Raw genomic sequence first — 57168 nt, 5'->3', positions numbered from 1 at the left:
GCGGCTAGCGTCGTTGCGTAGGGTGGATTAGCGCAGCGTAATCCACCGCGGCACAGGAACGGTGGCGGATTAGGCCTTCGGCTAATCCGCCCTACAGCGCCTACCCGCCCGCGTCATTCACGTTGAGATCGACGCCCTGCGGATCCCTGATCGTCGACACCGTGATCAGCGAGATCAGCGACAGCACCGCGATATAGACGCCGACGCGCCAGGACTGGCCGTAGGTGCCGATGATCCATTGCGCGATCATCGGCGCGAAAGCGCCGCCCAAGATCGCGCCAAGCGCGTAGCCAATCGAAACGCCGGAATAGCGCACCTTGGCCGGAAACAGCTCGGCATAGAGCGCCGCCTGCGGGCCATAGGACAGGCCGAGCGCGACGGTGAGACCGACGGCGCTGACGAAGAACAGCAACAGATTCTTGCTGTCGATCAGGAACCACATCGGCACCGCCCACAGTACCATCAGGCCGTAGCCGATCTGGAAGCAGCGTACGCGGCCTATTTTGTCGCCGAGAATGCCGCCGAGCAGCGTGAAGATGAACCAGCTCACTGCCGCCAGCGTGCCGATCAAGAGCAACTGCTCCGACGGCATCTTCAGCGTGTTGGTGCCGTAGCTAATGATGAACGCGATCAGGATGTAGCCGGCCGCATTGTTGGCCATGAAGATCAACGCGGTGCGCAGGATCTCCTTGCTGTGATTGCGCATCAATTCGCGCAGCGGCGCGGAGGATTCCTTGTGCCGCCGCTGCATCGCCAGGAACACCGGGGACTCTTCGACCGTGCGCCGGATCACGATGCCGACGACGATCAGGAGGATCGAGAGCAGGAACGGAATCCGCCAACCCCATTCGATCATCGCCTGCTTGCCGAGCGAAGCTGTCAGCGCCCACAACACGCCGGTTGCCAGGATCATGCCGAGCGGCGTGCCGATCTGCGGGAATGAGCCGAAGAAGCTGCGCTTGTCGCGCGGTGCCGATTCCACCGCCATCAGCGCCGCCCCGCCCCACTCGCCGCCGGCCGAAAAGCCCTGCAGGATCCGCAGAAGAATCAGGAGTGCCGGCGCCCAGGCGCCGATCTGCGCGTAGGTCGGCAGCAGACCAACCAGTGCGGTCGCAGCGCCCATCAGCAGCAGCGTGACGACGAGCATATTCTTGCGCCCGAAGCGGTCGCCGAGATGGCCGCAGACGATGGCCCCGAGCGGGCGGAACAGGAATGAGAGGCCGAGCGTCGCGAACGAGACGATCTGTGCCAGCAGCGGATTGTTTGCGTTCATCGGCGCGAAGAACAGCGCGCCGAACACCAGGCCCGCGGCCTGGGCGTAGACGAAGAAGTCGTACCACTCGATCGTGGTGCCGACGAGCGTTGCGGTGAGGACCTTGCGTTCCTCATCCGACAGCGTAGCGCCGCGCGAGCGCGCGGACATTTCGATGGTCATGTGGCCTCCCCAAAACCCGTTTTTGGCCGTGCGGGCTTGACCGGCCGCGATGCGCCTGCCCGCACGGATGCTGGTACCGGGATAGCAGAGCTTCCGGCGGGGGACGAGCAAAATAGTTGCAGAAGCAACGATATTGCGCCATCCAATGCCCTCGGGGCCGGTTCCATGACCCGGCTACCTCACCCGCCGCCGACGGTCTCCTATCCCAAAACGCCGATTGTGCAATGCAGCAAGGCCGCTATGCTGGGCGTCTCCAAGAGGTTCTAAGTGTCTGACATCAATGCCGATGCCTGGGTGTCCTCAGGCCACCGCCCGATGGGCTTTCCGGAATTCGTCGTCGTCATCGCATCCATCATGGCGCTCAACCCGCTGGCGATGGACATGATGCTGCCGGCGCTGCCGAACATCCGTTCCGCGTTCCAGATCGCCGACGCCAACCGTCCGCAGATGGTGCTGTCGATCTTCCTGGTCGGCTTCGGCGTCGGCCAGTTCGTGATGGGCCCGCTGTCGGACCGCTTCGGCCGCCGCCCGGTGCTGCTCGGCGGCATGACCGTCTACACCATCGCCGGCCTGCTTGCGATCATGGCGCCCTCGTTCGAGACGCTGCTCTTGGCGCGCGCACTGCAAGGGCTCGGCACCGCGGCAACCCGCGTGATCGCGACCTCGATCGTGCGCGACTGCTACGCCGGACGGCGGATGGCGAGCGTGATGTCGCTGGCGATGATGGTGTTCATCGCAGTGCCCGTGATCGCGCCGTCATTCGGCCAGGCGGTGATGCTGCTGACAAATTGGCATGGCATCTTCGTCATCCTGATGATCTACGGCGTGATCGCGCTGGCCTGGAGCGCGCTCCGGATGCCGGAGACGCTGGCGCCGGAGAACCGCAAGTCGCTGGCGATCCCGGACGTGCTGTCCGCGTTCCGCCAGACCGTCACCAACCGCCAGACGCTCGGCTACGCGCTCGCCGCCGGCGGCGTGCAGGGCTCGCTGTTTGCGTTCGTGTTCTCCTCGCAGCAGATCTTCACCGAGATCTTCAAGCTCGGACATTACTTCCCGGTTGCCTTCGCCGCCTGCGCGGTCGGCGTCGCGATCGCCGGCTTCCTCAATTCGCGCATCGTCGGCCGCATCGGCATGCGGGTGATCTCGCACGCCGCGCTGACCGGTTTTGCAGTCGTCGCCGGCGCGCTGTTCCTCGCGGTGAAGACCGACACGCTGTCGCTGCCGCTGTTCATGGTCCTCGCCGGTCTGATGATGTTCGCGTTCGGGCTGATGATGGCGAACTTCACCGCGCTTGCGATGGAGCCGCAGGGCAAGATCGCCGGCACTGCGTCGTCGCTCTACGGGACCATCACCACTTTGCTCGGGATCGGTGTCGGCACCACGATCGGCCAGGATTACGACGGCACGCTGCTGCCGTTCGCGACCGGCTTCTTCCTCTGCACGCTGGCCGCGCTCGCCGTGGTGCTGGTGACGGAAAAGGGCCGGATGTTCCGGCCGCATCATCATCCGATTTGATTTCGTAGGGTGGGTTAGCCGAAGGCGTAACCCACCGTCTTTCTCGCGAGTAGCGCGGCGGATTACGCTCCGCTGATCCGCCCTACAGTGCCGACATTGCTGCGCGCCCGCACCGGCGCCACCGCACGCCGCGTCGTCGCGAATCCCTCCATCCCGAGCTGCCATTGCAAGCCGACGATCGCGCCTTTCGTCGGCTGCAACAGCCCGAGCGCACTGAACAGCGTGAACGGCAGCCAGATCGCCAGTTGCAGCCAGGCCGGCGGCGCGTAGGTCATTTCCATCCAGAGCAGCGCCGGCACCACGACGTGGCCGACCACGACGATCACGAGATAGGCCGGGAAATCGTCCGCGCGCTGCGGGGTGAAGTCCTCGCCGCAGACCTCGCAATGATCCGCCACCTTGAGGAAGCGGCCGAACAGATGGCCGCGCCCGCAGTTCGGGCACTTCATCGTGAAACCGCGCCACATTGCCTTGGGAAGGGAAACTGTCTCCGTCATGACCATCGTCCTTGACCTGATCTGATGATCCATACAATATGCATTCTCGAGCATACAATCAAAGACAAAGCGCTGGATTGCATGGATTGGGTCCCTACAGTTTCGGAATGGCACGGCCCTATGTTCCTGCGCATCGTCGATGCGCTCGCCGCCGATATCGCGAGCGGCCGGCTGGTGCGCGGCCAGCGGCTGCCGACCCATCGCGCGCTGGCGGCGGCGCTCCACATCGATCTCACCACCGTGACGCGCGCCTATGGCGAGGCGCGGCGGCGCGGGCTGCTCGACGCCCGGGTCGGCCAGGGCACTTTCGTCTCGGAGACCACGGCGCGCGCGGCGTCCGATCTGCCCGCCCCCGTCAACATCGACCTGTCGATGAACCTGCCGCCGCAGCCGGTCGAGGCCAATCTCGACCTGCGCATCGCGCAAGGGTTGGCGACCATCCGCTCCGAAGCCGGGTTCTCCGCCTATCTCGGCTATGCGCGCCCTGGCGGCACCGCTGACGAGCGCGACGCCGGCGCCGCGTGGCTCGCGCCGCGTGTGCCGCAGGCATCGGCCGACCGCATCGTGATCTATCCGGGATCGCAGGCGATCATCTTCAACGCCTTGCTGGCACTGACGTCGCCCGGCGATGTCGTGGTGACGGAGGCGTTGACGTTTCCCGGAATCAAGGCCGCTGCCGCGCGGCTCGATGTCCGCCTCGTCGGCGTTGCGATGGACGCCGAGGGGGCCAGGCCCGACGCGCTCGACGACGCCTGCCGCAAGCACAAGCCGAAGGCCGTCTATCTGGTGCCGACGCAGCAGAATCCGACCACGGCGACGATGAGCGCTATCAGACGCAAGACGATCGCCGACATCATCCGGAAGCGCGGCTGCGTCCTGATCGAGGACGACGTCTACGGCCCGCTCGAACCGCAGGTCGCACCGATCGCAACCCTGATTCCCGAACACACCTACCTTGCCGCGAGCATCGCCAAATGCATCGCGCCGGCCTTGCGCGTCGCCTATCTGCTGGCGCCCGATGCGAGCGCCGAGCAGCGGATGCGCGCCGGCATGCAGGCCACCATGCAGATGCCGCCATCGCTGATGGTCGCGCTGGTGACGCAATGGCTGCGCTCCGGCGTCGCCGCCGACATCATCCGCGCCATCCGCAACGAGGCGGCCGCGCGCCAGCAGCTCGCGGCCCGCTTCCTCAAAGGCGTCAGCTATGCGGCGCGGCCAGCGAGCCACCATCTGTGGATGCCGCTGCCAAAACATTTCGACGGCACCGACCTGCTGTCGCATCTGATGCGCAACGGCCTTGCCGTGGTCGGCGAAGACGCCTTTGCGGCCGGCGATGCCGCGCCGCGCGGCTTGCGTGTCTCGCTCGGCGCCGCGCGCAATCGCGCCGAACTGAGCCAGGCGCTGCAGGTGCTGTCGAACGCCGTGCGCACGCCGGTCGGCGCCACGCAAATCGTATAAATTTCCACCATCGTTGGGGAATAAACTCGCCCGAAAATGATTATGGTGCGGGGGCGCCTGCGCTAAAACTGCGGCGTCCAGGGCATCAGGCAGGGGCGGCTTTCAATGTCAGGCGGATACGATCGAGCATTCCACACTGCCGTGCGGACGCTTCGTGAGGCAGTGACCGCGATCGTGTGTCTTGCATTTGTCACATCAAGTGCGGCGCGCGCCACCGACGCCCCTGCCCCGTCGCCGGACAAGCTCGAACGCATCACCGCGTTCTTCGACAACGAGGTTGCGACAGGAAAAATTCCGGGCGCCGCCATCCTGATCCAGCAGCACGGCAAGCCGGTCTATCTGAAGACCTTCGGCTATCGCGACGTCACGACCAGGTCGCCGATGCGCACCGACACGATGTTCGCGCTGCATTCGATGACCAAGCCGATCACCAACACCGCCGCGATGATGCTGGTCGACGAAGGCAGGCTGTCGCCGCAGGACCCGCTGTCGAAATACATTCCGGCCTTCGCCGACGTGAAGGTCGGCATCGAACCGGATGGCGGCAACGATCTCGGCAAGCTCGAGTTGGTGCCGCCGATCCGCCCGGTCACCATCGAGGATCTGATGCGGCATACCTCGGGCATCACCTACGAATATATCGGCGCCGACTGGATCCAGAAGCTCTACCGCGCAGGCCATCTGTTCGACGGCAAGTTCGACAACAAGGAGTTCACAGCAAGGCTCGCCAGGCTGCCGCTGTCGCGGCAGCCGGGCACGATGTGGCGCTACGGTCATTCCACCGACGTGCTCGGCCGCGTGATCGAGATCGTCTCGGGCAAGTCGCTCTATCAGTTCGAAAAGGAGCGGATCTTCGATCCCTTGAAGATGAACGACACAAGATACGTGCTCGATGCGGAAACCGAACGGACGCGGCTGGCAGAGCCGCTGCCCTCGGACACGATCCTGATCGCGGGGGAGAACGACCGGCGCGCGCATCCAGAGTGGGAATCCGGCGGCGGCGGCCTGGTGTCGACCATCCTCGACTATGCGCGCTTCGCGCAGATGCTGCTCAATGGCGGCGAGCTCGACGGCAAGCGCTATCTGAGCCCGTTAGCCTTCAAGACCATGACGACGGACCATATCGGGCCGGGCTCCGGCGTCGGCCGCGACTACTGGTACTTTCCCGGCGACGGCTTCGGTTATGGCTACGGCATCGCCGTGCGCACCGATCCCGGCATTGCCAAGCCACCGCCGCCCGGCTCGATCGGCGAATTGAAATGGGACAGCGGAAGCGGCACCTATTTCGGCGTCGATCCGAAGCTCGACATGATCTACATCATGCTCGAGCAGACCCAGAACGAACGCCAGCGCATCACGCCGGCGTTCCGGAAGCTGGTGTACGACGCGTTCAGTCCGGACTGAGTTCCGTCGCCGGCTGCGCCATTGCGAGCGCAGCGAAGCAATCCATCTCTCCGCGTGGGAATAGATAGATTGCTTCGTCGCTTCCGCTCCTCGCAATGACGGAGCCGCAGCGCATGCATTGGTGGCGCGACGCCAGTTCCCGCTCCATGACGCGCTCTCCCGCCGTCGCAGCTTCCTTCTCCGCTGCTTCCCTCTCCGCAGCTTTCCTTGCGCTATATATTATCGTATATATCGAGGCGACAAGGCAGGCGGGTGAACAATCCGGTCGGGAATCCTGCAGACAACAACCATCGACCGGAGACGATCGCCTCACAATTACTGCCTGGTCCAACCAGGTTCATTGAGGAAACGCGATCATGATAAAAAACAACGGCGACGCGGGACATCCGCGCGCAACGGGAGAACTGCTCAAGATCCGCCGCGCATCTCTGCAGCGTTTTCGAGCGAAGTGGATACCGGTTCGCGTGAAGAAAACGCGTCAAACCAAGACTCTCGTGAGCGCTGCTTCCATCATCCTTGCGCTTGGCATAGCCGGCGCGGCGCACGCCGAAACGGCTCCGGTCGGCGTCCCCGACAGGAGCTTTCCGGAAAGCGTGACCTCGACCTCCGACGGGACGCTTTACGTCGGCAGCTTCAACCATGGCGGCGTGACCAAGATCTCGGGCGGCAAGGCCGAGCAACTGGTCAAGCCCGGTGCCGCCGACAGCCGCTCGACCTTGGGCGTGCTCGCCGACGAGAAGAGCGGGACGCTCTATGTCTGCTCCAACGACATCAGCGCGATGGGCGTTGCGGGTCCGAGTGACGTCAAGGGCGCCTGGCTGAAGACCTTCGATCTCAAGAGCGGCGCGCCGAAGGGCAGCTTCGCCCTAAGCGATCCGAAGTCGTTTTGCAACGATATCGTGGTCGGCGCCGACGGCACCGCCTATGTCAGCGATTCCTTCGCGCCGTTCGTCTACAGCCTGAAGCCCGGCGGCACGGCGCTGGCGACCTTCGCCACCGATCCGCAGCTCGTGCCGGCCAAGGACGGCGTCGGGCTCGACGGCATCGCGATCGGCACCGACGGCAACCTCTATGTCACGACCTTCATTCCAGCAAAGCTGTTCAGGATCGAGATGAAGGACGGCAAGGCCGGCGCCGTGACCGAGCTGAAGCCGTCGCGGCCGCTCGACCATGCCGACGCGCTGCGCGCCCATGGCGGCGGCTTTCTGCTGATCGAGGGCAACGGCAAGCTCGACAAGGTCACGGTGAAGGGCAGCGAGGCAACCATCGACACCATCAAGGATGGCCTGGCCGAGCCGGTCTCGGTGACGCAGATCGGCGATGTCGGTTGGGTGGCCGAAGGCAAGCTGTCCTACGTGATCGGCGACAACAAGGGCAAGGACCCCGGCCCGTTCAAGCTGACGCCGGTGGTGCTGCCGAAGTAGCGGCGGGTCGAGTTACGTTTCGCAGCAGACTTCGGCGCGCCGAGGATACGTCGCCGCGTCGAAGCCTTGGCGTGGACGGGACCGGGCGACCCTGTACGCCGCGGCCCCTCGGCTCAAGCACTGCGGTCTCTGGAATGCCGGATCACCCGCCTGCGCCTGCGCGGGTGATGACACTGCGTGGTGTGAATCGAACACCATCCTCATCGTCGTCCCTGCGAAAGCAGGGACCCATAACCACAAATGCCAATTGTTGGGCGATGCTGGAACGACGAGTCCCTTCAACAACGTCCGCTGCGGCGTATGGGTCCCTGCTTTTCGCAGGGACGACGATGGCTTGCACGATTTCTGAATAATAGAACAATACCGCTGAGTTGCCCGACGAGTCAAGTTGCCGTGTCCGCCGGCAGCCACCGGCTACTTTGCATGGGGTTGTTTTCGATATTTTGGCGGCATCCCCCACCATGTCATCCGCTAGATCACATAAAACCCGTGCGTGCCGTCGCGGCGCAGCTGGTCGACCAGGCCGTACTCCCAATCGAGATAGGCCTGCATCGCCTTTTCCGCGACGCCGGTGCCTTCATAGGGACGGCGGTAACGATGCGCGGGATCGGGCCGCGGCACGACGCGCGGCGGCCCCAATTCCAGCGGACCGTCATAGCCGCCGTCGAGCACGTAAACCTCCCAGCCCATCTGTGCGAGCCAGGACGCCGTCATGTCGGCGCGGATGCTCTTGTCGTCGGTCAGCACGATGCGGGCGCCGCGCACCGGCGCGGCCATATCGATTTCCTGCACCAGCTGGCCGCCCGCATAGTGGCGGAAGCCGGCCAGATGACCGGCGGCGTATTCCTCGGCGTCGCGGACGTCGAAGCGATACAGCGTGCGGTGTGCGTCCTTTTCGAGCGCGGCGAGTTCAGCCGCGCCGATGCGGCGGACGCCGGCGCGATAGGCGACGTCGCGCGCATTGTCGGCGGCTCCTTCGAACGGCCCGACGCCGCCGCGCTTGCCGGCGCCGTGTTCGAGATCGTGTTTCGCCAGCGTCCAGCCGATCGTGCCGTTGCGCAGCGCCCGCACCTTGTTCGGCAGTCCGGCATTGATCAGCGACTGCGTGCCGATGATCGAGCGGGTGCGGCCGGCGCAGTTGACGATGATGGTGGTATCAGGATCGGGCGCCGCGCTCCCTGCGCGCAGCACCAGCTCCGCGCCGGGCACGCTGACCGAGCCCGGGATGTTCATGGTGGCGTATTCGTCGAAACGACGGACATCGAGGATCGCGATGTTTGCCTTGTCGGCTATCAGCGCGGCGACCTCGTCGGCGCTCAGCGAGGGCGTGTGCCTGCGCGCCTCGACCAGCTCGCCAAAGGCCTTGGCATAGGAATTGACGTCCTCGAACACCTCGTAGCCGGCCGCCGTCCAGCCCTGCAAGCCGCCCGCAAGCGCCGCGACGTTGCTGTAGCCCAGCGCCTGCAACTCGCCGGCCGCGGCAGCGACCAGTCCCTCGCCATTGTCATAGAGAACGATCGGCACGTCCTTGCGCGGCAATCGCAGCTCGGCTTCCAGCGCGATCCGGCCGGCTGCCATGTTGGCGGCAAACAGCGGATGGCCGGTGGCGAATTCGGCCTCATGCCTGACATCGAGCAGCGCGATCTCCTGGCGCAGCAGCAGCGTTGTGCGGATGGTCTGGGGTGTGACGGAAGAAACTGTCATGAGATGCCGGCCTCGGGCAGGAAATGCGCAGGCCTGCTCTAGGCCGAAATCGCGCGCCGTCAATAGCCTTAACCAGCCCGCAACCCCGATCTTCGGAGGCCGGAATTCAGGGAACGAAAATCCGCCATCCCGCTTTGCCCAACCGGGGCGCGCTTGCTAACGTTCCAATCGGCCCCGTTGGCGCCGATCAGGCCTTCCGGACAAGAGAAGGTAGCGAGGCCACGCCTGGAGTTCTGGGAGGATGACCATGAGATCAGTCGGAAATGAACCATTGTCGCGTCACGCCCTCGCCTATGTGCTGGCCGGCGGACGCGGCAGCAGACTTCAGGAGCTCACCGACAGGCGCGCCAAGCCGGCGGTGTATTTCGGCGGCAAGTCCCGCATCATCGATTTCGCGCTCTCCAACGCCGTGAACTCGGGCATCCGCCGCATCGCGGTGGCGACCCAGTACAAGGCGCACAGCCTGATCAGGCATCTGCAAGGCGGCTGGAACTTCTTCCGCCCGGAACGAAACGAGAGTTTTGACATCCTGCCCGCAAGCCAGCGCGTCTCGGAGACCAACTGGTATCTCGGCACGGCGGACGCCGTGTATCAGAACATCGATATCCTCGAGGCGCACGGCACCAAGTACATTCTGGTGCTCGCCGGCGACCATATCTACAAGATGGACTACGAGGTGATGCTGAAGCAGCATGTCGAGAGCGGCGCCGACGTCACGGTCGGCTGCCTCGAAATGCCGCGCACCGAATCCAGCGGCTTCGGCATCATGCATGTCGACGACAACGGCCTGATCCAGTCGTTCCTGGAGAAGCCGGCCGATCCGCCGCCGATGCCCGGCAAGCCCGACAAGTCGCTCGCCAGCATGGGCATCTACGTGTTCGACTCGCAATTCCTGTTCGACGAATTGCGCCGCGATGCCGCCGACCCGAATTCCAACCATGATTTCGGCAAGGACATCATCCCCCATATCGTCAAGCACGGCCGCGCGGTGGCGCATCAGTTCAACGATTCCTGCGTCCGCTCCGGCGACGATCCCCGCTCCTACTGGCGCGATGTCGGCACCGTCGACGCCTATTGGGCCGCCAATATCGATCTCACCGACGTCGTGCCGGAGCTCGATCTCTACGACCGCGCATGGCCGATCTGGACCTATGCCGAGATCACCCCGCCCGCCAAATTCGTCCACGACGAGGACGGACGGCGCGGCCAGGCGGTGACCTCGCTGGTCTCGGGCGCCTGCATCATCTCGGGCGCGGCGCTGCGCCGGTCGCTGCTGTTCACCGGCGTTCACGTCAATTCCTACGCCAACGTCGAGAACGCGGTGATCATGCCCTATGTGAATGTCGGCCGCGGCGCGCGGCTCCGAAACGTCGTGATCGATCGTGGCGTGCGGATCCCGGAAGGGCTCGTGGTCGGCGAGGATCCCGAGTTCGACGGCAAGCGCTTCCGCACCACCGAGAACGGGATCACGCTGATCACGCAACCGATGATCGACAGGCTCCCGACATGACGCCCATCCGCGTCCTCGCGGTCGCCTCGGAAGTCTACCCGATCGTCAAGACCGGCGGCCTCGCCGACGTGGTCGGCGCGCTGCCGGCGGCGCTGAAGCAGCACGGCGTCACGACGCGGACGCTGGTGCCCGGCTATCCCGATGTGCTCAAGGCGCTGGCCTCGGCGGAAACGCTGCTGAATTGGGGAGAATTTTACGGCGGGCCGATCCGCTTGCTGGGCGGCACCCATAACGGCCTCGATCTTGTTGCGCTCGACGCGCCGCATCTCTATGCGCGCCCCGGCAATCCCTATGTCGGTCCCGACGGACGCGACTGGCCCGACAACGGCATCCGCTTTGCGGCGCTGTCGCAGATGGCGGCCGAAATCGGCCGGGGTGCGATCGAGGGCTTCGTCCCCGACATCGTGCATGCGCATGACTGGCAGGCCGGGCTCGCGCCGGCCTATCTGCATTATGGCGGGCAGCCGCGGCCGGGCACGGTGATGACCGTGCACAACCTCGCCTATCAGGGGCAATTCTCGCCGGACATGCTGGCGGCGTTCGGCCTGCCAAGCGAGGCCTATTCGCTTCACGGCGTCGAATATTACGGCACCATCAGCCTCTTGAAAGCCGGCCTGCAATTCGCCGACCGCATCACCACGGTGTCGCCGACCTATGCGCAGGAGATCCAGAGCGACGAAGGCGGCATGGGGCTCGGCGGCCTGCTGCGCGAACGCGCCGACGTGCTGAGCGGCATCCTCAACGGCATCGACATCGATGTGTGGAATCCGGCCACCGATCCCGACATCGCCGCGCGCTTCAGCGCCTGGCAAATGGCGGAGCGCGCGGCCAACAAGGCGGCGCTGCAGCGGCGCTTCGGGCTCGATCCGGCGCCGGATGCGATGCTGCTCGGCGTCATCAGCCGGCTGTCATGGCAGAAGGGCCTTGACCTGCTGCTCGAGAACATTCCGACCTTGCTCGGCGAAGGCATTCAGCTCGCGCTGCTCGGCAGCGGCGATCGCGATCTGCAGGATCGCTACGCCACGCTGGCGCGCGACAATCCCGGGCGGATCGCGGTCGTGATCGGCTACGACGAGGCGCTGGCGCATCTGATCCAGGCAGGCTCCGATGCGCTCGCGGTGCCATCGCGGTTCGAGCCGTGCGGCCTCACCCAGCTCTGCGCGCTGCGCTACGGCGCGGTCCCGATCGTTGCCAATGTCGGCGGCCTTGCCGACACCGTGCAGGGCTTCGACGAAGCCGCGGTCACCGGCAGTGCTGCAACCGGCGTCAAATTCGCACCCGTGACCTCGGAAGCGCTCGCCCATGGCTTGCGCACGGCGAACCTGCTGTTCAACGACAAGGTGACCTGGCGCCGGCTGCAGCAGGCCGGCATGGCCACCGATGTCTCCTGGCACAATCGCGCCGGCCGCTACACCGCGCTCTACCGCGAGCTCGCCGCCGCGCGAGGATGACGCGCGATCAATTCAGCAGATCGCAGGACGCGATGCGGTTGATGTCGGCGAGGCGGCGATCGGGATTGCCCTTGAGATCGAGGCTTGCGACGAGATCGAGCAGGCGCCCATAGGCGCGGTCGGCGACCGCGACCGGCAGCGGCTCCTCGTCGAAGATTTCGACGTAATTGCCGACGAGGCCGCTCAGCAGCCGGCAAACGCCGCGTTGCTCCGGGTCGTCCTTGCCTAGGGTCTCGAGTTTTTGCTGGAAGGTCCTGAAGGTTCGCAAGCCGTGCGGCTGTTGCGAAAGCCAAGTATGTAAATCAGGAGCGTGCAAATCAGAATTTTGTAAGTCAGTCATATCAGCCTCTTCAAGCAGGAGAAGAAGCTACCGGTTTATATAGCCGACCGCGGTTCCGCGCCATGACGAATTTTGCATGGCATCTCCTGCCCGGCCGCGCAGGCCGTGTCATCGGATTGGCACGCGGCATAGCTAAAGTATCTTGGTTTTGATCAAAGTCGCGCGAGTGCGGGCAGTATCCTGTAGCGCGCGATCTCGTGCGGATAGTCGCCGCGATTGGCGAGCAGCACGATGCCGAAGCGGCGCGCCGGCACCAGGCCGATATAGGCCGAGGCATTGTTGAGGCCGCCGGGCTTGTCGATGACGGTGACGCCGTCCAGCCGCACGTGCTCCCACGCCATCGCCTGCCCGAACGTCGCATCGATACGAAAACTCTCGCGCATGGTCATCTGCAATGCGGCGCGCAATTCGGGATCGATCACCGCGCCGTCGAGACAGGCGCGCAGCAGCATGCCGAGATCACGCGCCGACGAGAACATCTGGCCGGTGCCGGGAAAATCGTAGTAGCTCTGCTGATCGCCGGGTGGACCGATCGCCGTGCCGTCGTGGGAGTAGCCCTGGACCACGCGCTGCATGATCTCCGGCGCCATCGCCGCGCGATTGTCCTCGCCACGATCCGGAACGGAGGTCGAGGTCATGCCGAGCGGCTTGAGGATGCGGCTCTCGATCAACGTCGCGACGGGCATGCGATAGCGCTGCTCCAGCACCAACTGCAGCAGGACATAGCCGGCATGGCTGTAGATGCGCTGCTTGCCCGGTTGCTCTCCTTTCTGGGGCGTCCAGGCATTGAGCATCGCGATGAACTGATCGCGGCTGAAGGCCTCGTTCGGCCATGGCGGATGATCGGTCGGCAGCAGCAGCCCGGATGTATGGTTGACAAGCTCGCCGACCGTGACGCGGCTGACATAGTCGCCGTGCAACTCGGGCAGATACTTGCCGACGGGATCGTCCAGCCGCAATTCGCCGCGCGCGGTGCCGAGCGCGACCAGTGTCGCCTCGAACAGCTTGCGCAGCGAGGCGAGATTGAACAGCGTGTCCGAGGTGACCGGCCGCTTTGCCGCAGTGTCGGCGAAGCCGTAGTTGAAGAAGGCGACCCGGCCGCCGGCATAGACCGCCGCGGCCAAGCCGCCCGGATCGGCCGCGGTCGCGGTCGGCGCCAGTTCGGTCGTGACGATGTCCCTGATCTGCGCATCCATGTCGGAATCAGCCCGCGCCCCCGTCAGCACGCTGGCAGCAGCGGCAAGCAGGACGGCCGCGATCCGGACGAAGAGCCATTGTCTCATGTAGAACGAATTCGGGACGATGTTGCGATGTGACCCGCAGGCGGACCTGTTCAGCCATCGAGAAATGGCGACATCGCGATCCTAGCGGTGGAACCCATGCGTCCGAATTCACGATCGCGCGTCTTGCACCGTTACCCATTCCGGCTGGGGAACGGGCGGCCCGATCGCTGTTCCGGCGGTCACTCCCCGAAACCACGATCGCGACCGCCCTCCCACTCCAGCCACGGCGCGGGAACTGCAATGGAACTAAAAAATGCGGGACGCTTGAAAATACGAGAAATGTGCAGCGACCGAGAGGCAATACCGACGCTTGCCGGGCTCGCCGCCGATATGTCTGACTTCGTCACATTCCGCTCCCTCCCGGGGGACGGTTTCTTACTAGCAACAATTCGTCAATCAAGGGTTGCATATGCCCGTGGGATTCGATTTGCAAGACACGGCTGCGTGCGACGGATTGTCCCGTTCCCGATACAGGGTGCGCGCGATGCCGTGGTTAAGCATGGCTTAACTATTGAACGCACGGCGCGCGCCTATCCGGTCCGCGACCGGACGGTCGACCGCGGCAACGACGCCAGCAGCAGCACGAGGCAGACGCAGAGCAGCACGATGTCCTTGAACAGGAACTCGCCGGCCAGGTTCCAGGCCATCGGGTCGGTCGACAGGCTCCATTTCACCACCCCGGGTGTCGTGAAGAAGAACGACTAGGTCACCGCAAAGGTGATCACGCCCATCAGTGCGCCGATCGCAGACAGGATCGGGTTGAACGCGCCGGCGGCGAGCAGCACGGCGATGCCGAACTCGGTCACGCCGAGCACATAGGCCTCACCGCGAAGGCCGAACACCGAGAGCCACGAGACGAACGGGCTGTTGCTGATGAATTGCACGATGCCTTGCGCCGATTGCAGCGTGAACTTCTGCATGCCGAACGACACGAAGATCACCACCATGACCCAGCGCAGGATCGCGAGCAGACGATAAGACCCCTCGCCTTGTTCGGCGATGTTGAACGACAGATTCATGCGGATGTTTCTTCCCTCGCTGCGATGCCACCATCGGCCGCGGTTACGGCGTTCGTGGCAGATTACGCAGCGTGCCCCGCGCGCGTTACGCGCAACAGGGCGTCACGTCCTTCACAAGGATGTGCAGACGAGGTGATCGGCAGGGCCGGCGGACGGCCACCGCCTCAAGCCGCGGTGAGCAACCCGCCGACCTTCTCGTAGGCTTCGCCCTTGAACCGCATCAGCTGAAACTGCTTGATCGGCACATAGTCGCTCGGCGTGGTGTTGAGGGTGATCCCGGGAATCAGCAGCGGCGCGGCGAAGCTCTTCAGGCTGGTCGCCTGGTGCAGGATATTGGCCCGCGTCAGCTGATCGCCACATTGCCTGATGACGTGGGCGGCGGTAGCCGCCGCGGTGTAGCCGATCGCGTAGAGGTCGTCGGCGCGATCGGCGTTCGGGACGTAACGGTCGAGGAACGCCATGTATTGCTTCATATCCGGCGTGTCGGCCCAGAGCGGATTGCCGGGGTCCTGTCGCGTCGCGAAAGCGAGAATGCCCTGCGCGGTCTCGAAGCCCGCGGGCTTCAGCGTCGCGCGGACCGAGGCATTGCCGGCACCGAGGAAGACCTGCGGCCGCCACTCGAGCGCGGCCATCTTGCGCAATGCCTGGCTCGCCATCTTCGGGATGGTGATGAGGAACACCACGTCGGCGCCGGACAATTTGATCTGGACGATCTGGGAATCGATGGTCGGATCGCCAACCGAGTAATTCAGCTCCGACGTGATCTGCGCGGTCTTCGCGCCGAGACCGGTCTTCAGGCCTGCCAGCGTTGCCTTGCCGGCATCGTCGTTCTGATACAGCAGGCCAATCTTCGCATCGGGCATGGTGGCGGCAATGTAGCGGCCGACGACACCTCCCTCGATCTCGTAGGTCGATCCGCCGACCATGGTCCATGGATTGGCCGCCGGGTCCGACAGCTTGCTGGCGGCCGCCGCAAGGAACAGCTGCGGGACCTTGCGCGCGTTCATGTATTTCTGCACGGCGATGTTGCCCGGCGTGCCCATCGCGCCCGCAATGAACAGCACCTCATCGCCCTCGACCAGGCGCCGCGCCGCTTCGACCGATTTCGGCGGGCTGTAGGCGTCGTCATAGTTGATGAACTTGATCTTGCGGCCGTTGATGCCTCCGGCGTCATTCAGCATGCGGAAATAGGCATCCATGGCGTTCGCAAGCACGCCGAACGACGACACCGGGCCGCTGAGCGGGCCGAACTGCCCGATGCGGATTTCCTGATCGCTGGCACCGGGATCATAGGAGGCGCCGGCAAGTGCCTTGCCGCCAATGGATGCCGCGAGCCCGGCCGCTGCCGTCCGGAACAGCGTTCGACGGCTGATCGTCTTCATCGGTTTCCTCCACTGGATTTGGACGCCTTATGCGGCGCCTCGTTCGAATGCCATGTGATATTGCGCGGCGATCTCGTCGACGATGTCGGCCGCTCCCGTCACCGCGCGCACGCCGGAGACCGAATGACCGGCGCTCCAGACCTCGATCCAGCGCCGCGGTGCTCCCGCGTCGCCCTTTCCGCCAAACTTTTCGCGCGCGCGCACCTCCGACACGGACTCATCGAGATTTGCGGGATCGAGACCCGCCGCGACGATCGAGGGCCGCAGCATGCTGGCCTCGAGGCCGGTGAAGGCCTTCGTCAGCATGATGTCGTCGAGTGTGCTGTCGACCAGCATCCGCCGATAGGCATCGCTCGCCATACTCTCGCGCGCTGCAATGAAGCGCGTTCCCATATAGGCGAGATCGCAGCCGAGCAGCCGCGCCGCGGCGAGCGCGGTGCCATCAGTCACGCCGCCCGCGAGCACGACCGGGCCATCGAACATGGCGCGCACCGCGCGCACAAAGGCGAATGGATTGGCCCAGCCGGTCTGCCCGCCGGCACCGGCGGTGAGCAGGATCAAACCATCGGCGCCCGCCTCGATCGCCTTCTCGGCATGCCGCAGCGAGGCGATATCTGCGAACACGAGACAGCCGACATCGTGCAGCGGCGCGACCGCCGCCGCCGGCGAACCGACGCTGGTGATGACCATCTCGACCTTGTGCCGGACGAGACAGGCGAGATCATCCTTGAAGCGCGGCTGGCGGATGATGAGGTTCGGACAATGCGGCGCGGCCGGCCGGCCGAGATCGGTGATATTGTGCTCGATCTGATGCAGCCAGGCATCGAGCTCTTCGACCGAGCGGGCGTTCGCGGTCGGAAACGCGCCGATCGCGCCGGAGCGGCAGACCGCCGTCACGAGATCGACGCCGGAGACGCGCAGCATTGGCGCCGCGATCAGCGGCAGGCGAAGCCGATCCGCGATCGCAGCGGGGAGCGCGCTCCGGCGGGCGGCGGCCTGCATGATCAGCGTCCCTTCCAGACCGGCTTGCGCTTCTCGGCGAATGCCTTCAGCCCCTCGGTGCGATCCTCGGACTTCAGCGCGCGTTCTGCGATCGGCCCCTGCGCGGTCCAGCCCTCTTCATCGGTCCAATTCGCGGCCTGGAAGATGATCTCCTTCGACGCGGCGAGTGCGGTCGGACCGTTGATGAGGAGCTCGTTGCCGAAGGCAACTGCCGCTTCGAGCGCCTGCCCCGGTTCGACGACGCGGTTCACCAGGCCGATGCGCTCGAAGTACTCCGCGCCCTTGAACTGTCCGGTCAGCGCCAGCTCCATGGCGACGTGATAGGGGATCCGCTTTGGCAGTCGGAACAGGCCCCCGCCGATGGCGACGACATTGTGCCTGACTTCCGGCAGTCCCATCTTGGCGTCACGTGCGGCAACGATCAGATCGCAGGACAGGCAGAGCTCGAGCCCGCCGCCGACGGCATAGCCCTCGACGGCCGCGATCAGCGGCTTGCGTGGCGGCCGGCGAAACAGTCCGAAGCCGCCGCGTTCCGTCACGCTGCGCTCGCCGCGCGCGGCCGCCTTGAGATCGGCGCCGGCCGAGAAGTTGCCGCCCGCACCCGTGACGATGCCCGCGAACAGCGCATCCTCCGCGTCGAGCAGATCCATCGCGTCGCAGATGCCGCGCGCGAGCGCGGCGTTGCACGCGTTGCGCGCTTCGGGACGGTTCAGAGTGACGACGAGGATGTGGCCGCGCCGTTCGGTCAGAACGACCTGTTCGCTCTCAGTGGTCATCGCTACGCCTCACAATGCGAAGGTAAAGCCGCCATTGACCGGATAGGTCTGGCCGGTGATCCACGCGCTCGCATCGGAGGCAAGGAACAGCACCATGTTGGCGACGTCGGACGGCAGGCCCGGGCGGCGGATGACGTACTTCTCCATCATCTTCTTCTGCCGCTCGGGATCGGCCTTCAGGCGCGCCTCGATCGCCGGCGTCAGGGTGGCGGCAATCGCCACGCAGTTGGCCGTGATGTTGTGGCGGCCGAGTGATCGCGCGACCGCGCGCGTGAACCCCGCGGCGCCTGCCTTTGCGCCCGAATAGACCTCGAGGCCCGCCTCGCCAGCTCGGCCGGCATCGGAGATGATGGTGACGATGCGGCCGCCCTTGCGCTCGATCATCTGCGGGATGCAGGCCGAGGCGCAATTGATGACGCCGTAGAGATTGACGCCGATGAAGCTGTTCCAGACCTCAGGGCCGGTCTCCCAGAACGGCTTGCGCGCATCGGGATCGGGGGTCGCGCCGGCGTTGCCGGCGTTGTTGACGAGAACATCGATCGGGCCGAAGGCCTGCTCGGCCTTGCCGACCATCGCCTTGACCGAGGCGAGATCAGTGACGTCGGCCTGCACCGCGATCGCCTTGCCGCCGGCGGCATTGATCTCCCGCGCGACCTGCTCGGCGCGATCGAGGAAGTAGTCATTGACGACGATGCCCGCCGCGTTGTGCGCGGCGAAATGCAGCGCGATCTGGCGTCCGACGCCCTGGCCCGCACCGGTGATCAGCGTCACCTTGCCGTTCAGATCAAGAATATCACTCATACGTTTCTCTCCCGTCCCTTCCAGTAGGGCTCGCGCAATTCGCGCTTGAGCAGTTTGCCCATGGTGTTGCGTGGCAGTTCATCGACGATCGACAGCGTCTTGGGCCGCTTGTACGAAGCAAGATGCTCGCGGCAGAAATCGAGGATCGCGGCTTCGTCCGCCGTGTGCCCCGGCTTCAGCTCGCAGAACGCCTTGACCTGCTCGCCGAACTCGTCGTCGGGGATGCCGATGACAGCCGCGTCCTGTATATCGGGATGCCTGAGGATCGCGGCCTCGATCTCGGCCGGATAGATGTTGACGCCGCCGGCGATGATCATGTCCTTGGCGCGATCGGTGATGAACAGATAACCGTCGTCGTCGAGCATCCCGACATCGCCGACGCGGAAGTATCCGTCGTCGTCGCATGTGTCCGCTCCGAGCTGCTTGCCGTTCAGATAGGAGCGGATCGTCACCGGCGTCCTGATCCAGATCTCGCCGGACTGGTTGCGCGGCAGCTCGCGCCCCTCGGCATCGCGAATCGAGATGTCGACATGCTTGTGCGGGCGGCCGCTGGAACCGGGCTTGCGTTCCTGCATCTCCGGCGGCAGGAAACTGATCATGCCGACTTCGGTGGCGCCGTAAGCTTCACCAAGCACGCCCGAGCCGAAATAGCGGATGATCCAGCGCTTGAGCTCGTAGGGCACCGGCGCTGCGCCGACCGACAAGGCGCGGATCGACGACACGTCGTAAGCGTCGAGCACGTCCTTCGGCAGCGCCGCGAGGCGCTTGTACATGGTGGGAACGCCGGTCCAGCTGGTGACGCGGTGCTTTGCGATCAGGCGAAGCGCGCCTTCCGGATCGAAGCGGCGCATCAGGATCACCGGATTGCCGAGCTGGATCGCACCCCAGACCTGCGACGGGCCGGCGCCATGATGCAGCGGCAGCGTCAGCAGCGAGACGCCGCCCGGCTGACCGCGCCGTGTCTGCGCCACGTCGCTGAGATATTCGCTGGTGCGTTGATCCATCTGCACGCCCGGCTGCACCGCCGAGACCACGCCCTTGGGCAGGCCCGTGGTGCCTGATGTGTAGAGGATCAGCGGCGGCCGTCCGGGGGAATGCAGCGGCGGCTCGGCGGGCGCGTCGAGCAGTTCGGAGAATGCGACGAAGCCGGGCGACGCCGAACCGATCGAGACCGCAAGCTTGATCGGCAGACCCTCGAATGCGGGCTTCAGCGCGGCCAGATCCTCATCGTCGCAGACGATGACCTGGGCGCCGCTGTTGGACAGCACGTACTGCGTCTCCGATGGCGTCAGCCGCCAGTTCAGGCCAAGCAGCGAGCAGCGCAGCTTGCCGATCGCCTCGCTCAGGATCGGCCACTCGATCCGGATCTGGGTCCGCAACACCACGATGTCGCCGGCAACCACGCCGCGGGCAGCCAGGCCATGCGCAACGCGGTTGGCGGCATCGTTGAGCTGCGACCATGTCATCCGGTGATCGCCCTCGATGAAGGCGATATCGTCAGGGCGATTGGCGGCCCAGTATTCGACGCTGTTAGGCAGAATGCTCATTTCGCCAACCTCCGTTCGAGCGTCACGATGAAGTGCGCGCTGATGACCTCGAGATCCAGCCCCTCCGGATCGACCAGCCACTGCGCGACCGATCCGCGCAGCGTGGCGAGGATCAACGCGCTTTCGGTCTCCGGATCGATATCGGCGCGCAACCGGCCCGCGGCCATGCCCGCCTTGAGGGCGGCGGCGATCTCGCCTCGCGTTTCGCGATTGAGTTTCGCCACGGTGGCCGTGATCGGCGGCACGGTGAGCGCGCCCGCCAGCACAGCATGAAAGGCGCGCGCCATGACAGGATTCCGCGCCGGCATCACGAAGTAGTATCGGCACGACGAGAGCAGGCTGTCGTAGCCGGTCAGCCCCGGCGCGGAGGCACGGCGTTCGGTGATGAAGGATTCGATGATGTAGGTGCCGAGCGCCGAGATCAGATCGGCCTTGGTCTTGAAATAGTGCGACGGCAGACCGCGACTGTAACCGGCACGTTCGCCGGCCTCTGCCAGCGTGATCGCCTCGAGCCCGTTTTCGGCGACGATCAGTGCGGCCGCTTCGAGGATCCGCCGCTCCGCCTCGTCGCGCCGCTCGACCTGGGTCCGCCGGGACACCGACACGGGCGCGTCATCTCGCTGCTCCTGCGCGCGTCGAACTGCTCGTGCCATTCAGCTTCGCTCCCTTTGCGTGCGGCCACTTCTTGCTTGCATTCAAGCTAGAATAATGTTTGTTGGTCAGTCAACAAGTTTCTTGGAGGAAACGCATGCAACCTAACAAGCTATTGAAACCAAGGCTGTATTCCGCAGCATCTAATGACCAGGCGGGGGCGACAGTCCGCCTCAAGGGCGGCCGCTGCCGCTGCGGATACGTCTTCTTCCCGATGCAGACCTATGGCTGCGAGCGCTGTGGCAGCCACGGCGATGCGCTGACGCCTTGCGAACTCTCGGCCAAGGGAACGCTGCTTGCGGAGGCAACCGTTCACCTGCACGCCGACAAGAACCGCCCGGCTCCCTTCACCATCGTCAAGGTCGCGCTCGACGACGGCCCTGTCATTCGCACCCTGCTCGCCGATGACAGCGCGCCCGTTGTGCCGGGCCAGCGCGTGAGCGGCAGGCTCGCCGCAGTCGGACAGAGCGAGAGCGGCGAGACCGTGCTCGATCTCCGCTTCAGCATCGCATCCTGATTGATCCGGAGGTTCGCCATGACACGATCACTCAACGAGTTGCGGCCGGTCTACGTCGTCGGCATCGGCTGGCATCGCTACCAGAACCCGAGCGAGACGCCCTATGTGGAGCTCGGCCTCACCGCAATCCGCGCCGCACTTGCCGATGCGCGCATCGAATGGCCCGCGGTCGAATCGACCTATGTCGCGACCGCGCTGCTCGGCATGGCGTCGGGGCGGCCGATGCTGCGCCATCTCGGCGCGACCGGCGCGCCGCTGATGCATGTCGAGAATGCGTCGGCCTCCGGATCGACCGCGTTCCGCCATGCCTGCATCGAGGTCGCAAGCGGCATCTCCGACGTTGCGCTGGCGGTAGGTGTCGACAAGCGCAATCCAGTGCGGCGCCCGGACACCGGGATCGGAAACCTCGCCGAAGACGCTATCGTCCCCTTCACGCATTTCGCGCTGCTGACCAATGAATACGCGGTCCGCCACAACGCTTCGACCGAGGACATCGCACGGGTCGCGGTGAAGAACCATCGCAACGGCGCCAAAAACCCAAATGCGCAGCGGCAGCAGGAGCGCACGCTCGACGAGGTGCTCGGCGGCAAGCGGGTGTCGGGATCGCTGACGTCGCTGCAGTGCACGCCGATCGGCGAAGGCGCCGCTGCCGTGATCGTCGCATCCGAGGACGGCATTCGCAGGCTTGGCATCGACGCCGGCCGCGCCGTTCGCACCACGGCCTCGGTCGGCCGCAGCGAGCGGGTTTATCCGCCGGGCGCCGGCTTCGACGCGGCGCTCACCAAGGAGACCGCCGACCTTGCTCTGGCGCAGGCCAAGTTAACGCCGAAGGATCTCGACATCATCGAGCTACACGACGCCTTCACGGTCGAGGAGTTGCACTACATCGAAAGCATCGGGCTCTGCCCCGAGGGGCATGGCGTTCGCATGCTGAAGGACGGCGCGCTCGATATCGGCGGGCAATGCGCGATCAATCCCTCGGGCGGCCTGATCGCGATGGGGCACCCGATCGGCCCGACCGGCATCGGCCAGATCGGCGAGATCGTGATGCAGCTGCGTGGCGAGGCCGGCCCACGTCAGCATGGCGGCGCGCGCATTGGGTTGGCGCATATGGTCGGCGTCGGCGCGGTCTGTTACGTGCACATCCTGCAACGGTGACGCCGCTCGAAAACGCGCCGGCTCACGCGCGCTGGCGCAGCGGTCGCGCGGCGTCCTTGGCCGGCACCGGCATGGTGAAGCCGTACAGGAACAGGTCCACCACCATGTCGGCGAACTCGCCGGGATCGACGCCGCCCTTCGGGTCGTACCAGGTGTGGCTGAAATTCAGGATGCCGAACAGCATCATGCTGTAGATCTTCTTGGTCCGCTTGACGATCTTGCCTTCCTTGTCGAGCTTGACCAGAAGATCCGAGACCGTGTCGACGAGCTGGCGCTCCAGCGCCTTGATCGCATCCTGCTCGGTCTCACCGAGGAACGAGAGGTCGTTGAGGATCACGCGCTGCTCGTCGCTCGAGCGCGCATTCAGTGCGACGATGGCCTGGATCGCCGCACGAAACTGCTCCAGCGTCGCCGCCTTGCCGGCCATCGCGGCCTCGACATCGGCGATCATCTCGCGGATATGCGCATCCAGGATCGCGAACAGAATCGCTTCCTTCGAGTCGAAATAATGATACAGCGCGCCGCGCGACAGCTTGCAGGCGTCCGCGAGGTCCGCGATCGAGGCACGCATGTAGCCCTGGCGCGCGAACAGGCCGCAGGCGGTGGTGAGAATGCCCCGCTGGATCTCGTCGTAGTTTTCTGAGCGCGTCCGCGCCATACCCGTCTCTCTCGTCCACCGCTGACACCGCCGGAATCGGGCGGCTTCCGTCTCTCTATACTATAGCCGCCGCTCTCTCCTCCCCTTTGCGGGCACCGTCCACCAGAACTCATCAACCCTGACGCAGTGGGATCATTGACCTGCGTCAAAAAATAATTTGAACGACCGGTCGGATTATATTATCGTGACTGCCATCAAGCAAGCGGATTGCGCACGTCGGAACCAACCCGGCGGCATCGAGGGAGGCTGCGCGTGGATTCTCATAAGGTCGATGCTGTCGTGATCGGAGCCGGCGCCGGCGGGCTATGCGCCGCGGCGCGTCTCGCCCATGGCGGGCTGCATACGCTCGTCGTCGACGACAAGGACCGGCTCGGCGGGCGCGCCTCGACCGAGGAGATCGACGGCTTCAAGGTCAATATCGGCGCGATCGCGATCGAGTTCGGCGGCGTGTTCGAGGAGACCTTCCACACCGTCGGTGCGCCGCTCGATATCCGCGCGCCGGAGCCTGCGAGCTCGTTCTTCATCGACGGCAAGGTGATCGATGTTGGCCGCGGCGGCTGGTCGCTGCTGCTCGGGCAACTCACGAAACAAGCCTCGCGCATTCTGGAGAAGTTCGCCGATGCCCGTTCCGGCAACCTGCCCGACGGGCGGCAGTCGACCGAGGACTGGCTGAAGGGCTACACCAGCAGCGCCACGGTGCACGCGCTGTTCCGCAATCTCTGCGCGGCGATCTTCGCCTGCAACGCCGCCGAGCTGCCGGCCCGCGCCTTCCTCACCTATTTCACCAGCAAGGGCGCCTTCAAGAAGTTCGGCTTCTGCCCGCAGGGCACGATCGGCGTCTGGAACAGTCTCGGCGGCGCGATCAAGCGCAATGGCGACATCTGGCTCGGCACGCCGGCGACCACGATCCACACCGCCAACGGCCGCGTCGAAGGCGTCACCGTGCTCCGGAACGGCGAGAAGGTGCGGATCGACACCGACCTCGTCATCAGCAACGCGGGACCGAAGACCACCGTCGCGCTTGCCGGCAGCGAGGCCTTTCCAGCGGATTACATCGCCAAGGTGAAGAACGACCTTCGCCCGGCCGCCAATATCGTGATCAATGTCGCGAGCCGCGAGCCGCTGATCAACCATCCCGGCATCGTCACCTTCGGCAAGACGCGCCGGCTCTGCAACATGGCGAACCTCTCCGCCACCTGTCCGGAACTCGCTCCGCCGGGCTGGCATCTTTACGTCGCCTACGCCGTGCCGGTGCCGGCGCTCGGCGATTTCGATTCCGACGCCGAGGTCGCGCTCGCGCTCGAGGACCTTCGCGAGCAGTTCGCCAATTTCGACCAGGCGAAAATCCTCTCGATCCGGGTGATGCGCGACGACTGGCCGGCGCAACGCAGCTGCGCCGGTTACGATCTGCCGCGCGAGACCGGCATCGAAGGCCTGTGGTGCGTCGGCGACGCGGTGAAACAATATGGCAATGGCGGCACCCAGGCTTGTGCCGAGACCGCCAAGATTGTCACCGATGCGATCTTCGCCGCGCGGCCGCGCCGATCGGCCGGCCAGGTCTGAGCGCGATGCCGACGACCATTCCGCATCCGACGCCACAGGCCGCGCCCCAGGCCACACCGGCGCGCGAGTGCCTGCTCGAATTCCGCAACATCCGCATCGTCTACGACAATGCGATCGAGGCGATCCGTGACGTCTCGATCGCGGTGCCCGAAGGCAACATCGTCGCCCTGCTCGGCTCCAACGGCGCCGGCAAATCGACGCTGCTGAAGGCGATGTCCGGCATCCTCTACACCGAGGAAGGCGTGATCGAGAATGGCAGCATCCGCTTCCGCAATGACGAGGTGCATCACCTCGCGCCGGATGAACTGGTGCGTCGCGGCATCGTGCAGGTGCCGGAAGGCCGCCGCGTGTTCGCGGCGCTGACCATCGACGAGAATTTGCAAATGGGCGGCTACACCAGGACCGGCGCCGAGGCGCGCGAGCGCCGCGACAAGGTGTTTGCGCTGTTTCCGCGACTCTATGAGCGGCGCGACCAGATCGCCGGCTACATGTCCGGCGGTGAGCAGCAGATGCTAGCGATCGGCCGCGCGCTGATGACCGATCCGGTGCTGCTGGCGCTCGATGAGCCGTCGCTCGGCCTCGCGCCTCTGATCATCGACCGCATCTATGAGGTGATCGTCCGCCTGCGCGACGAGCTGAAGATGACCGTGCTGCTGGTGGAGCAGAACGCGCAGCGCGCGCTCGATATCGCCGATTACGGCTACATCCTGGAGACCGGCCGCGTCGTGCTCGACGGCACGGCCGCGAGGCTCACCGCCAACGAGGACGTCCGGGAATTCTACCTCGGCGTCTCCTCCGAGGGCCGCAAGAGCCTGCGCGACGTCAAGCATTACAAGCGCCGCAAGCGGTGGCTGTCGTGACCGCGCCGCTCACAGTCGAGAACCTGTCCAAGCGCTTCGGCGGCCTGCAGGCGGTCGCCGATGTCAGCCTGCAGGTCACAGCTGGCGAGATCTGCAGCGTGATCGGCCCGAACGGTGCCGGCAAGACCACGCTGTTCAACATGATCTCGGGCGTGCTGCGGCCGAGCGGCGGCCGGATCACCTTCGACGGCATCGATCTTTCGACCATTTCGCCGTGGAAGTTCGCCGCCGTCGGCATCGGCCGCACTTTCCAGAATCTGGCGCTGTTCAAGCACGGCACCGTGGTCGAGAACATCCTGACCGGCCGCCACACCCATCTGCGCTCGAGCGTGCTCGATGCCGTGGTGTTCTTCGGCCGCACCCGTAAGGAAGAAATCGCGGCCCGCCAGCGCGTCGAGCACATCATCGAATTCCTCGAGATCGAGCATATCAGGGACGCCGTGGTCGGCACGCTGTCCTACGGCCAGCAGAAGCGCGTCGAGCTCGCCCGCGCGCTCGCCTGCGAGCCGAAGCTATTGCTGCTCGACGAGATGGTATCCGGCATGAACCAGGAGGAGACCGAGGATATCGCGCGCTTCGTGCTCGACATCCGCGACGAGCTCGGCATCACCGTCGTGATGATCGAGCACGAGATGCGCATCGTGATGGACATCTCCGATCGCATCCATGTGCTGAATTTCGGCCGCAAGATCGCCGAAGGCACGCCCGACGAGGTCAGGCGCGATCCGGCCGTCGCGGAGGCCTATCTCGGCGGCCAGCGCGCCGAAGCGATGAAGGCGGGCGCGTGATGTCGACGATGGACAGCCTGCGCACCGCTCATCCGCCGCTGCAAGCCGGCGCCGCGCGCAGCGCGCCTGCGGCAGGCGCCGATGCGCTGCAGGCGGCGCTTGCGGATGCCGCCATCACCATCCCGCAATTGCTGCGGCAGCGCGCCGCCATGCATGGCGACGCATTGGCGCTGCGGGAGAAGGACTACGGCATCTGGAATCCCTATTCCTGGCGGTACTATTACGAGACCGCGCGCGCAGTCGCGCTCGGCCTGCTCGCGCTCGGGATCAAGCCCGGCGACCGCGTTGCCATTGCCGGCGAGAACACGCCGGAATGGTTTTACGCCGATCTCGGCGCCCAGATGATCGGCGCCGTCGCGGTCGGCATCTATCCGACCAATCCCTGGGTCGAGCTGCAATATATCGTCAAGCATTCCGGCGCCCGGGTCGTCATCACCGGCGATCAGGAGCAGACCGACAAGGTGCTCGACGCAATGGCCAGCAATGGCGGCCTGCCGGATCTGGAGGCCATCGTCTGCGTCGACATGAAGGGCCTGCGGCACTACTGCCAGTCCGAGCTGATGTCGTTCGCAGCGCTTTGCGAACGCGGCAAGGCCTACGCCGACGCGAACCCGGAGGCCGACGCCACCCTCGATCGCCTGATCAGCCAGGGCGCGCCCGACGATGTCTGCATCCTCGTCTACACCTCGGGCACGACGGGCCCGCCCAAAGGCGCGATGCTGACCCACCGCAATCTCGTCTACGCCGCCTATGCCTACGCCAAGACCGTCGGCATTGCAGACAAGCCGTTCGAGGCGGTGAGCTATCTGCCCCTGTGCCACGTCGCCGAGCGCTGCTACGGCACGGTGACGCATTTGGTGCTCGGCGGCACCGTGTCCTTTGCCGAGTCGATCGACACAGTCGCGATCAACATTCGCGAGATCGCGCCAACGTTCTTTGTCGGCGTGCCCCGCATCTACGAGAAGCTACAGCAGGGCTTCCTGTTCCGCCTCGGCGAGAGCGGCCGGCTGCGGCAGAGCTTTACCAAGGCCTGCCTTGCCTGGGGCCGCACGCTGTCCGACCGCCGGCAGACCGGCAAGGAAGGCTGGCTCGATCGTGCCGCCTACGGGCTGCTCTATCTCCTGATGTTCCGCAATCTGCAGCGCCATCTCGGCTTCGCCTACAGCCGGCACCGGCTCTGTGCCGGCGCTTCAATCTCGCCGGAGACGCTCCGCTTCTTCGACGTCATCGGCCGCCCGGTTTCGCAGGGCTATGGGCTGACCGAGAGCGGCGGCGTCGCCTTCATCCAGACCGAGAGACACCACCGGATCGGCGGCTGCGGCGTGCCGTTGCCGCAGACGGAATGGAAACTCGATAGCGACGGCGAGATCCTGCTGCGCAACCCCGGCGTCTTCAAGGGCTACTTCCTCGACGAGAAGGCCTCGACCGCCTCGCTCGAACAAGACGGCTGGCTGCGCACCGGCGACATCATCGACGTGTTGGACAACGGCGAGATCGCCGTGGTCGACCGCAAGAAGGCGATCATCATCACCGCCGGCGGCAAGAACATCGCTCCGTCGGAGATCGAGAATGCGCTGAAGGATTCCGAATTCATCAAGGAAGCGATCGTGGTCGGCGAGGCCAAAAAGTACCTCGGCGCCATCGTCCAGGTCGATTACGACAATGTCGGCCGCTGGGCGCGCGATCGGGCGCTGGCCTACACCAATTACAAGTCGCTGTCGCAGCTGCCCGAAGTGCACGAACTGGTCGAGCGGATCGTGGGCGAGACCAACAAGCGCTTCGCCCGGGTCGAGAACATCAGGCGCTTCGCCATCCTCGAGAAAGAGCTCGATCATGACGACGGCGAGCTCACCGCCACGCAGAAGGTGCGCCGCGCCATGATCGAGAAGAAGTTCGCGCGCGAGCTCGCCATCATCTATCAGGCGGAGGGCTGAATGCAGTATCTCATCCAGCTGCTGATCTCGGGGCTGGCGATCGGTGCGATCTACGGCCTGATCGCGATGGGCTTTGCGGTGATCTACAAATCCACCGGGCTGGTCAATTTCGCGCAGGGCGAGATGACCATGATCACGGCCTATATCGCCTGGACGATCTCGACCACGGTCAGCGGCAATGTGTTCGTCGTCGCGGCGGGCGCGATCCTCGCCGCGATCCTGCTCGGCCTCATCATCGAGCGTTTTGTAATGCGACCGATGCTGGGCGAGCCGGTGTTCGCGACCGTGATGGTCACGATCGGGCTCGCGGTGATCCTGCGCTCGGCCATCAACTTCGTCTGGGATGCCTATCCGCACGGCCTCGATATCGGCATCGGCCGTGGCATCGTCCATCTCGTCGGCATCGGCGTGCGCACCGGGCAGATCGCCGTCATCGTCACGCTGCTGGCGCTACTCGCTGCGATCTGGGCGTTCTTCCGCTACAGCAAGGTCGGTGTCGCGATGCGCGCGGTCGCGGCCGACGACCGCACCGCGCTGTTGATGGGCATCAGCGCAACAAGAGTCCATGCACTGGCCTGGGCCGCGTCGTCGGTGATCGCCGGCATCGGCGGCGTGTTCTTCGCGCTCTCCTACGACCTGTCGCCGGCGATGTTCCAGCTCGGGCTGAAGGCGTTTCCGGCCACGATCCTGGGCGGGCTTGACGCCGTGCTCGGCTCCGGCCTCAGCGGGCTCCTGATCGGCATCACAGAAAACCTCGCCGGCGGCTATCTCGGCTCCGGCATGAAGGAAGTCGCGGGCTTTGCCATGATCATCGTCGTGCTGATGATCCGCCCGTTCGGCATCTTCGGCGAACGCGACATCGAGAGGGTGTGATGCGCACCGGCGATTACAAACAGAGCTATGGCGAACTGGTTGCGCTGATCGATTCCCCGCCGGTCTGGCTCTGGTCGGCGGTGCTGCTGCTGGCACTGATCGCTGCGCCCTACCTGCTGAATTCCTACGCACTGTCGTTCCTGATGATCATCCTGATCACAACGACCGGCACGCTCGGGCTCAACATCCTGACCGGTTACACCGGCCTGATCTCGCTTGGCCATGTCGGCTTCCTCGTCACCGGCGCCTACGCCTACGCGGTGCTGGTCTCGAAGTACCACATGCCGCCGCTGGTCGGCTTCCTCGGCGCCGGCGTGGTGCCGGCGCTGGCAAGCTTGATCGTCGGCGCGCCGTCGCTGCGGCTGAAGGGGCTCTATCTCGCCATCACCACACTCGCCTTCTCCTTCATCATCAACACCGTGATCCTGGAGATGCGCTGGCTCACCAACGGCGCGCGCGGCATCCAGGTGCAGCGGCCGGAGATCTTCGGCATCAGCTTCGACAGCGACGCCGCCTTCACCTATCTCTGCCTCGCCTTCGCAGCCTTGACGCTGTTCGCCACCCTCAACATCCGCCGCAGCCGGGTCGGCCGCGCCTTCGTTGCGATCAGGGACAACGACACCGCAGCGCGCGTGATGGGCATCAATCTGCATGCCTACAAGCTGTTCGCCTTCATCACCTCGGCCTTCATCACTGGGCTCGCCGGCGCGCTCTACGGCATCTATCTCTCCTTTGTCAGCGTCGAGGGCTTTCCGTTCCTGCTCTCGATCGAGGCGCTGGCGATCCTGATCGTCGGCGGGCTCGGTTCGGCGCTCGGCGCCGTGCTCGGCACCATCCTGATCGTGCTGCTGCCGGAAGTGACCCGGATCGTCTTCAGCCTGTTCAGCGCGCAGATGGACGCGACGTTCACGACCGGCGCGCAGGAGCTGAAGAGCATGCTCTACGGCCTCGTCATCATCCTGTTCCTGCGCTTCCAGCCGAGGGGGCTGGTCGGCGCCTGGCACGACATCAAGCGGGCCTGGGTGCACTGGCCGCTGCGCTACTAACCAAGAAAAGACACAACACCATGAGGAGGAGACAATGATCAGACATCTGGCGGCGGCCTCGCTGCTGCTTTCCACGGCCTGTCTTGCGATCGCTCCGGCCGCCGCCGCCGATCCCGGCCTCACCGACACCGAGATCCTGATCGGCGACGTCGAGCCCCTGACCGGACCGCCGGCGCTGCTCGGCGTCGCAGCCTCGATCGGCCACAAGATCGCAATCGCCGAAGCCAACGCCGCCGGCGGCATCAACGGCCGCAAGATCAAATACGTGCTGGAGGACGACGGCTACGTCACCGCGCGCACCATCCAGGGCGTCAAGAAGGTGATCGACGTCGACAAGGTCTTTGCGATGATCGGCATCTCCGGCTCGGGCCAGTCGATCGCTGTGATGCCGGTGCTGGAGAAATCCGGCATCCCGACCGTGATCGACGTCGCGCCGGTGAAATTCCTGTGGGAGCCGCCGCGCAAGAACGTGTTCGTAGTCGGCCAATCCTACGAGGAAGGCATCATCCACCTCGTCAATTTCCTCGCCGACAAGAATCCCGGCAAGAAATGGGGCCTGATCACCCAGGACGACGATTACGGCATCACCGTGCGAGACGGCTTCGATACCGTCGTCAAGGCCAAGAAGCTGAACGTCGTCTACAGCGGCAACTACAAGAAGGGCCAGCAGGACTTCTCGTCCGACATGCTGCAGCTGAAGGATTCCGGCGCCGAGGTGTTCCTGGCCGGCGGCATCATCGGCGAGAACATCGCGATGATGAAGGAGCTCGAGAAACTCGGCATCAAGCCGGTGACCGGCATCTTCTGGCCCGGCCGCATCGAACCGGTGCTGAAGCTGATGGGCCCGGCCGGCGACGGCATCTATGCGGTCGACTATGTCGAGCCGTTCGCGGGCGCCGCCGGCAAGGCGTTCCTGGAGAAAGCCAAGCCGCTGGTGTCGGAGGCCGAGTTTAAGGGCATCAACCGCTACACCATGACCGGCTATGCCGCCGCGAAGGCCCTGATCGCAGCGATCGAGCGCTGCGGCAAACAACCGACCTGGACCTGCACCATCGCGGAGCTGGAGAAGACCAGCAATGTCGAGACCGGCGTGATGGCGCCGATCAGCTTCGGCCCCGGCGTCCGCTTCTCGAACCAGAAGCTGCAAATCATGCAGGCCGACACGGCGACGCTCAGCTTCAAACCGGTGAACTAGAACGATGAAGGTCCTGATCGTCTATGCCCATCAGGAGGCGCAGTCGTTCAACGCGGCACTGCTGGCGCGGTCGGTGGCGGAACTGACTGCGCTCGGGCATACGGTCAGGATCTCCGATCTCTACGCCATGCGATTCAACCCGGTGGCGACGGCTGAGGACTTTGGCGAGCGGCGGTTCCCCGACCGGCTGCAGTATGACCGCGAGCAGAAATTCAATCTGCAACAGGGGACGCTCAACGGCGACATCACGGCCGAGATCGAGAAGCTGTTGTGGTGCGACCTCCTGATCCTGCAGTTTCCGCTGTGGTGGTTCTCCGTCCCCGCCATCATGAAGGGCTGGATCGACCGCGTGTTCGTCAACGGCGCGGTCTATGGCGCCGGCCGCCGTTACGACACCGGCGGCCTCGCCGGCCGCCGCGCCATGGTCGTGACCTCGACGGCCGCCCATCCCGGGATGTGCTCGCCCGACGGGCTGGTCGGCGCCCTCGATGTGGTGTTATGGCCGATCCAGAACGGCATGTTGGCCTATGCCGGCTGCAAGGTGTTGCCGCCCTTCGTGTCGTATTCGGTGAATTTCGTCGACGAGGCGGCGCGGCATCGCTATCTCGACGACTACGCCGCACGGCTGCGCCAGCTCGAGACCATCGAGCCGCTGTTCTTCCATCCGCTCGCGGATTTCGGCGAGGACTGGCGGCTGAAGCCGGGCATCGCGGCGCAGACGGTCGGCCAGGGTAAGCCGGCGGCGCCCGTGCGAGCTGAACTAGACGAAGACGCCAGTGTGCTCCCTCGCCCCGTTCTTACGGGGAGAGGGTCGGGGTGAGGGGCTCTCTCCGCGAGTCGTGTGCGTGAATAGACCGGTACCCCCTCACCCGGAACGCATCTAACGATGCGTTCCGACCTCTCCCCGCAAGCGGGGCGAGGTGAAGCGGAGCCAAGCCTCCTCACATCCGCTTGGCGACCTCCTCCAGCATCACCTCGGTGGCGCCGCCGCCGATGGTCAGGACGCGCGCGTCGCGCACCATGCGCTCGATCGGGGTGCCGCGCATGAAGCCTGAGCCGCCGTGCAGCTGCAGGCAGCCATGCACGACCTCGTGCAGCACCTCCGGCGACAGCGCCTTCACCATCGACACTTCGCGCAAACACTCCTGCCCGGCCGCCGCAAGCTCGGCGGCCTGATAGGCCAGCGCGCGCGCCGCGGCCGCCTTCGCGGCGAGCTGGGCGAGCTTCAGCCGCACGCCCTGCTGGTTCCAGAGCGGGCCACCGAAGGCCTGCCGCGTCTTCACATAGTTCGTCGTCAGCTCGATCGCCTTGGCGGACTCGCCGGCGCAGATGCCGCCGATGCAGATGCGCTCGTTCTGGAAGGTCTCCATAATGCCATAGAAACCCTTGTTCTCCTCGCCGAGCAGATTTTCCGCCCGGACGCGCACGTCCTGGAACGAAATCTCGGCGGTGTCCGAGCAAAGCCAGCCATGCTTGTCGAGCTTGGTTGCCGTGATGCCCGGCGTGTTGCGTTCGACGATGAACAACGAGATGCCGCGGCTGCCCTTGGCGTGCGGATCGGTGCGCGCCGCGACGATCAGGATGTCGCCATAGACCGCGTTGGTGATGAACATCTTTGCGCCGTTGATCACCCAATGATCGCCGTCGCGCCGGGCACGCGTCTTCAGACCTGCGACGTCGGAGCCGGCATCGGGCTCGGTCACCGCGATCGAGCAGACCGTCTCGCCGCGGATGATCGCCGGCAAATATTTCTGCTTCTGCTCCAGCGTGCCGCGCAGGCTGATGTGCACCGCCGACATGTCGGTATGCACCAGGATCGACGAGGTGAAGCCGCCGAAGCTCGAGCGTCCGAGTTCCTCGGCGAACACCATCGAAGCCAGCGGCCCCATGTCGGTGCCGCCATATTCGGCCGCATGGCGCATGCCGAGGAAACCGAGCGCGCCCATGCGGCGATAGATCTCGCGCGGAATCTTGCCGTCGCGCTCCCACGCTTCGGCATGCGGCACCACTTCCTTCACGACGAAGCGGCGGACCTGCTCACGCAGCATGCGCAATTCCTCGGGCAGATTGGGCGGCTCCGGGAAATGGAATTGGGTCTCAGAGAGCTGGCGCGGATCCGACGTCATGACGTTCATTGTGGCGCCCTCTGATGGCCGATGTGAAGATGGTTGCGCAGAAAAAACGCGAGGGATCCGATCGCCTCTCGCGCCTGCGGAATCTCGGGGAACATCTGGAACACGTGGATCATGCCGTCCCAGACCTGGAGTTCGACGTCGGCGCCTGCAGCCTTGGCGCGCGCAGCAAGCTCCACCGAATCGTCGCGCACGGTTTCGCGGTCGCCGACCTGAACCAGGAGCGGCGGCAAACCGGTGAGGTCGGCATAAAGCGGCGAGGCTAGCGGATTACGGGAACCGCCGTCCTTGCCGAGATAGTTCTTGGCCAGCGCCAGGATCATCGCGCGCTGGTGGATCGGATCGGCCTCGGCCCGGCTCTCATAGCTGGCGCCGCTCGCGGTGAGATCGGTCCAGGGTGACATCAGCACGCCGGCAGCGGGCAGCGGCAAGCCGCGATCCCTCGCCGCGAGCATCGCACCGAGCACGAGATTGCCGCCGGCCGAGTCCCCGGCGAAGGCGATGTCGGCAGGACGCAGTCCCTGACCGCAGAGATACTGATAGGCAATCAGCGCATCATCGAGCGCGGCCGGAAAGCGGTGCTCCGGCGCCAGGCGATAATTGATCGAGAGCATGCGGCAGCCGGATGCATCGGCGATCCGCGCGGCCAGGTCGCGATGCGACGCGACCGAGCCGATGCGGAATCCGCCGCCGTGAAAATAGAGAATTGCCCTGTCGCGCGGTGCATCTGCCGGCACCAGCCATTCGCCGTCGATGCCGCCGGCGGAAGCCGGCTCGCACCTCACCGGCACCGAGCAGCCGGCAAAGGCCGCATCCCAATCGCTGCGCATCTGCGCCACTGATGTGTCGCGGGTCCAGCCGCGATAGATTGCGCGCAAGCGCTCGATCGCTCGATCGACCGGATTGATCCCGACAACGTGGCCTGCGCTGCCCATCTCAGCCGCCGATGCCCATGCCGCCGGACACGCCGAGCGTCTCGCCGGTGATGTAGGCCGCCTGGTCGGAAGCCAGGAACAGCGCGGCGGCCGCAACCTCCTCCGGCTCGCCGAGCCGGCCGAGCAGCGTCGCGCCGGTCATCGCGTGCAGGATCTTGTCGCCGCCTTTTGCGACCGCCTGCTCCAGCATCGGCGTGCGGATCGGTCCCGGCGCGATCGCGTTCGCGGTGATGCGAAAGCGTGCATTTTCCCGCGCGATGCTTCTGGTGAAGGAGATCACGCCGCCCTTGGCCGCGGAATAGACCGCGCCGCCCTTGGAGCCGAGCCGAGCCGCCTCCGAGGTGACATTGATGATGCGGCCGAACCGTGCCGCCTGCATCGCCGGCAGCGCAGCGTGGGTACAGGCCAGCACCGAGGTGAGATTGACCGCGATCAGCCGCGCCCAATCATCCGCCGTGGTGTCGGTGAAGAAGGCGTGCTGGTCGACGCCGGCATTGTTGACGACGATGTCGAATGGGCCGTCCTGCGCCATTACGGCTTGCACGGCCGTGGCATCGCTGACGTCGAGCCCGGCGACACCGGCGCCGGTCTCCCGCGCGAGTTCCGAGGCTGCGGCAACGTCGAGATCGGCGATCACGACCCTGGCGCCCGCCCCGGCAAAGCTGCGGACGATCGCGGCACCGATGCCGCGCGCCCCGCCGGAGACGAAGGCGCGGCGGCCATCGAGACGTCCGAATGGCAAGGTGTCCGCCACGTCTCAGCGCCCCGTGAAGACAGGCTTGCGCCGCTCGATCACGGCGGCGAGCCCTTCGCGCGCGTCGGCCATTCCCGAGAGCTCGGCAACGGTGCGCGCCTCCTCCGACAGGCACTGCTCGATGCTGGTGCCGGTGCCGGCCCAGACCAGCCGCTTGGTCGCTGCCAGCGCTTTCGGAGCACCGGCCGCGAGCTCTCGCGCCAGCGCGAGCGAGGCGTCGGCGAGCTCGGCATCGGGCACGACCTTGGTGACGATGCCCATCTGCAGGGCCTCCGCGGCAGGGATGACCGGGTTGGTCAGCAGGATCGACATCGCCCGCCGCAAACCGACCAGCCGCGACAGCGTGACCGAGACGCCAGCATCCGGCGCCATCGCCACCCGCGTCGCGCCGGCGAGAAATTTTGCCGATTCCGCCGCGATCACGATGTCGGAGGCACAGACCAAACCGAAGCCGCCGCCGCCCGCCGCAAAGCCCTGCACCGAGGCGATCACCGGCGCCTCGAGCCGCAGCAACCCGGTCACCGCATTCTGCAGGTACGCGGTCGCCTGGCGGATATAGTCGGGCAGCTTCTCGCCCTTGGAGGCAAAGGCGCGGACATCGCCGCCCGCACAGAAATTGTTGCCCTCGCCGCTCAGCAGCACGACGCGCAGATCCGGATGGCCGTGGCAGACCATGATGGCGTCGCACAATGCGCTCAGCAGCTCGGCGCTCATGCCGTTCGCCGCGTCGGGCCGGTTGAGCCGCAGCCGCGCGATGCCGTCGGCGATGTCGAGCAGAACGGGACCCTTGTCGATCATGGCGAGACCTTCCCTAAAGCATGACCCGGAAACGTGTGAAGCGGTTTTCCGGACAGATCATGCGCAAACAATTTTCTAAAGCGCGATGAAGTCATCGCGCTTTAGACCAGGAATGACAGCGTGTAGATCGCCTTGTCGTTGTTGACGAGGATGACTTTCTTGCTGGCCATCCGCAACTCGCCGTCGACATGACGCAGCCGGTATTCGTTGCGCGCCGCCCACAGCGTGTCGTCGCGTAGGCTCGATTCGAAGATCAGGCTGTTGCTGGCGACCGCGATGTCGCCATTGTCCGGCTGCTCATCCATCAATTCGATGTTGGAGATCAGCCGGCGCAGGTTCGACTGCGGTGTCTGGGTGAAATGCTTGCCGGTCATCAGCTGCCGGACGCGCAGCGCGATCCGCGAGCGGTTGTCGTAGATGATCGACATCTGCCGCTCCGGATCGATGTCGGCGCCGTTGGCCGGCACCCAATACACGCCGTCGTCGGTCCAGAGCTTTTCCCAGGCCTCATATTGATGCTCGTCCTGCAACCGCGCCTCGCGATAGAGGAAGGCGGTGATGGCGCTCATCAACGTAGCACTGCTCTCGCGCGACAGCATCAGGCTGGCTCCATTAGCTTGCGATAATGGGTCCAGATGCCGCGCGACGGCACCTCGTCGGTGACGTGGCCGACCGTGAAGCCGAGCTCGTCCTGCCGCTGGCGCTTCTCGCCGCGGCCGAGGAAGATCCATTCCGGATTGCGCGCCAGCACGCCGCGATGGCAGCGCTCATACATCTCGGAATCATCCGCGAGCAGGAAGCCGGCTGGGCCGACCGAGCCCATCGTCTGCTGGCGCAGCCGGCGGTTCAGATCGGGCGCGCCCTTGAATTGCAGCGCGGTGACGTGCTGCACGCTGTCGTCGACGCCGAGCGGCTGGATCACGAACATCTGGATCTCGGCGATGAACAGGTTCGGGAAAATCATCACATGCGGCGTGCCGTCGATCATGATCTCGCGCGCCGCGGTGTCGCCATAGGCGGTCTTCATCCGCGTGGTGTAGTCGGGCAGCCGCTCCTCGCTGGTGCCGAACCAGCTCATCGGCGCGTCGCGCTTGCGGAACTCGGGACGCAAATCGATCTCGGTATGGCCGTTGCCGTAGTCGCGCGTCAGCGCGGCCGAGGTGCCGCCGTAGAGCTTGCCGATCATGCTGTCGGCGACGCCGAAGATCGAGGTGTGCACGAACGCCGGGTGATAGCCGTCGCACTCGTTCTCCAGGATGAACTTCCAGTTCGCCTTGACGCGGTGCTTGAGGAAGCCCGCGGTGATCTCGACCTCGCCCTCCGGCGAGGTGCGCACCAGCCGATCGATGGTCTCGGCGGCGCCGCCGAGATGTTCCTTCAGGGTCGGGCCATCGGCCGCGAACGAGCCGAACACGAAGCCGCGGTAGGATTCGACGCGCGTCACCCGCCCGAGCGCGAGCTGCGACTTGTCCTGTCCCTCGTAACCGTCCGGGAAGGCATAGCCGACCAGGCGGCCGTCATTGGCAAAGGTCCAGGAGTGGAACGGACAGGTGAACGAGCGCGCATTGCCGCGCTCAAAAGAGCAGACCTGGTTGCCGCGATGCGAACAGCGGTTGAGCAGCAGATTGACCTTGCCCTGCTCGTCGCGCGTCATGATCACGGATTGCGGGCCGATCGACTTGACGACGTAGTCGTTGGCGTTCGGGACCTCGCTCTCGTGCGCGACATAGACCCAGGTCCGGTACCAGATGTTCTTGAGCTCGGCCTCGAAGATCTCGGGATCGGTGTAGAGCGATCCGTGCACCCGGTCGGGCCGGATCAGCCGCTCCCATGGCGAGACGCCGGTCATCATGTTCATCGCTCCGTCTCCCTCGCCGGCCGCTTGCCGCGGATGTCTTCACCGGTCGCCAATAATAATCCGAACGACCGTTCGGTTAATGAATAACACGTGCGCGACGGGCCTGCAAGCTTCTTTGCGAACACCGCGGCTGGTTCCCGGAGCAGCGCACAACGATGCACCCCCCGGTGGACGGCGGCAAAACCGTCTCAGCCCTGCGCCGCGCCGCCGTCGCGTTCGCCGCCTGCGATCTGCTGCAGCATCGACTTCGGCGTCGTCGCAAGCTCGATCTTGAGCTGGTCGCAGATCGCCCGGCGCAGCAGCTGCTCGATCCCGGTCGCGAGATCGCGATTGGCCGCACGCGCGTCCGCGCCGCTCGCCCAGAGCAGGAGGCGCCCCAGCTGCCGGTCGCCGTCGTCGCGCAGCGCCTCGATCGCGGCAGCGTCGGACATGTCGCTTCGGATGCGCGGCATCGCTGGAATCTCCGGATGCATCATGCCGTCCGCCAATCGTTTGACCGCAGCAAAAGTATCGTCCTGCAGACGCACCTGCTCCAGCAGCGGCCCGGCCTTCCAGTCGGCGGCGAGCTTCAACCCGTTCAGCGCGTAGATCGCGGAGAACACCTGCCCGCGGACGAAATCATCGTTGCTGTTCGGCACGACATGGATTTGCAGGGCATCGATGATGCCGTCGATCAGCCGCTCGAAGGATACACTCATGCCGCGGCCTCCAATGCGCGCTCGAAGGCCCGTACGATCGAGGGCATCTGGCTTGCCATCACCGCAAGGCGCATGTCGTTGAAGCGATCGACCTCGAAGGCGCGCACCGCGCACATCTGGATCGCCGCCGCCTGATACAGCGCGTAGACCTCGTAGAAGGCAAGGCTCTTGTCCGAGACCGCAATGCCGGAGGCGCGCTGATAGAGATCGATCACCTCAGTACGCTCGAGGACGCCATACAGCTTCCGGCTCCTGGCATTGAAGGTCGGCATCATCGCCCAAGCCAGATCCTCATGGGGATCGCCGAGGTGAGTGAGCTCCCAATCGAGAATGGCAACGATCCGGCCACTGCGCTCGATGAAGTTCCCGATCCGGTAGTCGCCATGCACGATGGTGCGGCATGGCGGCTGCGGGCAGTTGTCTTCAAGCCAGCGTCCGCCCCAATCGAGCAGCGGATAATAGCGCGCCGTTGGACGCGCCAGCGACGCACGCCAGCCGGCGATCGCGCGGACTTCGGCGCGTTCTCCGCCCTGCTGCAGCGATGCGAATGGCGTTCCGCATGGGTCGATCCGGTGCAGCGACGCCAGGATCTCGACGAACTGCCGGGCGATCGAGCGCTTGTGGTCCGGATCGAGTTCGCTCGCCGCCCAGGGTGCGGGAACGTCGCCCTCGACATGCGCGCAGATGAAGAACGGAAAGCCAATTTCGGCGCCATGCTGTTCTGATGACACCAGCGCCGGAACCGGCACGCCGCTGCCGGCGAGCGACTGCAGCGCATAGACCTGCGGCAACACCGAGTAAGGCGCAAACAGCCCGTTCGGCGGACCGACGCGCAGGATCAGCTTGCGATCCCCGTCAGCCGCAGAGCGCGCCACGAAAGCATAGGTGATCCAGGAGAAGCCGGACGATTTGCGGCCGAATCTCCCGATCTCGGTCCGACTCCCGGAGATCCGCGACAGATGCCGCGCGAGCGCCGCGCGCACTGCGTCGTCATTGACTGTGACCGGACGAACAGGCTCCGGCGCGGCCGACACATCATCGGATCGTTTCGCAACGTCCTGCGTCAATTGACCGACCTCGTATAGCCCTGCCACTTCTCCTCGCGCAGCGCCGACTTCATGATCTTGCCGGAGCCGGTCAGCGGTAGCGGCTCAAGGCGAATGTCGACCGAGCGCGGGCATTTGTAACCCGCGATCAGGGTGCGGCAATGCGCGATCACCATCTCGGAATCGAGCCGTGCGCCGTCCTTCGGCACGACGATCGCGTGCACCGCCTCGCCCCATTGCGGATCGGGCACCGCGATGACGGCGCATTCCCTGACTTGCTCGTGCTGGAAGATGGCGTTCTCCACCTCGCCGGAATAGACGTTCTCGCCGCCGGAGACGATCATGTCCTTGAGGCGATCGACGATATAGACAAAGCCGTCCTCGTCCATCCAGGCGCCGTCGCCGGTGTGCAGCCAGCCGTTGCGCAGCACCCGCGCGCTCTCTTCGGGCTTGCGCCAATATCCGAGCATCACGCCGGCGCTGCGGATTGCGATCTCGCCGACCGTGCCGCGCGGCACCTCGTTGCCGGCGAGATCGACGATGCGGATTTCGACACCCGGCGCCGCCCGCCCTGCCGATTTGCGCTTGCCCGCCAGCGGTCCTTCCAGCGCGTGGTACTCCCACGGCAAGATCGTCGCCAGCGCCGCACTCTCGGTCATGCCGTAGCCCTGGTGAAAGCGCCAGCTCGGCAGCACCCGCATCAGCTTGACCAGCAGCGCATCCGGCATCGGCGACGCGCCATACTCGCAATCCCTGACGCTGCTCAGATCATACGTGCCGAAGGACGGATGATTGAGCATCATGTTGAGCATGGTCGGCACGAACAGGCAATAATCCACTCTGTGCTCGGCGATGGTCCGCATCGCGAGCTCGGGCTCGAATTTCGGGATCGTGACATGGGTGCCGCCGACCAAAGTCAGCGCGATCATCGGCGAGGTGCCGGCCAGATGGAACATCCCGGCCGAGTGCAGATATCGCGTGTCCTCGCGGAAACGGAGTGCATAGATCCAGACCAGCGATTCATAGATGATGTTGGTATGCGACAGCATCACGCCCTTGGGGAAGCCGGTGGTGCCGCCGGTATAGAAGATGCCTGCGAGATCGTTGTAGGCGCCGGAGGCATCCTCGATCGGCGCATTCGCGACAAGCTCGTCATAGCCCTGCATGCCGTCGGGAACCTGTCCCTCGTCCAGATAGACCATCGCGGTGAGTGATTTCGCACCACGCAGGCTTGATGCGATCTCGGCAAAGACCTCGTCGACCAGCAACAGCTTTGGCGTGGAATCGTCGATCGCATAGGCATTCTCGGCGACCGCCCAGCGTGTGTTGAGCGGCACTGCGACCGCGCCGGCCCAGGCGATGGCATAGAGCGCCTCGATATAGAGGTCGCTGTTGTGCGCGAGGATCGCAACGCGATCGCCGGCCTCGATGCCGAGCCGCCGCAGTCCGCCCGCGACGCAGGCGACGCGCCGGCCGATCTCCTTCCAGCTTCGCGACCGTCCCGCATGGATGGTGCCGGGCGCATCCTTGCGCAACTGCACCGCCGAGATGAGCGCCTGCGTCAGCTTCATGTTTCCTCCTCACCGCCATGCGGCCGCGCGCGCCTGCGGATGTTTCCGTCATGCGTGAAGCCGATACGCCGCCCGGAGATTTCAGTTGATAATCCGGACAGACGGTCTATTATTACACAGCCGACGCGACGGGTAAAGCCCTTGAAGGCACCGCCGCAGGGATCAACGAGCCCCGCGAAAGAGGGCGTCATGGGAGGGGAAGATGCGGAAGCCAATCGTCACGCTTGCCGTGTGGGCGTTCGCGCTCACCGGCGCGCTCGGAACAGCGAACGCCCAGAAGGCTTATGGTCCTGGGGTCAGCGACACCGAGATCCTGCTCGGCGCCAATGCGCCCTACAGCGGACCGGCATCGATCTATGCGAGCTTCCCGAAGACCATGCTCGCCTATTTCACGATGCTGAACGAGACAGGCGGCATCAAGGGCCGCCACATCAATTTCGTAACCCGCGACGACGCCTATAGCCCGCCAAAGACCGTCGAGGTGACGCGCGCGCTGGTCGAGAACGACAAGGTGCTCGCGATCATGGCGCCGTTCGGCACGCCGACCAACGCCGCGATCCAGAAATACCTCAACAGCAATGGCGTCCCGCAGCTCCTGGTGCAGAGCGGCGGCACCCGCTGGAACGACCCCAAGCAGTTCCCCTGGACGACGCCCTACTCGCCGACCTACGTCAACGAATCCCGGATCATCGCGCGATACGTGCTGCGCGAGAAGCCGGATGCCAAGATCGGCGTGCTCTTGCAGGCCGACGACATCGGCAAGGATTTTGTCCTTGGCCTGAAGGAAGGACTGGGCGCGAAAGCCGACACGATGATCGTCAAGGAGGCGATGTATCAATCGACCGAGCCCACGATCGACTCCCAGATCGTGAATTTGAAGGCGTCCGGCGCCGACACCATCCTGATCGCCGCGCAAAACAAATTCGCCTCGATGGCGATCCGCAAGATTCACGAGCTCGGATGGAAGCCGCTGATCTTCCTCGGCTCGACCGCGAATTCGATCGCCGGCGTGCTGGTGCCGGCAGGGATCGAGGCCTCGACCGGCATCCTGACCACGACCTCCTACAAGACGCCGAACGATCCGGCATGGGCCAATGACAAGGGCATGGCCGACTATCTCGCCTTCGCCGCCAAATACATGCCGGGGATGGACCCGAACGACGTGATCGCCGTCACCGGCTACACCACGGCCCAGCTCGGCGCGATCATCCTGCAGCGCTGCGGCGACAATCTCACGCGGGAGAACGTGCTGAAGCAAGCCACCAACCTCAGCGGCATCAAGCTGCCGATGCTGCTCCCGGGCATCACCATCCAGACCACGCCGCAGGACTACGCGGCGATCACCGAACGCCGCTTCGCCCGCTTCGACGGCAAGACCTGGGTGCTGTTCGGCGACATCGTGGGCGCGGGCCCGGCCAAGGATTGATCACGCGGCTCGCATGCGAGTGACCGAACCGGCTCAAACACCAAGGACAAGAACAATGCTGACAGCCCAGGACGATCTCATCGGCCACCAGACGCCGCAGCCGTTTGCCAAGGCAGGCGGCGGCGATATCCGCTTCACCGAACGCTACTGGTACACCGCGCATCCGATCGATGGCAGCGAGCTGCTGATCGACATCGGGCTCGGCTATTACCCGAACCGCAACGTGATGGACGGCTTTGCCGGCATCACCATCGGCCGTCGCCAGCACAATTTCCGTGCCTCGCGCCGGCTCGGGACGCGTCCGCTGGAGACCGAAGTCGGCGGGCTCAAGGTCGAGATCGTCGATGGCATGGGCCTGCATCGGCTGTCGCTCGCCGACAATCCGTCCGGGATCAGCTTTCAGCTCGAGTTCAAGGCGAGCTTTCCGGCGGCGCAGGAGAAGCAGAACTTTCGCGAGCGCAACGGCGTCGTCGAAGAGGACCTCGCGCGCGTCTCGCAATTCGGCCGCTGGCGCGGCTGGATCGTCGCCGACGGCAAGCGCTACGAGATCGAGCCCGAGCGGTGGTGGGGACAGCGCGACCGCTCCTGGGGCTTGCGCTCCGAGATGCGCACCGACGAGACCAGGCCGCCGGTCGCAACCCATCGCAATTTCTTCTGGACCTGGTCGATGTTCCAGTTCGAGACGTCGGCGCTGTCGATCTTCATCAAGGAGCGCACGCCGGGCAAACCGCATTACCTCTCGGGCAGCGAGTTCCGCCGCGAAGCCGACGGATCGGTTTCGCATCGCGAGGTGACCTCGGTCGAGCACGCGATCGAGTGGGCCGACGATCCGCTCGGCCAGACCATCGCGGCGGCCGATTTCACCTTTGGCTTCGATCGCGGCGAGCCGCGCCGCGTCAGGATGCACGGACTGCCGACGCGATTTTATCTGAAGGCCGGCATGTATGGCGGCCTGCAAGGCTGGACCCATGGCGACGACCGCGGCGAGAACCATGCCGCCCACGACATCTGGAACCTCGACGACGCGGCAACGCGCGCCGTCGCACGCACGCTGTCGGACCATGTCGTCCGGCTCGAAAGCGGCAACGAAACCGGATTCGGCATCAGCGAATATGGCGTTGCCGCCGGCTATCCGCTCTATCCGGGACCGCAGAAATTCCCGGCGATGTGATGGACGGGCAAGACATCCACGCCGCGGAGGGTAATGAAGCCGCGTGCGATCCGTGGGACGACAAGGCGGCCGAGGCGCTGGTCTCGCTCGAGACCATTGCCCCGCTGCGCTATCGCAGCCGCTGCGGCGACGGCAATCTCAATGGTCGTTCCTATGGCGGCCAGATCCTTGGCCAGGCCATGATGGCCGCAACGCTCAGTGCGCCCGAAGATCGCCCGGCGGCGATGCTGCAGCTCTTGTTCCTGCGCGGCGCCGATCCCGACCGTCGCATCACGTTTGATGCGGAGGTTCTGCAGGACGGCAAGCGGTTCTCCTCCCGCCACGTCGTGGGCAGCCAGGGGGACGGCCGTACCGTGCTGAGCGCGCAGGCTACGTTCTGCGCGGCGCAGCGGGGCCCGCGACACGCAGTGCCGTTTGCGCCGCCGGAAGATCCCGAAAGCCTGCCCGATCTGACCATGATCCCCGACGAGCTGATGGCGCAGCTACGACCGCTCGGTCCTTATTCGCCGCAGATCAAGCCCAGCATGGATTTCCGCATCCCCGAGATCGAACGTCAGCTCTCGGCCGCGACGGCAGAGCCGCGCCTGCGCTTCTGGATCAGATGCCGGCAGCCGCTCGCCGCCGGTTCCCGCGCCCAGGCCGCGGTGTTCGCCTATCTGTCGGATTGGTGGCTCAATTTCTCCAGCGTCGGCGGCCATCTCCGCGACCTGCAGTCGCGCGCCCCGCTCTATCTGTCGAGCCTCAACCATTGCATCTGGTTTCATCGTTCGTTTTCGCCCGACGCCTGGATGCATGTCGAGACCGAGAGCCCCTGCGCCGATGGCGGCCGCGGGCTGTCGATCGCCCGCGTCCATGACCGCGATGGGTCGATGCTCGCGACCTCGATCCAAGAAACCCTGATGGTGCATCCGGATGGCGATGCGTAGGTCACGCTGCAACAGCTGAGACGGCGTCGTGATCGCGGCTGAGTTGTAGCCGCCGTTCATCACCGGTTCCATGACCTGTTGAATCCCGGCAACACCGGCAGACAAAATGCGCAATCGTGCAGATTGCGCATTTTGAACCACGACTGTGCCGCATCTCGGTCCAATCCTGCCTGCGGGTGGCGCAACAAAAACACGATTGGGGAAAACCTACATGCAGCAGGCACCGTCGGGCGCACGGAGCGCGGAACCGTCTGGATATGTTCTCTACTTCCAGCTGGCCAGCAATGGCGCGAGACGCGCGTGCAGTCTGACGATCCAGGCGGAAAGTGCCAACGAGGCCGCGCGGATCTTCCGCGAGAACTGGACCGCAATCGAATCGATGGCACGCGACGGCGTGAGCACAGGAATGGTCGGCTCCGCACCCGTCAGCCTGGCGATGTCGTGAGGCGCATCGCGCCACATGAGTTAACCTACGCTTGAGGCGTGACAGGACAACGACCGCTCACCTCATGCGAGGATCGCGCGACCATTTGACGCGCATGCGCGACGATCAAGTCATGAGATGCGGGGCTCGCGCACACGCGCGAGCCTCGTTGCGTCTTAGAACGATTCAAATCCTATCCGGTTAGAGGGATTCAAGTCTGCTCCGGTTCTTTTCACGCGCGCCGACTGCTAGAGGCGCGGCGTGAACGAGTTCGCGTGAATCGGAAGTGCAAGAGTGCCTGTGAATGCTGATGGCCGGGTTGTCGGCGACCGTCGAACTACCGCCGACAATGGCCGCACCCACCTGCTGATCGGCGCAGCATTCCTGCTCGCCGATATCTCCTCGGCGGTGACGCCGGCAAGCGCCCAATCGAGCGTCCCCTTGCCGCCGGTCACGGTCGAGCAACCGACACAGAAGCGCAAGCCCGCAGCCAGTTCGGCGCGGTCCGCACCGCGAACGCAGTCGGCCGGCGCGGCACGGCAGCGCAGCCGGAATGCCCAGCCGACCCCACCGACACCATCGGAGCGTGCGGCAGCTGCCGCCGCCGTGCTGAACGAAGCCAAACTACACTATCGCGCGATGCCGAGCTCAACCACCTTGCGCAGCGGCGCCTCACCGCTCGACACCTCGCAGACCGTCAACGTCGTGCCGGAGCAGGTGCTGAAGGATCAGCTGCCGCGCAATCTCGACGACGCGCTCGCCAATGTCAGCGGCGTCACCCAGGGCAACACGCTGGCCGGCACCCAGGACGCGGTGATGCGCCGCGGCTTCGGCGACAACCGCGACGGCTCGATCATGCGTAACGGCATGCCGCTGGTGCAGGGCCGCAGCCTCAACGCTGCGGTCGAGAGCGTCGAAGTGCTGAAGGGCCCGGCGTCGCTGCTCTACGGCATCATGGATCCCGGCGGCATCGTCAACACGATCAGCAAGCGCCCCGAGCTCTATCAACATGGCTCGGTCACCCTGCTCGGCTCGACCTTCGCCAACTCCAGAACCGGCGCCGACGGCACCATCGACATCACCGGCCCGATCGGCAATGGCGGCCTCGCCTATCGCTTCATCGGCTATGGCGTGAGCGAGGACTATTGGCGCAATTTCGGACGCCATCGCGAAATGCTGGTCGCGCCGTCGCTGGCCTGGTACGGCGAGAACACCACCGTCCAGCTCAACTACGAGCACCGCGAGTTCATCACGCCGTTCGACCGCGGCACCGCATTCGATCCCGTGACCAAGGCGCCGCTGGCGATCCCGGCGACGCGCCGGCTCGACGAGCCCTTCAACAACGTGTGGGGCACCTCCGACCTGATGCAGGCCTCGGTCGAGCATCGGCTGAACCAGGACTGGAAGCTGTTCGCGGCCTACAGCTACAACACCGAGACGTTCAGCGCCAACCAGCTCCGCGTCACCGGCATCAACACCAAGACCGGCGTCGAGACCCGCAGCAATGACGGCACGCAGGGCTCGCTCAGCAATGCGAGCTACGGTACCTCCTACCTGCAGGGCAATGTCTGGCTCGGCGGTTTCCGCAACGAGGTGCTGTTCGGCGGCGACGGCCAGTACCGCACGATCTACCGCGACAATCTGATCCGGCAGGCGACGCCGACCTTCAACTTCTATAATCCGGTCTATGGGCTGATCACGCCGGGCACCACCGTGTCCGCCATCGACAGCGCCCAGACCGACAAGCTCGGCCAGTGGTCGCTGTTCTTCCAGGACACGCTGCATCTCACCGAGCGCTTCGCGCTGGTCGGCGGCGTGCGCTACATGGAATACGACCAGATCGCGGGCAAGGGACGCCCCTTCATCACCAACACCAACGTCTCGCAGGACAAGGCCTTGCCGCTCGGCGGCGCGATCCTCAAGCTCACCGACGAGGTCTCGCTCTATGCGAGCTACACCCAGTCGCTGAAGCCGACCTCGACCATCGCGCCGCTCACCGGCGGCGTCGTGATCGGCTCCAACATCGCCCCGGAACAGGGCACCCAGTGGGAGACCGGCGTCAAGTTCGACTTCAACAAGCGGATCTCCGGCACGCTTGCGCTTTACGATATCGACAAGAAGAACGTGCTGGTCTCGCAGCTCAACCCTGCGACCAGCATTGTCGAGTACCGCACCGCCGGCAAGGTGCGCTCGCGCGGCGTCGAACTCGATGTCACCGGCAGGCTAACCGACAATTGGAGCATGATCGGCAGCTATGGCTATACCGATGCGCGCGTCACCGATGATCCGACGCTCGCCGGCAAGGCGCTGCAGAACGTCGCGCTCAACACCGCTTCGCTCTATCTGGTCTATGATTTCGGCACCACCCTGCCCGGCCGGCTGCGTCTCGGCGGCGGCGCGCGCTATGTCGGCGACCGGCCCGGCGACGCCACGAACAGCTTCCTGCTGCCGGCCTACACCGTCGCGGATGTCTTTGCGACCTACGAGACCAAGGTCCAGACGTTCCCGGTGGTCTATCAGTTCAACGTCAAGAATCTGTTCGATACCGTCTACTATCCCTCGGCCGTCAGCAATCTGGCCGTGGCGATGGGCGACGCGCGGCGCTTCTCGCTTTCGGCGACGGTGAAATTCTAGCATGGCCACGGCACGGACAGCGATCGGACTGCTGGCCGCCCTGGCCGCGCTCGCGTGCGCCTGCACCCCGGTCCGCGCCGACGAGTTGACGCTTTACTCGACCCGCGAAGCCAATCTGGTCGAACCTGTTATCGCGGCCTTCACGGCAGCGACCGGCACCAAGGTCAACACCGTCTTCGTCGAGGACAGCCTGGTCAAGCGACTGACAGCGGAAGGCGACCATTCGCCCGCGGATGTCCTGCTCACCATCGGTCTCGACAAGACGACCCAGCTTGCCGCGCGCGGGCTGACGCAGGCGATTGTATCGCCGGCGCTTATCCAGGCGGTGCCCGCGAACCTGCGCGGCGGCGACGGCCAGTGGATCGCGCTCGCCATCCGACCGCGCGTGGTGTTCGCACGCAAGGACAACCCGCTCGCGGCGATCACTTATGAAGAGCTCGCCGATCCCAGATGGCGCGGCAAACTGTGCATGCGGCCAGCCGCGCACCAGAACAATGTCGCGCTGATCGCGGCCTATCTTGCGCATCACGGAACAGATGCGACGCAGAGCTGGCTCGCCGGGCTGAAGGCCAATCTCGTCCACAAGCCGAACGGCAAGGACAACGACGTGATCCGCGAGATCGCGGAAGGACGCTGCGACATCGGGATCGGCAACACGGTCGCGCTCGCCCAGCTCCGCGACGGCCGCGAAGGCAATGACTGGCGCGCATGGGCGGACGCGGTGAAGTCCGTTCCAACTGCATTTGAAAGTGGCGGCAGTCACATCAACCTGACCGGCGCCGCGGTTGGCCGGCACGCACCGCATCCGGCCGCGGCGCGCGCGTTCCTCGAATTTCTCGTCACACCCGAGGCCCAGACGATCTTCTCGTCCGCCGAGCTGGAATACCCCGTGCTTGCGACCGCAAAGCGGGCGCCGATCATGGAGGGAATAGGATCGTTCGCTGCCGATGCTCTCCCCGTCGACGAGATCGCCGCGCATCAAGCGGCCGCAATCGCACTGATCCGAAAGGCCGGGTTCGATGAGTGATGTCCGCCGCCCGATCAAGGCCGCGCTGCTGCAGGTCCACTCCCTCGCCGGCCTCGTGCTGGCGCTGCTGTGGGCTGTGGTCGGCATCACCGGCGCGACGATGGCGTTCGAGGACGAGATCGAGGCCAGCCTGAACAGCCACATCATGCGCGTCGACGCCAGTGCGACGTGGCGGCTGACACCGGATGAGCTGGTCGCACGGCTGCAGTCGGCCGGCGACTTCGGCCGGGCCTCCGCCGTGACGATGGCGAGCGATCCATCGGCGGCCGTATGGATCCGCTTCGCCCGCAGCGAAGGCGGCACACGTCCCTCCTCGGTCTATGTCGATCCCTATGACGGACATTTGCTCGGCTCGCCGCGCGGCGAGGACTTCTTCGCCACCGTCCGCAGGCTGCATCGCTGGCTGCTGTTGCCCGGCGACGGCAATGGCATGGGCCGGAAGATCACCGGGTCAGCCGCGATCTGCCTGATCGTGATGCTGATCACCGGCCTCGTGCTGCGCTGGCCGCATCGCGCGCGCAGCGTGAAGATGTGGCTGAAGCCAAACCTGGGCCTGCGCGGGCGCGGCCCGCACCGCTCGCTGCACGCCGTGATCGGCACCTGGGTGCTGCCGGTCTATCTGGTGATGACGCTGACCGGCCTGTGGTATTCGTTCGAGTGGTACAAGGCCGGCGCCAACTGGCTCCTGGCACGGCCTCAGGCCACGGATGCGGCGATGCAGCCCAAGCCACCACGCGGCGCGGCGGCCGCCGCGGGCAAGGGCGATGCCAAAATCGAAGCGAAGGCCGAAGCAAAGCCGCTCGCCTTCGATCGGGTCTGGACCACGTTCCTGCAGCAGGAGAACAACGATTACGGACGGGTCCTGCTGACCCTGCCGGTCGGCGCGGGCACGGCGGTGCGCGTGCGGTCATGGCCGCGGGATTCGTCGCTCGAGAGCGTGCGCGACGAATTCCGGATCGACGCCGTCACCGGCCGCGTCATCGCGTCGGATCGCTACGCGGACAAGACGTTTGGCGAGCGCGTCCTTGCCGGCGTGCTCGACATCCACCGCGGCGCCATCCTGGGTTGGCCCGGCAAGCTCGCCTTCATGCTGGCCGCCGCCATGATGCCGCTGTTCGCCGTGACCGGTCTGCTGCTCTATCTATCCCGTCGCAAGCACCGGCGCCTCGCGCGACAGCCGATGGGCCACCTCGTTCCGGGCGAATGAACCTCGCGATCAGCCGAAGCCGCACGCCACGAGCCGGGCGCGCAACGCGGCGTCCGTTTCGGCCGCGAGCTCGAGCAATCCGCGATAGGGATCGCCCGATATCCCGAGCACGGCGGCGAACGCAGGCTCGGTCTTGAGGCCATCTGCCCGCAACGTGCCGACGGCTCGCCGCAGCCGTCCGTCATCAAGCGCGAGCAGCCGCCGTTCGACCTCGAAATGGATCCAGCCCTGCTGCTGACCGACCGGACGCAGGTCACCGAACAGTTCGAACGGCCAGCCATCCCACACAAAGCGGGCAATGGCCGGCCGCGCTCCCGAGGTCCATCGGTAGAGCACGAAATCAACAGCCGATCGGTAGTGGGCCCAAACGATCTCCGCGAAAGCATTCGGATCGGGCGCATTGCAGACGATATCGATGTCGCTGCCCGGCACGGCAAGGCCGAGCGACAGCGTTCCGACGATGCGCGGATCGAACGGCTTGAGCAGCTCCATCACGGCGGAGCTGGTGACGGCGGATGCATAGTGCCCGACAGTCATCGCGCGGTCTGCCCTCGAGGTCGCAGTGACGCAATACCACGCTGGCGTGAAATGAGGGAACCTCGACGAGCGGGCGGAAGCCTGACAGGAACGGTCTTGCAAACGCTACGGGGCGAATTCGACCGCGTCACCGTGGTCGAATCGCCCCGCCAAACGAGCAGACAGGCGGGACTGCCTCGCAATCCCGCCTGTCCAGCCGATGTCCAAATGACCTGTTCGATCGATCAGCCGAACTGGTTCATCGTGTTGTGCGCGCCGCCCGCCTTGAGGGCGGCCTCACCGGCGAAGTACTCCTTGTGATCGTCGCCGATGTCGGAGCCCGCCATGTTCTGATGCTTCACGCAGGCGATGCCCTGACGGATCTCCGCGCGCTGCACGTTCTTGACGTAACCGAGCATGCCCTGGTCGCCGAAATACTCCCGCGCGAGATTGTCGGTCGACAGCGCAGCCGTATGATAGGTCGGCAGCGTGATCAGGTGATGGAAGATGCCGGCGCGCTTGGCCGAATCCGCCTGGAAGGTACGGATACGCTCGTCGGCTTCCTTCGCCAGCGGCGTCTCGTCGTACTCCGCCTTCATCAGCTCGGCGCGATTGTACTTGCTGACATCCTGGCCGGCTTCCTTCATCGCGTCGTAGACCTGCCAACGGAAGTTGAGCGTCCAGTTGAACGACGGCGAGTTGTTGTAGGCCAGCTTCGCGTTCGGAATGACCTTGCGGATGCGATCGACCATCGAGGCGATCTGCTCGATATGCGGCTTCTCGGTCTCGATCCACAGCAGGTCGGCGCCGTTCTGCAACGAGGTGATGCAGTCGAGCACGCAGCGATCCGCACCGGTGCCGGGACGGAACTGGTAGAGATTGCTGGGCAGACGCTTCGGACGCATCATCTTGCCGTTCTGGTTGAGGATGACGTCGCCATTGCGCGCATTGGCAGCCGTCACTTCCTCGCAATCGAGGAAGCTGTTGTACTGGTCGCCGATGTCGCCGGGCTTGTGGCTCACGGCGATCTGCTGCGTCAGGCCGGCACCGAGCGAGTCGGTACGGGTCACGATGATGCCGTCTTCGACGCCGAGCTCGAGGAACGCATGGCGGCAGGCGCGGATCTTCGCGATGAACACCTCATGCGGCACGGTGACCTTGCCGTCCTGGTGGCCGCACTGCTTCTCGTCCGAGACCTGGTTCTCGATCTGCAGGGCGCAGGCGCCCGCCTCGATCATCTTCTTGGCGAGCAGGTAGGTCGCCTCGGCATTGCCGAAGCCGGCGTCGATGTCGGCGATAACAGGCACGACGTGGGTCTGGAAGTTGTCGATCCTCTCGATCAGCGCCTTTTCCTTGGCCTTGTCGCCTTCCTTGCGGGCCGCATCGAGCGCGCGGAAGATGTCGTTGAGCTCACGGGAATCCGCCTGGCGCAGGAAGGTGTAGAGCTCTTCGATCAGTGCCGGCACCGAGGTCTTCTCGTGCATCGACTGGTCGGGCAGCGGCCCGAATTCGGAGCGCAGCGCAGCGATCATCCAGCCGGACAGATAGAGGTAACGGCGGTCGGTCGTGCCGAAGTGCTTCTTGACCGAGATCAGCTTCTGCTGCGCGATGAAGCCGTGCCAACAGCCGAGCGACTGGGTGTACTTGGTGCTGTCGGCGTCATAGGCGGCCATGTCGGCGCGCATCAGCGCAGCCGTGTAACGGGCGACATCCAGACCGGTCTTGAAGCGGTTCTGCAGGCGCATGCGCGCCACGGCCTCGGCGGTGACACCGTTCCAGGTGTCCTTGGTCTTGAGGAGCGCTTCGGCCGCCTCAAGCTCGCTCTGATACGAAGCCGGCCCCTGGATGCTGATCCCGCGCGGTTGGAAGTTCATGTTCGTGATCCCTTCGGTGACGAAATAACTGCACCGTTTGTGACGCGCGGCGTCATCGGGAGCTAGACCTGGCGCGGAAAACTTGTCATAACTTACAAGAAACTGATGTATTGTTGTAATAATCTTACAAGAATTGGATGAGGCGATGGTAACCTCAAGCGCCCGTTCCGTTTTCATGGGCCCGCGGCTGCGGCGGCTGCGCCGCGATCTCGGGCTGACTCAGGCGGACATGGCGGCCGATCTCGAAATCTCCGCCCCCTATGTCGCGCTGCTGGAACGCAATCAGCGGCCGGTGACGGCGGATATGCTGCTTCGCCTGGCCCGGACCTACAAGATCGATCTGGCCGATCTCGCCGGCGACGGCGGCGCGGATCACACCGCGCGCATGCAGTCGGTTTTGAAGGAGCCGATGTTTGCCGACATCGACATCCCCGCGCTCGAGGTCAGCGACCTCGCTGTCAGCTATCCCGGAATGACCGAAGCGTTCCTGCGCCTCTACACCGCCTATCGCGAAGAACAACTGGCACTTGCGGAGCGACGGGCGCCGGACCTGGTGGGCGGCGGGTCCCACCCGGGGCTGGAGAACTTTGACGCCAACGATCCCGTCGCGGAAGTCAGGCGATTCCTCGCCGCGCGCCGCAACAATTTCGCCAACCTCGACGATGCCGCCGAACGTCTCGTCCATGAACCGGCCGGACCAGCCGGATTTATCGAGCGGCTTCGCGAGCGTCACAAGCTCCAGGTCCGCTATCTGCCGCCGAACGTCATGCTGGGTTCGGTCCGGCGATTGGACCTCCATCGCAGGCAGTTGCTGCTCGAGGACTCGCTCGATACCGCAGGCCTCAATTTCCAGCTGGCCAAGCAACTCGCTTATCTGGAACTGGAAGGCGAGATCGGCGCGGCGGTGGAAGACGGCAAGTTCACCAGCAAGAGCGCCGAGTTGCTGGCCCGCCGCGCACTCGCGGCCTATGCGGCGGCCGCACTCATCATGCCTTATTCCGTGTTTGCCAAAGCGGTCGAGACGCGTCGTTACGATCTCGAGGCGCTGGCGCGCCAATTCGGCACCAGCTTCGAGCAGACCGCGCACCGCGTCACGACCCTGCAGCGGCCGGGGCTCGAGAAAGTACCGTTCTTCCTGATCCGCGTCGATCCTGCCGGCAACATTTCAAAGCTGCTCGATGGTGCAGGGTTTCCGTTTGCCAAACACGGCGGCGCCTGTCCGCTGTGGTCGGTCCACGATATCTTCAAGACGCCACGCCAGATCGTCACGCAATGGCTGGAATTGCCCGACGGACAGCGGTTCTTCTCGATCGCCCGTACCGTGACCGCCGGCGGCGGCGCGTTCGGGGCCATCCGCGTGGAGCGAGCGATCGCGATCGGCTGCGCCGCCGAGCATGCAAGCCAGCTGATCTATACGCGCGACGGACAGGGGCCGAACGCGGATGAGCCGACCCCGATCGGCGTCGCCTGCCGGGTCTGCCATCGCCCGCGCTGCGCAGCGCGGTCGGCGCCTCCGATCGGACGCGAGATTCTTCCCGACGATTTCAGAACCTCGAGCGTCCCGTTCGGCTTCTCGGCGGATTGACGCGGTCGATCACCCCTGCGGCCGGTTTGCGTCATACAGCACCCGCACCCGGATCGTGCCGTCAATGGCTTTCAAATCGGCCAGTAGCCCCTCGCCCTCGCCGCCGACCACGTCGGTCTCGAGCACGACATAGCCGACTTCCGGATCGGTCTGCAGATATTGCGCCAGGATGTTGATCCCGTGCCGGGACACCGCGTCGTTGACCTGTCGCATGACGCCCGGAACATTGCGGTGAACATGGATGAAACGCGTGCCGGTCGGCCGCGCCGGCAATTGCACCTGCGGAAAATTGACCGCCCCGAAGGTCGACCCGACATCGGAATAATCGATCAGCTTGCGCGCGACTTCGCCGCCGATGCGATCCTGCGCCTCTTCCGTCGAACCGCCGACATGCGGCGTGAGGATGACGTTGGGGAGGCCCTGTAGCGGCGAGACGAAGCGCGCCTCGTTCGACACCGGTTCGACCGGAAACACGTCGACCGCGGCACCCGCCAGCCGGCCCTCGCGCAGGACGCTCGCCAGCGCATCGAGATCGACCACGGTGCCGCGCGAGTTGTTGATCAGATAGGCTTCGGGTTTCATCAACTGGAGCTGGGCTGCGCCAATCATGTTGGCGGTGGTCGGCGTCTCCGGCACATGCAGCGATACGACGTCGCTCGCTGCAAGCAACGCGTCGAGCGATTCTGCGGGCTCGGTATTGCCGTGGCGGAGCTTGTCGGTCTGATCGAAATAGATCACGCGCATGCCCATGGCTTCCGCGAGGTTCGACAGCTGCGAGCCGATGTTGCCGTAGCCGACGATGCCGAGCGTCTTGCCGCGCACCTCACGGCTGCCCTCGGCTGACTTGTCCCAGCCGCCGGCATGTGCGGAGACCGAACGCGGAAAGATCCGGCGGAACAGCATGACGATCTCGGCGATGGTCAGCTCCGCCACGCTGCGGGTGTTGGAGTATGGCGCGTTGAATACGGGTATTCCGAGCTTTCGCGCGGCGTCGAGATCCACCTGATTGGTGCCGACCGAAAAGCAGCCGACAACGAGCAACCGGTCGGCGGCCCCGAGGATTTCCGCGGTCAACTGGGTCCGCGACCGAATTCCCAGCATATGGATACCCGACAGCGCTTGCTTGAGCTCTTTGGGCCCCAACGCCTTGGGCAGACGTTGCAGCTCGGTATAGCCGTTGGCCTCGAACATCCGGGCTGCGGAATCGTTCACGCCCTCCAGCAGCAGCACGCGTATTTTGGTCTTGGGCAGCGACAACATCATCAAGATCCGGGCTCGTAGGTTCGGGCAGGTTAGGCACGAACGCAGTTTCGACGGATCAGGTGATAACATGGAAAACAATCGCGTCAGAAGCCGCAATGGGCGGCGCGCCCTGCGATTTCCGATGAAGTCCCCTCGATCCGCGCCTCCAGACACCGAGCGGGAACCGATTCGGCCACTTCAGCCATATATGCTGGTCAATTCACCGGCAGAGCCGCCGCGGCTCCTGGGGCGTTCGAACGCCTGCTCCGGCGCACCGGCCGGAGCTCCGTCAATCCCATTCGTGCTCAGCTCGTCGCCGAGGGGCATGTCCGGAGCGGCGGTTTCACTTCGCTGCTCCGGTGCCCGCAGGGCGGCTTGCATCGCACCGCTCACTGGCAGGGATAGCGCCGGCCGTCCTTTGCCTGGAACGTATTCGACGCCGGATCGTACGAGCGATAACGCTGGGCGCAAGACGTCGCGTGCTGCTGGGCGGCGGCAGCTTCCTGCTGCGCGGCGGCGTTGGCTGCACCGGCCGCGATGACGCCCCCGATCAGGCCACCGACCAGTCCGCCGACGGCAGCACCGCCGCCATTGTCATAGCAAGACCCGTAACGGCACCAGACCTTCTCCGTCACCGCCGGCACCGCGGCCGCAACGCCGGCACCGTGCTGTAACGGAGCCGACATCGCCGAGGCGGAAAACACCACCGCACCGGTGGCGGCCATCAAAACGACTTTCAGAATGTGAGCGCTACGCATCGTCTCTCCTGCTTCATTTCTGTGGGATGCAGGCCGGCGCCTGCGTCCCGATTCTCTAAGTGTGGATTGTGGGCTCGCCCGGTCGGACCGGACGACACCCGTACACGCGCGGCCGGTTACACTTCGCGCGTCAGCGTGGATTCACAGATGGGCGGAGTTCATTGACCGGCTGCATTCACGACACGGCAGAGGTTATCGCCGACACCTGGAGCCAATTGTCCGGGAGGCAAGATGAACGTCGCATCGACGCGGCTGCCTTTGCCGTCCTTGCGGACGACGACTTGCAACGTCTGCGGGCGGCCGGATCCGGTGGTCTCCTGCTGCGTGGTCACGGTGCCAAGCTTCTTGTCCACGTTCACACCGACAAAACCCTCGGCCAGAACGGCGCGCGACACCTTGTCGAGGGCGACACCGGAATTGACCGACGGGAAGATCATCCAGGCCTTGTGGGTCATGCCCGTTACCATCGGAACGCCGGTGCTCTGGACGTGATCTGCGCAGCTATCGGCCAGCGCAGGCATGGACGAAAGAACCGTGAGCGCGAATACGCAAGTTATCCTTGTGTGCATGCTTTCATAACCCGTTTGAGTAGGTCGAAAGCAATTAGGCCAAATGGGCTATGAGTCCATGGACGGCATCGCATTCCGGATGGAGGCATTCGGATTGTGGCTAGCCCGTCTTATTCATGATTGCCGGGCGGGGCAGCTGGAACATTTCCGGTCGGGGTGAAGGCGCGCGCGAACGCTTCGGCTTTTTCGCCGCTTTTCGACCCGACTTCGTGAACGCGTTGGAGGA

53 protein-coding genes (1 of these 53 only partly in view) are annotated in these 57168 nt (G+C 65.1%); 25 read left to right on the top strand and 28 right to left on the bottom strand.

Features of this window, described 5'->3' with window-relative positions:
- A protein-coding gene (locus tag AC066Y_RS26670; protein ID WP_478276457.1) for an aspartate/glutamate racemase family protein crosses the window boundary here: on the top strand, positions 1–8 show its 3' end. Its footprint begins 625 nt before the window's first position; 8 of the gene's 633 nt are visible here — the last part of the coding sequence; its start codon lies beyond the left edge, outside the window; its stop codon occupies positions 6–8.
- Positions 9–100: 92 nt separating this feature from the next.
- Here AC066Y_RS26670 and AC066Y_RS26665 read toward each other — a convergent pair whose 3' ends face one another.
- A complete protein-coding gene (locus AC066Y_RS26665) occupies positions 101–1435 on the bottom strand; it encodes an MFS transporter (RefSeq protein WP_478276456.1) in 1335 nt (444 codons plus the stop codon).
- Between the two features lie 315 nt (positions 1436–1750).
- On the opposite strand from AC066Y_RS26665, the gene AC066Y_RS26660 reads away from it, so the two are divergent.
- Positions 1751–2950 carry a multidrug effflux MFS transporter gene (locus AC066Y_RS26660; RefSeq protein ID WP_478276534.1) on the top strand — a complete coding sequence of 400 codons (1200 nt, stop codon included), beginning with the start codon at positions 1751–1753 and terminating at the stop codon, positions 2948–2950.
- A gap of 62 nt (positions 2951–3012) precedes the next feature.
- Here the strand turns inward: AC066Y_RS26660 and AC066Y_RS26655 are convergent, their stop codons facing one another.
- Positions 3013–3453 (bottom strand): DUF983 domain-containing protein, encoded by a 441-nt coding sequence (locus tag AC066Y_RS26655; protein ID WP_478276455.1) that lies wholly within the window; start codon positions 3451–3453, stop codon positions 3013–3015.
- Positions 3454–3567: 114 nt separating this feature from the next.
- On the opposite strand from AC066Y_RS26655, the gene AC066Y_RS26650 reads away from it, so the two are divergent.
- The 3 genes from AC066Y_RS26650 to AC066Y_RS26640 all read left to right on the top strand — a co-directional run bounded on the left by AC066Y_RS26650 (position 3568) and on the right by AC066Y_RS26640 (position 7733).
- A complete protein-coding gene (locus AC066Y_RS26650) occupies positions 3568–4905 on the top strand; it encodes an aminotransferase-like domain-containing protein (RefSeq protein ID WP_478276454.1) in 1338 nt (445 codons plus the stop codon).
- 105 nt (positions 4906–5010) lie between these two features.
- Positions 5011–6309 (top strand): serine hydrolase domain-containing protein, encoded by a 1299-nt coding sequence (locus tag AC066Y_RS26645; protein ID WP_478276453.1) that lies wholly within the window; start codon positions 5011–5013, stop codon positions 6307–6309.
- A gap of 494 nt (positions 6310–6803) precedes the next feature.
- A complete protein-coding gene (locus AC066Y_RS26640) occupies positions 6804–7733 on the top strand; it encodes an NHL repeat-containing protein (protein WP_478276452.1) in 930 nt (309 codons plus the stop codon).
- 471 nt (positions 7734–8204) lie between these two features.
- On the opposite strand, the gene AC066Y_RS26635 is transcribed toward AC066Y_RS26640, so the two are convergent.
- The gene (locus tag AC066Y_RS26635; protein WP_478276451.1) at positions 8205–9437 is read right to left on the bottom strand and encodes a rhodanese-like domain-containing protein; all 1233 of its coding nucleotides are present in this window, start codon (positions 9435–9437) and stop codon (positions 8205–8207) included.
- 247 nt (positions 9438–9684) lie between these two features.
- Between AC066Y_RS26635 and glgC the strand changes: the two genes are divergently transcribed.
- On the top strand, positions 9685–10947 hold the full coding sequence (glgC, locus tag AC066Y_RS26630) for a glucose-1-phosphate adenylyltransferase (protein ID WP_478276450.1): 1263 nt from the start codon (positions 9685–9687) through the stop codon (positions 10945–10947).
- Complete coding sequence (gene glgA / locus AC066Y_RS26625) at positions 10944–12398, top strand: glycogen synthase GlgA (RefSeq protein ID WP_478276449.1); 1455 nt, start codon at positions 10944–10946, stop codon at positions 12396–12398. The genes glgC and glgA overlap by 4 nt, the downstream gene beginning before the upstream one ends.
- Before the next feature lie 7 nt (positions 12399–12405).
- Here glgA and AC066Y_RS26620 read toward each other — a convergent pair whose 3' ends face one another.
- From AC066Y_RS26620 to AC066Y_RS26575, 10 genes are all read right to left on the bottom strand, one after another.
- Positions 12406–12738: a hypothetical protein gene (locus AC066Y_RS26620; protein ID WP_478276448.1), complete on the bottom strand. Its 333-nt coding sequence runs from the start codon at positions 12736–12738 to the stop codon at positions 12406–12408.
- Positions 12739–12890: 152 nt separating this feature from the next.
- A complete protein-coding gene (locus AC066Y_RS26615; protein ID WP_478276447.1) occupies positions 12891–14021 on the bottom strand; it encodes a serine hydrolase in 1131 nt (376 codons plus the stop codon).
- A 530-nt stretch (positions 14022–14551) separates the two neighbouring features.
- Positions 14552–14698, bottom strand: coding sequence for a hypothetical protein (locus tag AC066Y_RS26610; protein ID WP_478276446.1), 147 nt, complete (start codon positions 14696–14698; stop codon positions 14552–14554).
- Between the two features lie 24 nt (positions 14699–14722).
- Complete coding sequence (locus AC066Y_RS26605) at positions 14723–15040, bottom strand: DUF417 family protein (RefSeq protein ID WP_478276445.1); 318 nt, start codon at positions 15038–15040, stop codon at positions 14723–14725.
- 164 nt (positions 15041–15204) lie between these two features.
- Positions 15205–16422 carry an ABC transporter substrate-binding protein gene (locus tag AC066Y_RS26600; RefSeq protein WP_478276444.1) on the bottom strand — a complete coding sequence of 406 codons (1218 nt, stop codon included), beginning with the start codon at positions 16420–16422 and terminating at the stop codon, positions 15205–15207.
- Between the two features lie 27 nt (positions 16423–16449).
- A complete protein-coding gene (locus AC066Y_RS26595; protein WP_478276443.1) occupies positions 16450–17424 on the bottom strand; it encodes an NAD(P)H-dependent flavin oxidoreductase in 975 nt (324 codons plus the stop codon).
- A gap of 2 nt (positions 17425–17426) precedes the next feature.
- Positions 17427–18200, bottom strand: a complete 774-nt coding sequence (locus AC066Y_RS26590; RefSeq protein ID WP_478276442.1) for a crotonase/enoyl-CoA hydratase family protein — start codon at positions 18198–18200, stop codon at positions 17427–17429.
- A gap of 9 nt (positions 18201–18209) precedes the next feature.
- Positions 18210–19001 (bottom strand): SDR family NAD(P)-dependent oxidoreductase, encoded by a 792-nt coding sequence (locus AC066Y_RS26585; RefSeq protein WP_097670170.1) that lies wholly within the window; start codon positions 18999–19001, stop codon positions 18210–18212.
- Positions 18998–20548: a class I adenylate-forming enzyme family protein gene (locus AC066Y_RS26580; protein WP_478276441.1), complete on the bottom strand. Its 1551-nt coding sequence runs from the start codon at positions 20546–20548 to the stop codon at positions 18998–19000. The genes AC066Y_RS26585 and AC066Y_RS26580 overlap by 4 nt, the downstream gene beginning before the upstream one ends.
- Positions 20545–21201 carry a TetR/AcrR family transcriptional regulator gene (locus tag AC066Y_RS26575; protein WP_478276440.1) on the bottom strand — a complete coding sequence of 219 codons (657 nt, stop codon included), beginning with the start codon at positions 21199–21201 and terminating at the stop codon, positions 20545–20547. Before AC066Y_RS26575 ends, AC066Y_RS26580 begins: the two co-directional genes overlap by 4 nt.
- 95 nt (positions 21202–21296) lie before the next feature.
- Here AC066Y_RS26575 and AC066Y_RS26570 point away from each other — a divergent pair, with 95 nt between their 5' ends.
- Together AC066Y_RS26570 and AC066Y_RS26565 are read left to right on the top strand one after the other, a co-directional pair.
- Complete coding sequence (locus AC066Y_RS26570) at positions 21297–21716, top strand: Zn-ribbon domain-containing OB-fold protein (RefSeq protein ID WP_478276439.1); 420 nt, start codon at positions 21297–21299, stop codon at positions 21714–21716.
- An 18-nt stretch (positions 21717–21734) separates the two neighbouring features.
- A complete protein-coding gene (locus AC066Y_RS26565; protein ID WP_478276438.1) occupies positions 21735–22874 on the top strand; it encodes a thiolase family protein in 1140 nt (379 codons plus the stop codon).
- Between the two features lie 22 nt (positions 22875–22896).
- On the opposite strand, the gene AC066Y_RS26560 is transcribed toward AC066Y_RS26565, so the two are convergent.
- Entirely contained in the window at positions 22897–23532 is a 636-nt protein-coding gene (locus tag AC066Y_RS26560; RefSeq protein ID WP_478276437.1) for a TetR/AcrR family transcriptional regulator, read from the bottom strand.
- Between the two features lie 252 nt (positions 23533–23784).
- On the opposite strand from AC066Y_RS26560, the gene AC066Y_RS26555 reads away from it, so the two are divergent.
- Genes AC066Y_RS26555 through AC066Y_RS26520 form a run of 8 tightly spaced genes read left to right on the top strand, consistent with a single transcriptional unit; the run spans position 23785 to position 32611 of the window.
- Entirely contained in the window at positions 23785–25095 is a 1311-nt protein-coding gene (locus tag AC066Y_RS26555; protein WP_478276436.1) for a phytoene desaturase family protein, read from the top strand.
- A gap of 5 nt (positions 25096–25100) precedes the next feature.
- Positions 25101–25955 carry an ABC transporter ATP-binding protein gene (locus AC066Y_RS26550; protein ID WP_478276435.1) on the top strand — a complete coding sequence of 285 codons (855 nt, stop codon included), beginning with the start codon at positions 25101–25103 and terminating at the stop codon, positions 25953–25955.
- The gene (locus AC066Y_RS26545) at positions 25952–26743 is read left to right on the top strand and encodes an ABC transporter ATP-binding protein (RefSeq protein ID WP_478276434.1); all 792 of its coding nucleotides are present in this window, start codon (positions 25952–25954) and stop codon (positions 26741–26743) included. The genes AC066Y_RS26550 and AC066Y_RS26545 overlap by 4 nt, the downstream gene beginning before the upstream one ends.
- Positions 26743–28677 carry an AMP-dependent synthetase/ligase gene (locus tag AC066Y_RS26540; RefSeq protein ID WP_478276433.1) on the top strand — a complete coding sequence of 645 codons (1935 nt, stop codon included), beginning with the start codon at positions 26743–26745 and terminating at the stop codon, positions 28675–28677. Before AC066Y_RS26545 ends, AC066Y_RS26540 begins: the two co-directional genes overlap by 1 nt.
- Positions 28678–29550 carry a branched-chain amino acid ABC transporter permease gene (locus tag AC066Y_RS26535; RefSeq protein ID WP_478276432.1) on the top strand — a complete coding sequence of 291 codons (873 nt, stop codon included), beginning with the start codon at positions 28678–28680 and terminating at the stop codon, positions 29548–29550. It begins immediately after the preceding gene.
- Positions 29550–30596, top strand: coding sequence for a branched-chain amino acid ABC transporter permease (locus AC066Y_RS26530; protein WP_478276431.1), 1047 nt, complete (start codon positions 29550–29552; stop codon positions 30594–30596). Before AC066Y_RS26535 ends, AC066Y_RS26530 begins: the two co-directional genes overlap by 1 nt.
- Before the next feature lie 34 nt (positions 30597–30630).
- On the top strand, positions 30631–31791 hold the full coding sequence (locus tag AC066Y_RS26525) for an ABC transporter substrate-binding protein (protein ID WP_478276430.1): 1161 nt from the start codon (positions 30631–30633) through the stop codon (positions 31789–31791).
- Positions 31792–31795: 4 nt separating this feature from the next.
- Entirely contained in the window at positions 31796–32611 is an 816-nt protein-coding gene (locus tag AC066Y_RS26520; protein ID WP_478276429.1) for an NAD(P)H-dependent oxidoreductase, read from the top strand.
- 121 nt (positions 32612–32732) lie between these two features.
- On the opposite strand, the gene AC066Y_RS26515 is transcribed toward AC066Y_RS26520, so the two are convergent.
- From AC066Y_RS26515 to AC066Y_RS26475, 9 genes are all read right to left on the bottom strand, one after another.
- The gene (locus tag AC066Y_RS26515) at positions 32733–33926 is read right to left on the bottom strand and encodes an acyl-CoA dehydrogenase family protein (protein WP_478276428.1); all 1194 of its coding nucleotides are present in this window, start codon (positions 33924–33926) and stop codon (positions 32733–32735) included.
- Complete coding sequence (locus AC066Y_RS26510; protein ID WP_478276427.1) at positions 33923–34858, bottom strand: alpha/beta hydrolase; 936 nt, start codon at positions 34856–34858, stop codon at positions 33923–33925. Before AC066Y_RS26510 ends, AC066Y_RS26515 begins: the two co-directional genes overlap by 4 nt.
- A 1-nt stretch (position 34859) precedes the next feature.
- On the bottom strand, positions 34860–35600 hold the full coding sequence (locus AC066Y_RS26505) for an SDR family NAD(P)-dependent oxidoreductase (RefSeq protein ID WP_478276426.1): 741 nt from the start codon (positions 35598–35600) through the stop codon (positions 34860–34862).
- 15 nt (positions 35601–35615) lie between these two features.
- The gene (locus tag AC066Y_RS26500; protein ID WP_478276425.1) at positions 35616–36410 is read right to left on the bottom strand and encodes an enoyl-CoA hydratase/isomerase family protein; all 795 of its coding nucleotides are present in this window, start codon (positions 36408–36410) and stop codon (positions 35616–35618) included.
- A gap of 101 nt (positions 36411–36511) precedes the next feature.
- A complete protein-coding gene (locus AC066Y_RS26495; protein ID WP_050425761.1) occupies positions 36512–37009 on the bottom strand; it encodes an aromatic-ring-hydroxylating dioxygenase subunit beta in 498 nt (165 codons plus the stop codon).
- A complete protein-coding gene (locus AC066Y_RS26490) occupies positions 37009–38268 on the bottom strand; it encodes an aromatic ring-hydroxylating oxygenase subunit alpha (protein WP_478276424.1) in 1260 nt (419 codons plus the stop codon). Before AC066Y_RS26490 ends, AC066Y_RS26495 begins: the two co-directional genes overlap by 1 nt.
- A 188-nt stretch (positions 38269–38456) precedes the next feature.
- Entirely contained in the window at positions 38457–38966 is a 510-nt protein-coding gene (locus tag AC066Y_RS26485; RefSeq protein WP_478276423.1) for a hypothetical protein, read from the bottom strand.
- Positions 38963–40033 (bottom strand): phosphotransferase family protein, encoded by a 1071-nt coding sequence (locus AC066Y_RS26480; RefSeq protein WP_478276422.1) that lies wholly within the window; start codon positions 40031–40033, stop codon positions 38963–38965. Before AC066Y_RS26480 ends, AC066Y_RS26485 begins: the two co-directional genes overlap by 4 nt.
- The gene (locus tag AC066Y_RS26475; RefSeq protein ID WP_478276421.1) at positions 40030–41583 is read right to left on the bottom strand and encodes an acyl-CoA synthetase; all 1554 of its coding nucleotides are present in this window, start codon (positions 41581–41583) and stop codon (positions 40030–40032) included. The genes AC066Y_RS26480 and AC066Y_RS26475 overlap by 4 nt, the downstream gene beginning before the upstream one ends.
- Before the next feature lie 202 nt (positions 41584–41785).
- Here AC066Y_RS26475 and AC066Y_RS26470 point away from each other — a divergent pair, with 202 nt between their 5' ends.
- The 7 genes from AC066Y_RS26470 to AC066Y_RS26440 all read left to right on the top strand — a co-directional run bounded on the left by AC066Y_RS26470 (position 41786) and on the right by AC066Y_RS26440 (position 50398).
- Positions 41786–43009 carry an ABC transporter substrate-binding protein gene (locus AC066Y_RS26470; RefSeq protein ID WP_478276420.1) on the top strand — a complete coding sequence of 408 codons (1224 nt, stop codon included), beginning with the start codon at positions 41786–41788 and terminating at the stop codon, positions 43007–43009.
- 55 nt (positions 43010–43064) lie between these two features.
- Positions 43065–44180 carry an Rv3169 family protein gene (locus AC066Y_RS26465; RefSeq protein ID WP_478276419.1) on the top strand — a complete coding sequence of 372 codons (1116 nt, stop codon included), beginning with the start codon at positions 43065–43067 and terminating at the stop codon, positions 44178–44180.
- Positions 44180–45106 carry an acyl-CoA thioesterase gene (locus AC066Y_RS26460; protein ID WP_478276418.1) on the top strand — a complete coding sequence of 309 codons (927 nt, stop codon included), beginning with the start codon at positions 44180–44182 and terminating at the stop codon, positions 45104–45106. The genes AC066Y_RS26465 and AC066Y_RS26460 overlap by 1 nt, the downstream gene beginning before the upstream one ends.
- Positions 45107–45317: 211 nt before the next feature.
- On the top strand, positions 45318–45551 hold the full coding sequence (locus AC066Y_RS26455; protein ID WP_456721238.1) for a hypothetical protein: 234 nt from the start codon (positions 45318–45320) through the stop codon (positions 45549–45551).
- Positions 45552–45830: 279 nt separating this feature from the next.
- A complete protein-coding gene (locus AC066Y_RS26450) occupies positions 45831–48164 on the top strand; it encodes a TonB-dependent siderophore receptor (protein ID WP_478276533.1) in 2334 nt (777 codons plus the stop codon).
- Between the two features lies 1 nt (position 48165).
- Positions 48166–49191, top strand: coding sequence for an extracellular solute-binding protein (locus AC066Y_RS26445; RefSeq protein WP_478276417.1), 1026 nt, complete (start codon positions 48166–48168; stop codon positions 49189–49191).
- Positions 49184–50398 (top strand): PepSY-associated TM helix domain-containing protein, encoded by a 1215-nt coding sequence (locus tag AC066Y_RS26440; RefSeq protein ID WP_478276416.1) that lies wholly within the window; start codon positions 49184–49186, stop codon positions 50396–50398. Before AC066Y_RS26445 ends, AC066Y_RS26440 begins: the two co-directional genes overlap by 8 nt.
- Before the next feature lie 9 nt (positions 50399–50407).
- Here AC066Y_RS26440 and AC066Y_RS26435 read toward each other — a convergent pair whose 3' ends face one another.
- Together AC066Y_RS26435 and AC066Y_RS26430 are read right to left on the bottom strand one after the other, a co-directional pair.
- Entirely contained in the window at positions 50408–50935 is a 528-nt protein-coding gene (locus tag AC066Y_RS26435; protein ID WP_478276415.1) for a DUF4269 domain-containing protein, read from the bottom strand.
- Between the two features lie 224 nt (positions 50936–51159).
- Positions 51160–52788 (bottom strand): isocitrate lyase, encoded by a 1629-nt coding sequence (locus AC066Y_RS26430; protein WP_478276414.1) that lies wholly within the window; start codon positions 52786–52788, stop codon positions 51160–51162.
- Positions 52789–52933: 145 nt separating this feature from the next.
- Between AC066Y_RS26430 and AC066Y_RS26425 the strand changes: the two genes are divergently transcribed.
- Positions 52934–54373, top strand: a complete 1440-nt coding sequence (locus AC066Y_RS26425) for a helix-turn-helix domain-containing protein (RefSeq protein WP_478276413.1) — start codon at positions 52934–52936, stop codon at positions 54371–54373.
- 9 nt (positions 54374–54382) lie between these two features.
- On the opposite strand, the gene serA is transcribed toward AC066Y_RS26425, so the two are convergent.
- The 3 genes from serA to AC066Y_RS26410 form a co-directional block, all read right to left on the bottom strand.
- Entirely contained in the window at positions 54383–55636 is a 1254-nt protein-coding gene (gene serA, locus AC066Y_RS26420; RefSeq protein WP_478276532.1) for a phosphoglycerate dehydrogenase, read from the bottom strand.
- Positions 55637–56004: 368 nt separating this feature from the next.
- Positions 56005–56373, bottom strand: a complete 369-nt coding sequence (locus AC066Y_RS26415) for a BA14K family protein (protein ID WP_478276412.1) — start codon at positions 56371–56373, stop codon at positions 56005–56007.
- A 158-nt stretch (positions 56374–56531) separates the two neighbouring features.
- The gene (locus AC066Y_RS26410) at positions 56532–56828 is read right to left on the bottom strand and encodes a hypothetical protein (protein ID WP_478276411.1); all 297 of its coding nucleotides are present in this window, start codon (positions 56826–56828) and stop codon (positions 56532–56534) included.
- Between the last annotated feature and the right edge of the window lie 340 nt (positions 56829–57168).

It is taken from the genome of Bradyrhizobium sp. USDA3010 (assembly GCF_056429065.1).
The sequence above is the reverse complement of the archived record's forward strand: the minus strand, read 5'-3'. Positions and strand labels throughout refer to the sequence as shown.

What these genes read in the sequence shown, in the direction of transcription:
- AC066Y_RS26515 (WP_478276428.1), bottom strand. Translation starts at nt 33,926, where the DNA reads ATGAACGTCATGACGTCGGATCCGCGCCAGCTCTCTGAGACCCAATTC.
- AC066Y_RS26535 (WP_478276432.1), top strand. Translation starts at nt 28,678, where the DNA reads ATGCAGTATCTCATCCAGCTGCTGATCTCGGGGCTGGCGATCGGTGCG.
- AC066Y_RS26460 (WP_478276418.1), top strand. Translation starts at nt 44,180, where the DNA reads ATGGACGGGCAAGACATCCACGCCGCGGAGGGTAATGAAGCCGCGTGC.
- AC066Y_RS26660 (WP_478276534.1), top strand. Translation starts at nt 1,751, where the DNA reads ATGGGCTTTCCGGAATTCGTCGTCGTCATCGCATCCATCATGGCGCTC.
- AC066Y_RS26565 (WP_478276438.1), top strand. Translation starts at nt 21,735, where the DNA reads ATGACACGATCACTCAACGAGTTGCGGCCGGTCTACGTCGTCGGCATC.
- AC066Y_RS26470 (WP_478276420.1), top strand. Translation starts at nt 41,786, where the DNA reads ATGCGGAAGCCAATCGTCACGCTTGCCGTGTGGGCGTTCGCGCTCACC.
- AC066Y_RS26655 (WP_478276455.1), bottom strand. Translation starts at nt 3,453, where the DNA reads ATGGTCATGACGGAGACAGTTTCCCTTCCCAAGGCAATGTGGCGCGGT.
- AC066Y_RS26595 (WP_478276443.1), bottom strand. Translation starts at nt 17,424, where the DNA reads ATGCAGGCCGCCGCCCGCCGGAGCGCGCTCCCCGCTGCGATCGCGGAT.
- AC066Y_RS26455 (WP_456721238.1), top strand. Translation starts at nt 45,318, where the DNA reads ATGCAGCAGGCACCGTCGGGCGCACGGAGCGCGGAACCGTCTGGATAT.
- glgA (WP_478276449.1), top strand. Translation starts at nt 10,944, where the DNA reads ATGACGCCCATCCGCGTCCTCGCGGTCGCCTCGGAAGTCTACCCGATC.
- glgC (WP_478276450.1), top strand. Translation starts at nt 9,685, where the DNA reads ATGAGATCAGTCGGAAATGAACCATTGTCGCGTCACGCCCTCGCCTAT.
- AC066Y_RS26575 (WP_478276440.1), bottom strand. Translation starts at nt 21,201, where the DNA reads ATGGCACGAGCAGTTCGACGCGCGCAGGAGCAGCGAGATGACGCGCCC.
- AC066Y_RS26540 (WP_478276433.1), top strand. Translation starts at nt 26,743, where the DNA reads ATGTCGACGATGGACAGCCTGCGCACCGCTCATCCGCCGCTGCAAGCC.
- AC066Y_RS26590 (WP_478276442.1), bottom strand. Translation starts at nt 18,200, where the DNA reads ATGACCACTGAGAGCGAACAGGTCGTTCTGACCGAACGGCGCGGCCAC.
- AC066Y_RS26530 (WP_478276431.1), top strand. Translation starts at nt 29,550, where the DNA reads ATGCGCACCGGCGATTACAAACAGAGCTATGGCGAACTGGTTGCGCTG.
- AC066Y_RS26520 (WP_478276429.1), top strand. Translation starts at nt 31,796, where the DNA reads ATGAAGGTCCTGATCGTCTATGCCCATCAGGAGGCGCAGTCGTTCAAC.
- AC066Y_RS26620 (WP_478276448.1), bottom strand. Translation starts at nt 12,738, where the DNA reads ATGACTGACTTACAAAATTCTGATTTGCACGCTCCTGATTTACATACT.
- AC066Y_RS26440 (WP_478276416.1), top strand. Translation starts at nt 49,184, where the DNA reads ATGAGTGATGTCCGCCGCCCGATCAAGGCCGCGCTGCTGCAGGTCCAC.
- AC066Y_RS26495 (WP_050425761.1), bottom strand. Translation starts at nt 37,009, where the DNA reads ATGCTGTCGCGCGAGAGCAGTGCTACGTTGATGAGCGCCATCACCGCC.
- AC066Y_RS26475 (WP_478276421.1), bottom strand. Translation starts at nt 41,583, where the DNA reads ATGAAGCTGACGCAGGCGCTCATCTCGGCGGTGCAGTTGCGCAAGGAT.
- AC066Y_RS26550 (WP_478276435.1), top strand. Translation starts at nt 25,101, where the DNA reads ATGCCGACGACCATTCCGCATCCGACGCCACAGGCCGCGCCCCAGGCC.
- AC066Y_RS26500 (WP_478276425.1), bottom strand. Translation starts at nt 36,410, where the DNA reads ATGATCGACAAGGGTCCCGTTCTGCTCGACATCGCCGACGGCATCGCG.
- AC066Y_RS26425 (WP_478276413.1), top strand. Translation starts at nt 52,934, where the DNA reads ATGGTAACCTCAAGCGCCCGTTCCGTTTTCATGGGCCCGCGGCTGCGG.
- AC066Y_RS26525 (WP_478276430.1), top strand. Translation starts at nt 30,631, where the DNA reads ATGATCAGACATCTGGCGGCGGCCTCGCTGCTGCTTTCCACGGCCTGT.
- AC066Y_RS26435 (WP_478276415.1), bottom strand. Translation starts at nt 50,935, where the DNA reads ATGACTGTCGGGCACTATGCATCCGCCGTCACCAGCTCCGCCGTGATG.
- AC066Y_RS26465 (WP_478276419.1), top strand. Translation starts at nt 43,065, where the DNA reads ATGCTGACAGCCCAGGACGATCTCATCGGCCACCAGACGCCGCAGCCG.
- AC066Y_RS26430 (WP_478276414.1), bottom strand. Translation starts at nt 52,788, where the DNA reads ATGAACTTCCAACCGCGCGGGATCAGCATCCAGGGGCCGGCTTCGTAT.
- AC066Y_RS26570 (WP_478276439.1), top strand. Translation starts at nt 21,297, where the DNA reads ATGCAACCTAACAAGCTATTGAAACCAAGGCTGTATTCCGCAGCATCT.
- serA (WP_478276532.1), bottom strand. Translation starts at nt 55,636, where the DNA reads ATGATGTTGTCGCTGCCCAAGACCAAAATACGCGTGCTGCTGCTGGAG.
- AC066Y_RS26600 (WP_478276444.1), bottom strand. Translation starts at nt 16,422, where the DNA reads ATGAAGACGATCAGCCGTCGAACGCTGTTCCGGACGGCAGCGGCCGGG.
- AC066Y_RS26580 (WP_478276441.1), bottom strand. Translation starts at nt 20,548, where the DNA reads ATGAGCATTCTGCCTAACAGCGTCGAATACTGGGCCGCCAATCGCCCT.
- AC066Y_RS26635 (WP_478276451.1), bottom strand. Translation starts at nt 9,437, where the DNA reads ATGACAGTTTCTTCCGTCACACCCCAGACCATCCGCACAACGCTGCTG.
- AC066Y_RS26415 (WP_478276412.1), bottom strand. Translation starts at nt 56,373, where the DNA reads ATGCGTAGCGCTCACATTCTGAAAGTCGTTTTGATGGCCGCCACCGGT.
- AC066Y_RS26585 (WP_097670170.1), bottom strand. Translation starts at nt 19,001, where the DNA reads ATGAGTGATATTCTTGATCTGAACGGCAAGGTGACGCTGATCACCGGT.
- AC066Y_RS26650 (WP_478276454.1), top strand. Translation starts at nt 3,568, where the DNA reads ATGTTCCTGCGCATCGTCGATGCGCTCGCCGCCGATATCGCGAGCGGC.
- AC066Y_RS26645 (WP_478276453.1), top strand. Translation starts at nt 5,011, where the DNA reads ATGTCAGGCGGATACGATCGAGCATTCCACACTGCCGTGCGGACGCTT.
- AC066Y_RS26485 (WP_478276423.1), bottom strand. Translation starts at nt 38,966, where the DNA reads ATGAGTGTATCCTTCGAGCGGCTGATCGACGGCATCATCGATGCCCTG.
- AC066Y_RS26615 (WP_478276447.1), bottom strand. Translation starts at nt 14,021, where the DNA reads ATGAGACAATGGCTCTTCGTCCGGATCGCGGCCGTCCTGCTTGCCGCT.
- AC066Y_RS26510 (WP_478276427.1), bottom strand. Translation starts at nt 34,858, where the DNA reads ATGGGCAGCGCAGGCCACGTTGTCGGGATCAATCCGGTCGATCGAGCG.
- AC066Y_RS26560 (WP_478276437.1), bottom strand. Translation starts at nt 23,532, where the DNA reads ATGGCGCGGACGCGCTCAGAAAACTACGACGAGATCCAGCGGGGCATT.
- AC066Y_RS26445 (WP_478276417.1), top strand. Translation starts at nt 48,166, where the DNA reads ATGGCCACGGCACGGACAGCGATCGGACTGCTGGCCGCCCTGGCCGCG.
- AC066Y_RS26410 (WP_478276411.1), bottom strand. Translation starts at nt 56,828, where the DNA reads ATGACCCACAAGGCCTGGATGATCTTCCCGTCGGTCAATTCCGGTGTC.
- AC066Y_RS26605 (WP_478276445.1), bottom strand. Translation starts at nt 15,040, where the DNA reads ATGAATCTGTCGTTCAACATCGCCGAACAAGGCGAGGGGTCTTATCGT.
- AC066Y_RS26665 (WP_478276456.1), bottom strand. Translation starts at nt 1,435, where the DNA reads ATGACCATCGAAATGTCCGCGCGCTCGCGCGGCGCTACGCTGTCGGAT.
- AC066Y_RS26490 (WP_478276424.1), bottom strand. Translation starts at nt 38,268, where the DNA reads ATGAACATGATGACCGGCGTCTCGCCATGGGAGCGGCTGATCCGGCCC.